The following is a 57671-nucleotide window of genomic DNA, read 5'->3' as shown; positions in this document are numbered from 1 at the left end:
CCGATCGTATCCCTCAGTTTGAAAGCCACATCGCCGCTCCCCGTGGCCAGATCGACTATCTCGCCGGGAGCGAATTCGCGGACCTTCCGGGCCAGAATACGTCGCCAATAGAAGTCGATGCCTCCGCTGAGCAAGTGGTTGGCGATATCGTAGCGGCCGGCGATGCCGGCAAACATTTGGCTGACTGCTTGTCCTTCTGGCACAGTGGGAAAATTTGAAAGATGAAAGGTGTCGGGTGAAACGCGGGGGACTATTTGCCCTTGATGCTTTCAATACTGCGAACTACCCATTGGGAAAGCTCTTTATCAGGATTTTCCACTGCAAGTTTGCCGATTTTGAACACGGTCTGGCCGGTATTGCGGTTGATGATGCTCAGTCCGTGCTCGAAATCCTTGAACTTTTCCTCGCACAGAGACTGGATCGTGCGGTCCTTGTCGACGCTCTCCTGGATCAGTGACTCGATCGCCAGGGGTTTGAATTCGAGGGTGTAGCCGTGTTGCTTCTCGAATTTGGCGACATAGCGTTTAATGTCTTCCAACCAGACGTCATGCTGCAAATGGGCGTTCTTTTCCTTCAAGGACTGCAGGCAAGTTTCAGGTTGATCGATGGTGTCCGTCGTGACTTCGAACTGTTTGATCGCAGTGGAAGGCAGTTCGAATTTATAGTCACGGAAAATGCCTTCCAGCACCGTCATCAGGCCGCGTGCTCCGGTGCCTTCTTCGCCGGCTTTGCGGGCGATTGACTGGATGGCTTCGGGAGTGATTTCGAAATCGATGCCGTAGCCGCGGAAATCTTCCCGGTATTGGTGCAGGATGCTGCCTTCGGAACTGGTCAGAATGCGGGCGAGATCTTCGGGGGAGAGCGCCTCGCAGGCGACACGGACCGGGACCCGGCCGATAAATTCGGGTTCGAAGCCGTATTTCATGAAATCGCGCGTCTCTGCATATTTCAGATAGCGGGAGGCATCCTCATCCTTGTCCTGAACGCTGGCCCCGAAGCCCATTTCATTTTGGCTCATACGTTTGCGGATCGATTCGGCCAGTTTGTCGAAGGCTCCACTCACGATGAAAAGGATATTACGGGTGCTGATCGACTTGGGGCGAGGCTTGCCACCGCGCTGCATTTCCATCACCGCCTGCATCTGGGACATCATGTCCGTGGGGCTGAACAGGTTGACCTCGGTTTCCTCCATCAACTTAAGCAGATTGATCTGTACGCCCCGTCCGGAGACATCGCGACCGGCCATGCCGGCTTCATTCGCGATCTTGTCGATCTCGTCCACGAATATAATGCCATATTCGGCCAGTTCGACCTCCCCGTCGGCGGCTTTCACCAAGTCCCGGACCAAATCGTCGACATCCGCGCCCACATAGCCGGTTTCCGAAAACTTGGTGGCATCGGCCTTGACGAAGGGAACGCCGATAAGCTTCGCGATGTTCTTCATCAAGTAGGTTTTCCCCACGCCGGTAGGGCCGAGCAAGAGGATGTTCTGCTTGCTGTATTCGCCCTGCAGGCTGGATTTTCCGCTCAGGGATTGCCGCACATGGTTGTAGTGATCGCAGATGGCGACGGAGAGTACTTTCTTCGCTTCATTCTGCCGGATGACGAAGCGATCGAGGTAATCCCGTATCTCTTTGGGCTTCAAATGGAAGTCCCTGACGCGTGCCAGAGGATCGGATTTTTCGTCCATCTTTTTGTTTGAGGATGCAGATATGCCGCTATCAGCTTGATTGTTAAATGTTTCTGAATCGTCGAAGGTCTGCGCCGACACCTTGACATTTGAATCCTTAAATAATTCTTTAAGCTGACGTTGAATTTCCTCGAAGGGATTGGGTGGTTCTTTATCACTCATCGTTTCTAGTTTGACAGTATATCCGTTATCCGAAGTATCGCACAAACAATAACTTTCGATTTTTAATTGCAAGCAGCTGGAGCAATCTACCATGTCCAATAACTTGACGAAACGCGACATCGTTCTCGATATCTATGAGAAAACCGACTTTCCCCAAAAGGAAGTTCGTGAGACAGTCCAACTGACGCTTGACGCTATCGCCAAGGCTCTCAGTGAGGGCCGGAATGTGGAATTGCGTAATTTCGGTGTGTTTGAGGTGCAGATTCGCAAGTCGCGTATCGGCCGCAATCCGAACAAGCCGGAAACGGATGTGGTCATTCCCAAGCGTGCTGTCATCAAGTTTAAAGCAGGCAAGGAACTGAAGGCTGAACTCAAGAAGCTGGACGTGGATACGGCTGAATAGGCTGCCTTGCCCCTGATTCGGATCATACCATATGGAGTTTGAGACCCTTCCCGGTTTCCGGGAGTTTTATCCTGAAGCCTGTTCGCGCCGGAATCACATATTCAATCTTTGGCGCAAAACGGCCCGCGCGTTCAATTTCCTCGAGTACGATGCACCGGTGCTCGAACCACTGGAGCTCTATATCGAGAAGTCCGGGGAGGAAATTGTCGGGCAGCTATTCAATTTTGAAGACCGCGGTGGTCGGGCCGTTGCCCTGCGACCGGAGATGACGCCCTCGCTGGCCCGTTTAATCGGGGCCAAGGCCAACAGCTTGAAGCGACCGGTCAAATGGTTCAATATCGGGGAGCATTATCGCTACGAGCGTCCCCAGAAGGGGCGCTTGCGCGCGTTCTACCAGTTCAACGTCGATATCTTCGGCGAGTCCGGAGTCGGTGCGGATGCGGAGCTCGTGGCCTTGCTGGTGCAGGCTTTGCAGTCCTTCGGGTTGAATGAGGCGGATTTCAAGGTACGTCTGAGCGATCGCGACCTCTGGTGGCTGATGTTGGCGGCCGAAGGGCTGGACGAAGCAGGCAGCGCTGCGGTACTTGCCGTGATCGACAAGCTGGAACGCATGGAGCGTGAGAAGGCGGTCGAGAAACTGGCGGAGAATCTGGGCGACGATGCGGAGGCATTCCTTCAGCGAATTGAAACGGTGACCCAGATCCGGGATTTCGAAGGTTTGAAGCAGTTCATTCTCGATCTGCCCCTGGAGGGAGACCTTCTGGACCGTGCGCAGGCACGCTTGTCCGACTGGAGCGAGCTGCTCGCGCTGCTCGAGTCGGCCGGGGCGGGGGCCTACGTCCAGATCGACCTCGGGATTGTTCGGGGCTTGGCATACTACACCGGTTTTGTCTTCGAGGCCTTTGAGGCGACCGGAGAAGGGCGTGCGCTGGCCGGCGGAGGACGCTATGACGCGTTGGTCAAGAAACTGGGCGGTCCGGAGATGCCTGCTGTGGGCTTCGCCATGGGGGATGTTACCCTGGCAGACCTGCTCGATAGCAAGGGCTTGACCGCAGGTTATGCCCAGCGCCCGGATTTCATTGCGATCATTGGTGGCCCGGAAGAGCGCCGTGCTGCCATGGCGGATGCTTCTGTCCTCCGGTCGATGGGGTATCAAGTGGAGTATCCGCTGAAGAACCAGGGGTTCGGCAAACAGTTCAAAGAGGCGAACCAGAAAGGTGCGCGCTTTGCCCTCGTGTACGGCGAGGCGGAACTCGCTTCCGGCCAGGTGAAGGTTCGCGACATGGCGAGCGGTGAAGAACGGGATCTCCCTCGAGAACATATTGCGTCGATGGCTGCGGATATTTTAGCATCAGGGCTTTCCTGACTCTTGGGCGAGGAATAGACCTTAGATTGCAGCTGCGCGCAGAACGTAGCATCGGGAGGATTTGAAAATTACTCGTTAAGGCTATGTTAATGAGTGATTTGTGACCTTGCCAGATGGGCATGTTCCCGTTTTGCTTGGAGCACTTTCTTTCGTTGGCCCAAGCACCCTCATGAAGCCGAAAAAAGTCTTATTCTGGATCATATTTCTGGTTATTGCCTACAATCTCTTCAACTATGCGAAAATGCATACCCGGGGGGAGGTGGTCGCCTATAAGCGTTTTGCCAAGGCGGTCATGAAGGGAGACGACTACACCGCGAGGCAGCTCACGGTGGACCACAAATTGGCCCTGGAAGTTTTTAGTCGAAATAAGCAGCGCGCGGAACTCTTTGGAAACGCGAGCATCGTCTTTACCTATTACCGGATCAAGGAATGGCGCCCGGGTGAGGACGGAAAAAGCGTGTATCTGGTGGCGGATCAAATTTCCCGCGTTAATCCGGAAGGTTTCGACACCATCTGGGGGGAACAAAAAGTGGTCATCCGACAGACCGTCCAAATGACGCTGGTCAAAGACGCTTGGTTGGTTGCGGTGTTCAATGACCCCGCCATGGGCCCCTGAGTGTACAGGGGCCCAGAGGGGCTTATTCGTTATCCAGTCCCAGCGCGGAGAGGACTTCCTTCATATCGAAGGCTGAAATTGCCCGGTCATTGTCGCAGGCGTAGAAAGTGCCTCGGGGGAAACGAGGCATTGCCTCGGTCGTGACCCAGATCCCGTCGGTATTCAAGGTGCGCTCACCTTTCACCGTACCGAGATGCTGCAGGCTTTGGCGGTCAAAGCAGTGAAAGAGATTTGTATCCCTGCTTTGGTCGGTCACGATCCAGAATCCACTGTCGACACCGGTGGGGTAGAGCGCGATGCCTTCCACCTGTGCTTGAAAGATACCGGCCCCCATGGTTTGTCCGCTGTACTGGCCTGCCATGTTGTAAATCTTTACGCGACGTCCCTTTGCATCATCTTCCAGTTCTTCGGCGATCAGGAGACGGTCTTGCCCGGGATCGCCATAGATGGATTCCACCACGAACAGTCGGCCTTCGCCCTTGGTCTCGCCGAAGGAGCGGATCCATTCGGCTTCAGCGGTACGTCCTTCGCGCTGCAAATGATAGACCTGTACCCTGTGACCGAGCTCGCTATCGGGAGGGGTGTCCCCCGTGACTGTTTCGTAGTTGTCGGTCACGTAGACCTCGTATTCGCCTTCGCTATGTGGCTGTACATAAAGACCGTAAGGCTTGATCAACTCCTCTTCGCCGAAGCTGATGAGAGGCTGCATCTCGGGGATGCGCAGGACCTGAACGCGGTGGTTATCCCGCTCCACAACAAGCATCAGGTCTTCAATGATCCAAATTCCGTTTGGGCGGTTGAACTGGCCGAGTTCAATCCCCAAGCCGCCGACCCGTTGGATCATGGCTCCGTTGACGGCATCAAAGACATTGACCGAGTGGCCTGCCTTGCTCGTGGCGAAGAGCAGGTGTTCGCCGTTTGGGCCATGCCAGACCGCGGGTGAGTCGATGTTCTCGCGGCTTTGATCGGTCGTGAAGAAGACTTCTTTGATTTCGACCGGTTCTGCTGAAAACAAACTCTGGCAGGCAAGCATGCCTGCCAGAGTGAGTGAGCGTAGTGTAGGGTTCTTGTAAATCTGCATTTTAGCTTTTGAGTATTTTCAATCGTTCGTACGCCTTCGCGGCTTAGAACTTCCACTTTGCGCCAATGGAACCGGAGACGCCGTACGCTTCGTATTGGGAGAGGCGGCCGGATTGACCCCAGTAGGCGCGGAAGGGTTCGTCAAAGATGTTGTTCACCTCGGCGAAGATACTCAGGCCTTTGTAGATTCGTACGCTGGCATAGGCATCGACTTGGAAGAAGTCGTCCACATAGCGGTCCTGAAAGGATTCCTCTCCCAGTTCATCCAGATAGCTGTCCCGGTAGGTGCCGCTCAGGCGGAAAAAGAAGCGTTCGTATTCCCAAGCCAATGAGATATTGCCGATGACGTCGCTTTGTTTGATGAATTCCACATTTGCTTTCTCCCCGCCCCCCGGACGCTGGGCATCGGCATCACTGTCGGACAGTGTCAGGTTGCCGCTTAAGCTCAGGCCGGAGAGGGGGCCCGGCAGAAAGTCGAGCTGTCTGGAGTAGCTGAGTTCCAAACCGAGGATATTACCGGAATCACCGTTCTCGTAAGTGGTGACTTCGTCGTTTCCATCGTCGAAGGTCTGTTCGTAGATGAAGTTTTCGATGTCCTTGTAGAATACCGCGACACCGAATATCCCGTAGGTTTCGTTGTAGTACTGGAGCGAAGCGTCGAAATTCATTGCCTCGTAGGGTTCCAGGTCCGGATTCCCCCTTTCGATATCATAGCCACCGTTACTATTGCTTTCACGCACGAGCCCGGCCCGGCTTTGTTCGAAAGTCGGCCGTGCGATGGTGTTGGTCCAGGAGGCGCGGAAGATCAGATCGTCGTTGAATTGGCGGCGTACATGCACCCCGGGGAGGAAGTTCGTGTAGTCCTTATCGGAGTCCACCGGGCTCACTGCGTCCGTGTCTTCATCATGCGAGTAGCCCTCGGTTTCGAAGTCGGTATACTCGACCCGGGCACCGGCGATGATTTCCCATTCGTTGAGTGCGAATGACCCCATCAAATAGGCCGCCATGACGGTTTCATCGCTTTCGTAGTCCTCTATGATCGAATCGATCTCGTCGTTTACGAAGGGCAGATTGTTTTCGGCGTAGTTAAAGATGCTGGTATCCAAACTCGGTATCGGGCGGTGCAGGAAGTTGCGCTGACCGCTTTCAATGAAGCTGGCTGCGGTTTCAATGCCGGCGTCGTCGTCGGCCGAAACCTGATCGAAGTCACTTTCCTTGTGCTTCCCGCGGACCAATCCACCAAACTTGATATAATTGAGAAGGTCCCGGTTGAATTCACGCTTGAAGTTGGCTTGCGCGCTCAAGTCGGTTTCCTCGACCATTTGCTCGCCGATGGTGAGCTCGTCCAACTCAAACTGGCTGGCATCGCTGTAGTCCATCCCTCCGAGGGAGGCGCCCAGTTTCGGATTGTAGCCCTGGGCGCTGGTGACTGTGCCGGTTGACGAGTCCACCCCTTCATACACCGCTTCGCGGTCATAAGGTGTGTCTTCCTCCGCACGGGAGAAGGAGAGGGCATAGTCGATGGTCCAGTCGGCGAAGCTTTGCTCGCCGCCGATGGATCCCACAAAGATACGCATGTTTTCCTCGCGTTCCTTTAGCTCGATTCCGGTTTCGACCTCGTCGTTGGTGAAGCTCGAGTCCGTGACGGAAGTGTAATTGCCGCCGAACGAGGCAAAGGCCAAGTCGCGGATTTCCGTGTCGGTGTACTCGTTCCAACTGGTGCGTATGAAGAAGAGATTGTCATCGTTCGGCTTGAACTCGAAGTTGGCGGAGACGCCGGTACGCTCGCGTACCAGATCATACTCGCGGTATTCAATCGTGTCGTCCGGGACCCATGTGCCGCCTTCCTGTACCCATTCGTCGGACTCCACATTGTTGGAACCGAAGGTACGCTCGGAATTCATTGCCGTGAGGTGCAGGCCGAACTGGTCCTCGCTGCCGAAGGTGAAACCATACGCAGCCGTGATGCGGTGGCCTAATTCGTCAACGAGGTCCGAGTAGAGTGCGGCCGCGCTCAAACTGCCACTCGGGCTGGCCGAATCGAAGGCGCTCGGTGTCCGCAGGTTGATGTGCCCGCCGATGGAATCGCCCGGTTGGTCCGGAAGTACGGCCTTCGTCACTTCGAGCGTATCCAGCACCTCGATCGGAATCGTGTCCAGCAGTGTACTTCGATCTCCGCTTGAAGGTGCGGCGAGCGCGACGCCGTCGATCGCGACACTGTTTAAATTCGGGTCGATGCCACGGATCACCACAAAACGTCCTTCGCCCTGGTCACGTTCCACCGAGACACCGGGCAGACGGTTCAATGCTTCCGCAGCATTGGTATCGGCAAACTGGCCGAAATGGTCGGATGCGACGATGTCGCGCAGGTTTTCGGAAGAACGCTGCATATTGACGGCACGCGCCGTGGCGGAGTCATAGGCGCTCACTTCGAAGTCGTTTAGTTCATAGACACTGAGCGCCATCTGCATATTGACGGGATTGCCGTCGCCTTCCTTGATCGTCGCATTCGTGGCAACGTTTTCGGCACCGACATAGCGAAAGCGGATGGCGTAGTCACCGGCTTCGATATCGCGGAAGGAATAATAGCCATGCCGGTTGGTCGAGGTTTTCAGACCCAACTCAGGCAGAGAGACTTCCGCGCCTTCCAGGGCGGCTCCAGTCGATTTTTCGGTGACATATCCATCCAATTCGCCAGCATGCAGCTGGGGCATCGTGATGCTGGCCAGGAGACAAGTCGATCCGAGTTTAAGAATTCGCGAACTCAGCAGGTTTGTTGTTTGCATAAGGCCTGCCTGTAGACGCAATATTAATTCGTCAGACAAGCAGTAAGCTGCGCATTGGAACTAATATAACATTGATGCAATACTTGTTTCGCCCCTGGCACATCGGCACCTTTCCGTAATATTAGTAACGCTTTAAGAATTGTAGAGATGCTTCGGGTTTACACCTATCAAAAATGCGGCACTTGCCGGAAGGCCACGCGTTGGCTGGATGAACACGGACTCCAGTACGAGGAGTTTCCAATCCGTGAGACGCCGCCTTCGGTGGACGAACTCAAGACGATGTTGGAATACCAGGGTGGCGAACTGCGCAAGTTGTTCAACACCGCCGGAGGTGACTACCGTGAGCTGAACATGAAGGAGGTACTGCCCGGGATGTCGGACACGGAGGCCTTCGACTTGCTCAGTCAGCGGGGCAACTTGGTAAAGCGCCCCTTCCTGCTAGGTGCCGGCACCGGCCTGGTCGGATTCAAGGAGAGCGAATGGGAGACCCTGCTCTAACGTGAGGGGTAGCTTTCCTCGCTGATCCGGCTTTTCCCGTCTTCAGGACCATGGCCGTCCTTTTGAAAGAAGCTCAGGATGACGTAGGTGAAGACACCGATAACGATCCCGCAGTCGGCTATATTAAACGCGGGCCAACGTCCGTTTTCCAATATTCGGGGGATGCTGAAGGGGAGGTGAAAGTCGAGGAAATCGATGACATGTCCATGGATCAGGCGGTCCACGAGGTTGCCCAGCACACCTCCAATCAGTAGTCCGAAGGCGATCTGCATGACCGGGCGTTTTAGCTCCAGACTGTGGCGGAGTTTGTAAATGGCAAAGATTGCAACGACCGCAAATGCGGCCAGCAAGCCACCGTAGCCGGATAACATGCCCCAAGCGGCACCTTCGTTACCGATGTGCACAATGTAGAAAAAACCGTCGATTACCTGAATCGAGTCCGGGTAAAAGTAGCTGTCCAAGGGGAGATTCTTGAAGATCCAAGCCTTGGTTCCCTGATCCAGTATGAAGACCAGAAAGGCGACGATGTAGAGGCGGGAATAAGCAAGGAGCTTGTTCGCGAGTTGGCTTTGATTCGGCATCGGTGGGGCAGCGGAAAAGCGTGAGGGGCCTGGCTTGAGAGCGCAGGCCGCAGTCACTGGCTTTGCCAACTGGGCTTATTCGTCGTCGTCATCCGATGCGATTTTCGGAGAATCAGTGCCGTCACCGAAGAGTCCCGCAGAGGAGCGCTCCGTCTTGCGACGCTTGTTCTTCTCGTACTCGGCCTGGCCTTCAACGGAGAATCGTGCGAAGGGAACGGCTGCAAGGCGTTCCTTCCCGATCGGTTCACCGGTCACTTCGCAAATACCATAGCTGCCGTTCTTGATCCGAAGAATCGCTTCTTCGATCTCGTTCAGGGCATCCTGTTCGGAAGAGACGAGGCTCAGTGCGAAATCACGGTCAAAGGTGTCGGTCCCGGCATCAGCCTGATGGTTGCTATAGCCGGACAGATCGCCGGAATCATCACGGGAGGAATGCTTCAGGGTGTCGGCTGTGTGCAGGTCGAGCTCATCGCTCACATGCTGGCGCAGTTCGATCAGCAGGTTGTAGAACTTTTTCCACTTCTTCGGAATGTCTTCTTCGTCCAGCTTGGTTTCTTCCTTCTTGGCTGCAGGATTGAAGCCGAGGATGTCCGCGAGGGACGCGGCACCCAACACACGTTTTTCGGTCGGTGCGTCCTCAACTTCGACGGTTTTCTTGCGGGCGACCGGTGTGCTGCCGGCGGCAGGGGCCTTTTCCTCGGTCTTGTCTTCCGGGCGGCTCCGCGAGGCAACCAGTGCCTCTACGTCATCGAGAGAGAAAACGATGGGGGTGGCCTTTTTGTCGCCGATGCCATTGCTGCGAGCCACGGAAGATTTCTTGACCGTTGATCTGGCCTTCTTGGCCGGAGCCTCTTCCGTCACCGATTTCTTGGTTTCGGTGTTCTTGGCGGCAGTCTTCTTTTTGATAGTCTCCTTGGCAGCAGTGTTCTGGGTGGTCTTCTTGGGCATGGTATGGACGTAAATCAGGTTTAGTTTGTAGAATTCGCGAGTTGTTCGAGTGCTTCTTTGCAGCGGGGCGAAACGGGGCCCCATTCACTGGTTTCCACCAGTTCGGGGACCCAGCGCCAACTGCGGGGGCAGCGCACTCCATCAGCATGAGCAACTTCGATCGACAGTTCGGTTGCCGAGTCGTCGATGCGTACGCTGACTTCAGATAGGATAAAGAGTTCCGGAAGATCTTCGGCGTACTGCAGTAAACGGGCCAGTTCGGGGTCTGAAGCGGGGCCGCTGATGACTGCTTTCGCGTCCAGGCTCTGGCCGATGACTTTTTCCTGGCGCAGGGCTTCCAATTCGTCATTGAGCGACTCGGAGAGGAAGCGGCGCAGGGCCTTGATGTCGGCGGCCACCTCGGGCTGGTCCCATGCCGCATCCACGGTGGGCCATTCTTCCAGGGAGATCGGCTGGTCGCAGAAGTCACTGTCGTTACAGGCGTAGCTCCATGCCTCGTCTGCCGTGTAGGGCAGCAGCGGCGCGATGAGGCGCACGAAGGTGTTGAAAATGATGTGAATCGCGGTCTGGGAGGAACGGCGAAGCGGATCGTTCGGTGCCCGGGTGTAGAGGCGGTCCTTCAGGATGTCGTGATAGGTCGCCGACAGGGTGTTGGCGCAGAACGGGTCAATGAAGTCCTTGAAAGCACGATGGAACTCGTAGGCGTCGAAGGCCGAGGTGACATTGCGGACGAGCTGGGCCAGCTCATTGAGGGCCCACTTGTCGAGCGCATTCAGGTCGGCGAGGGCGACTGCGTCGGTTGACGGGTTGAAGTCGTGGAGGTTGCCGATCTGGAAGCGCAGGGTGTTGCGGATGCTGCGGTAGCTGTTGGCCACATTCTTCACGATTTTGTCGGAGACGGGAACGTCGCCGCGATAGTCCTGCGAGCAGATCCAGAGGCGGATGATGTCCGCACCGTAGCCCTTGATCCAATCGGTCAAGGGGCGGGCCGCGCCGTCGCTCTTGGAGAGCTTGGTGCCGTCTTCCTTGACGATGAAGCCATGGGTCAGGAGGTTGCGGAAGGGGGCCGCCTTGTCCGCGATCACGGAGGTCCAGAGCGAGCTTTGGAACCAGCCGCGATGCTGGTCGGAGCCTTCGAGATAGAGGTCGGCGGGCCAGCTCAGGTTCGCACGCTTTTGCAGGACTGCGCGGTGGGAACTGCCGGAGTCGATCCAGACGTCGAGGGTGTCGGTGCCGCACTTCAGCTTGCCGGCCTCGGGCCAGCCCGCAGGCAGGACGATGCCGTCCAGCAAGTCTGCGGCCGAGCGTTCAAACCAGATGTTGGTGCCGTTCTCGGCCACCTTGTCCGCGATGCCGCGGATGACATCCGCGTCGATGTAGGCATTGCCGTCTTCGTCGTAGAATGCGGGGATGGGGACGCCCCAGGTACGCTGGCGGCTGATGCACCAGTCCGGGCGGTTCTCCACCGCGGCACGGATACGGTTCTCGCCCCAGGAGGGGATGAAATTGACGTCATTCAAGCAATCGAGTGCACGCTGGCGGTCGCCGCCTTTGTCCAGGGCGATGAACCACTGGTCCATCGCGCGGAAGACCACGGGGGTCTTGGAGCGCCAGCAGTGCGGGTAGCTGTGCTGAATGGTTTTCTTGGCGATCAGGGAGCCGTTGCCGGCGATGATCTTGAGGACCGCAAGATTGGCTTCCGAAGGCTTCCCGTGCTCGCTTTCGAGGACGGAAAGGCCGACCAGTTCGGCCGGAACCTGGCCATCGTCCACATACTTGCCCGAGTCGTCGAGCGGGCAGTAGACTTCCAGTCCGTTGTTGATCCCGGTGATGTAGTCTTCCAGACCGTGTCCCGGAGCCGTATGCACACAGCCGGTGCCGCTCTCGGTGGTGACATAATCAGCCATGAGGATGGGCGAGGCGCGGTCGATAAAGGGGTGGCGTGCTTCCATCCCTTCGAGCTTGGAGCCGAGGAAGGTCACGATGGTCTCGACGCCTTCGAGCTCACACTCCTTGACCACGGATTCCAGTAGCGGGGTGGCCACGACCAGTGTGCCCTTGTTGCTCTGGATCGCGCTGTACTCAATGTTCGGGTGCACCGCGACCGCCAGATTGGCCGGTAGGGTCCAGGGCGTGGTGGTCCAGATCAGGATCGAGCTGTTTTCGTCTTCCAGGCAAAGTTTGGCACGTGTTTCCGCGCTGAGCTTTAGCTTGACGAAGATTGAGATGCTCTTGTGGTCGCGGTATTCGATCTCCGCTTCGGCCAGCGCGGTGGCGCAGGGGATGGACCAGTAAACCGGCTTTTTCGAGCGGTAGACCAGGCCTTGCTCGACGAAACGGGCAAAAGTTTCCAGTTCGGCGGCCTCATATTCCGGATGGATGGTCCAGTATTCATGGTCCCAGTCGCCCAGCACGCCGAGGCGCTGAAATTGCTCGGTTTGCAGGCGGCGGTACTTGTCGGCAAACTTGGCACAGGCTTCGCGCACTTCCAGCGCGGTGTAGTCGGTCCGTCCGGCATCCTGCAGTTCGCGTGAAACCTTGTGTTCGATGGGCAGACCGTGGCTGTCCCATCCGGGGATGTAGGGCGCCTTGTACCCCTGCATCCACTTGTAACGTAAGATCGTGTCCTTCAGGGTCTTATTGAGCGCGTGCCCCAAGTGCAAGTCCCCGTTGGTGAAGGGGGGGCCATCGTGTAAAATGAAGCTCGGGCCCTCGCTGTTTTTCGCCTGGATCTTCTCGTAAAGGCCGAGCCGGTTCCAATGCTCCATCCGTTGTGGCTCCCGCTCGACCAGATTCCCACGCATTGGGAAGTTTGTCTGCGGAAGATTGAGCGTGTTTTTGAGGTCTTGCGCCATTGCCTGTGGGCCTGAATCGAATGAAAAGCGCGCGAGTGTGGTTTTTTGGTTTACCAAGTCAAGCTCTCAGCGTTATCTGCGGGTTTTCGTTCCAAAGTCCGGCTCCACTGTTCACTTTGCAGCTGGGCAATGAACAAGGTATGACGCTTGGTATTTTTATTCTCGATTTCAGTAGCTTTCCCATTTGGGCACTCGTGTTTGCTCTGCTTTTGGGCCTTGCCGGCCTGACTTTCGGGGGGGACTGGTTGACCAAAGGCGCTGCTGCGATCTCGGTCAATCTCAAGATCAACCCCGTGGTGGTCGGATTGACGGTGGTGTCGATCGCGACCTCGATGCCGGAAATGTTTACCTCGCTACTGGCGGCGCGGGGAAGTCCCGGTCTGGCCTTGGGGAATATCATGGGCAGCAATATTGCCAATATCGGGCTGATCCTTGGCCTGACGGCCCTGATTCTGCCGTTGCGGGTGCAATTGCGCCTGATTCACCGGGAAATGCCGATTTTGTTGCTGGTGAGCGCCTTATTCACCGTTTTTGCGACCGGCGGCTACGCGCGCTGGGAGGGGCTCGTTCTTCTCGGAATCGCCGCTGCCTACCTGTTTTTTGTCGTGCGCTGGGCCCGGCAGGAGTCGGCCGATATTCAGGAGGAATTTTTCGAGGCGGAGGATGAGATTCAGCGGCTCTCGGTGCCGGTTGCCGTCGTTCTCGTCCTCTTGGGGGCCTTGTTGCTTGCGCTCGGGGCCAAACTCTTGGTCGGCAGCAGCGTGGAGATTGCCTCGCGTCTGGGGGCGAGCGAGACCCTGGTTGGTTTGACGATTGTGGCGATCGGGACCAGCCTGCCTGAGCTGGCTGCCTCGATTGCCGCGGTGCGGGCCGGACATACCGATATCTGTGCCGGTAACATTGTGGGCTCGAATCTCTTCAACATCTTACTCATCGGTGGGGCGACGGCGACTTTTTTCCCGTTTCCAGTGAATCCGGCCATGCTTCTGGTCGAGTTCCCTTCCATGCTCTTGCTGACAGTTCTCCTACTACTCGTCTTTAAAACCGGACATATTGTGACGCGTCGGGAGGGAGCTTTCTTGCTTTTCCTCTATCTCATGGTTCTTTCGCTTTCCGCGCTCTCACAGGAGGGCCTGCTCTTTTAGTTTCAACCGTTCGCAAACCGATTCATCTCCAGATCCAAGATTAATTATGACAGATTCGATCAAACCAGTGGTCCTTATCATCCGTGATGGTTGGGGCGAAAATCACAATTCGAAGGAAGATGCCTTCAATGCCGTGAAATTGGCGAATACGCCCTGTGCGGACAAGCTGACTGCGGAATGGCCGCGCACGGAAATCATGGCCTGTGGCCTGGCAGTCGGTCTGCCGGAAGGTATCATGGGCAACAGTGAAGTGGGGCACCAGAACATCGGCGCCGGCCGTGTGGTGGACCAGGAGATCGTCCGCATCAACAAGGGCATCGAGACCGGTTCGGTCAAGGACAGCCCGGCGCTGCAGGAAGCACTGGCAAATGTGAAGTCCAAAGGCTCCGCTCTACACTTCATGGGTCTGGTTTCCGATGCCGGGGTCCACTCGATGTTGGACCACCTCTACGGCTTGCTCCGCATCGCCAAGGAAGAGGGGATTGAAAAGGTTTACCTGCATGCCTTTACCGATGGCCGCGATACGGGGCCGTTTTCCGGCAAGGGCTTTCTCGAGCAGGCGGAGGCCCAGATGGCCGAGATCGGGGTGGGGCAGGTCGCCTCGCTTTCCGGTCGCTACTGGGCGATGGACCGCGATAACCGCTGGGATCGCGTCCAGCGCGCCTACGACTGTCTGACGGGCCGCAAGGTGGAGCGGACGGCTGTTTCGGCTGCAGAGGGCATACAGGCCCAATATGACGCCCCGGAGACCGAAGGAACCAAGGGCGATGAATTCTGCCCTCCGACCGCGATTGCCGGTGCGGACGGTTCGCCGGTGGCCACCGTGCAAAGTGGCGATTCCGTCATTTTCTTCAATTTCCGTGGCGACCGCCCGCGCGAGCTGACTCGTGCCTTTATCCAGGACGAGTTCGACGGCTTCGACCGTGGCGAGAAACTGGACATCTACTTCGCCACCATGACGGAGTACCAAAAGGGGCTGTGCCCGAATATCATCTTCCGCAAGCCGCCGAAGATGGATGATATTTTGGGAGGCTATGTCGCCGACAAGGGGATCGCTCAGTTCCGCTGCGCGGAGACCGAAAAGTTCCCGCACGTGACTTTCTTCTTCAACGACTATCGTGAAGAACCCTTCCCGGGTGAAGACCGCGAACTGATTCCCAGCCGCAAGGATTGTGCGACCTACGACGAAAAGCCTGAGATGTCGGCCTACGGCATTCGTGACGCGTCGGTCAAGGCGATCGAATCGGGCAAATATGGCCTGGTGGTCATTAACTTCGCGAACCCCGACATGGTGGGACACACCGGTGTGGTGGAGGCCTGTGTCAAGGCCTGCGAGATTGTCGACGGTTGTGTGGCCGATCTGCTGTCGGCAATCGATAAGATGGGCGGCAAGGCACTGATTACCGCGGACCACGGCAACTCCGACCAGCTCTGGAACTTCGAGTCGAACGGGCCGCACACGGCTCACACGCTCAATCCGGTCGAGGTTGTGGTCTACGGCGAAGGGTGCCAGGACTTCAAGCTGGCTGAGTCCGGCTGCCTCGGCGATGTCGCTCCCACGCTCCTTCAGCTTATGGGCATGGAGCAACCGGCTGCGATGACTGGCAAGAGCCTGATTGTCTAAGGCGTTTCGCCCCGATTTGATTTCAAAGCCCTGCAGCCTTCGGACTGCGGGGCTTTTTCATCTGCAGCTGGAAGCCCGCTTGATCGGACCGGTATGCAAGAGCTTGAACTTGCCCGCGTGAGACGTTTGACTCTGCGTAATGTTTCCCGGTTGGCCACATAGGTCGATTTATTGCCTCTTATTCGTCTTTTCTGGTCTCATCCTCATCGGCCCGGTATCGCTTCAGGCGGCGGATGGATGGGTGCTGGGGCAGTTGCTGGATGCTCCGCTGCATGTCTGGCCACATATTCTGGCGGACCTTGTGACATGGTTGGCCTATACCTCGATCCCGGTCATGATCCTGATCGCCTTGAGGCGTCAGCGCAGTCAGATCCCGCATCCCTTCCTTTGGGTCATGTTCAGCCTCTTTATCCTGACCTGCGGGATCACGCACCTGCTGGACGTGATCGTATACTGGTGGCCGGCCTATCGCTTGCTCGGGCTGTTCAAGGTTCTCACGGCCCTGATTTCGGCGGCGACGGCCATCGCCTTGCTGCCCATGCTTCCGCGCCTGTTTCACCTCAAGACGCCGAAGGAAGTCGATGAGGCGATACAAGGCACCGCCAATCGTCTCGAAGAGGCACGGCAGAAGGAACTGAGTGAGCGTGAATTTATCACCCAGACCGTGGTGGAGGCTTCGGGGGTTGGCTACTGGGACTGGAGGCCCATGGCCGAGGCCTGTTTCTACAGCGCTTCGTTCAAGGCCATGTTTGGCTACTCGGATGATGAGTGGCCCAATGATACGAAATTCTGGGAACGCGTCATCGTTGCGGAAGACGTTCCCGTGATTGAACAAGCCTTGGCCGCTCATTTCGGGAGTCATGGAGAACGGCCCTTCGACGTGCGAGTGCGTTACCGGCACAAGGCCGGGCATGTCGTGCATGTCATTTCGCGAGGAAAGGTCATTCAGTGGGGAGAGGGCGACGAAGCGGTCCGGATGGTCGGCTGTCATATCAATGTGACGCCTCTGGTGGAAGTGGAGCAGCAGTTGCGCAACCGGAATGAGCAATTGGAGCTGGTGGCCCAAGGGATCAGTCCCGGGATTTGGGATTGGAACCGGGAGGAGGGGAAGGATTGGTGGTCGCCTCGCTTTTACGAGCTTCTGGGCTATGCCGACAGGGAGTGCGGCTGCGGTTCGGAGGTCTTTCTTCATCAGCTGCTGCACCCCGACGATCTGGAGCGGACGAAGGCCGCCCTGCAGGCGCACTTCTACGAACAGGCGCCCTACAAGCTCGATATCCGGATGCGTTGCAAGGATGGGAAGTACCGCTGGTTTGAAACCTCCGGACAGGCGAAATGCGACGAATCGGGCGAACCGGTTCGGATGGTCGGCTCATTGATCGATATCAATGCACGCAAGCAACTGGAGCGACGCAATGAAGAGTCAATCGCCATCCTGTCCGGGCAGAACGACCGCTTGCTCAATTTTGCCCACATTGTGTCCCATAACCTGCGTTCCAATACCGGCAATATGATGGCCTTGCTCGAAATGTATGCGATTGAGGACGAGGACACGCGCCAGCAAATCATGGAGCACTTCTCGAAGAGCGCCAAGCAGCTCTTTGAGACCGTCGACCACTTGAGCGAGGTGGTGAAGATCCAGACGGATATCAACCGGAAGCGGGTCCTGCTGCAGTTCGACGAGATCATGGACAAGGTCCTGTCATCCCTGCGTGGAGAACTGGAGGCCGCCCAAGCCCATGTGGAGATGGATTTCAGTGCCGCGCCGCAGATCAATTACGTGCCGTCCTATCTGGAGAGTATCTGCCTGAATCTAACCAGCAACGCACTGAAATACCGGGACCCGGGACGGATTTTGCATCTGGTCATTCGCACACGCATGGAGGAGGGGTGTACCGTGCTCGAGTTCGAGGACAATGGCAGGGGCCTCGACTTGGCGCGCTATGGCAAAAAGCTCTTTGGCCTCTACAAGACCTTTCACAATAACGCGGATGCCCGCGGCGTCGGCCTTTTCCTCGTGAAAAACCAGGTGCAGGCCTTGGGAGGCTCGATTTCGGTTGCGAGCACGCCGGGCAAGGGATCAAAATTTACCATTACCTTCTAATCTGCCATGTCGAAACCCATCCATACCGCCTGTATCATCGACGACGACGATACCTTTGTTTTCCTGACGAAGCGCATGATCCTGATCAAGAAGCTTTGCGAACGTGTCTTGATCTACGCCAATGGACGTGTCGCCCTCGATGAACTCACACATAATCTCTATGACCGGGATGAGCTGCCCGACCTGATCCTTCTGGACATTAACATGCCCGAGATGGATGGCTGGGAGTTCCTCGACGCCTTTTCCAAGATCAAGCACGACCTCGCCAAGCCGATCACGATCTACCTGATCACCTCCTCGGTCGACGAAGCCGATCTCAAGCGTGCCCGGCAATACGGCGATGTCAGTCAGTATATCGTTAAGCCTGTGGACTTGAAGTCATTAGCGGAACTCTTCCATGTCAATCTCGAGGAACCCGCCCCGCGCGGGGATTGAGGCTTTTTCTGATTTTCTTCACAGCCGGCTATTGACAAATCCCCCCGGCACGGTAGCACTTTCCAGCTTTTCGGGGTGTAGCGCAGCTTGGTAGCGCGCTTCGTTCGGGACGAAGAGGTCGCAAGTTCAAATCTTGTCACCCCGACCATTTTGATTAGCGGCGAACTTTTCCGAGGTTCGCCGCTTTTTTGTGCCCGGATGGCGGGTGCTTCTAAAGTTCTTATGGTCAAGGAGTTTGCGAATGTCTTTGCTCTGGAAATGAGGCCCTATTCGGGACGAACTTATCTGCATACTCAGGGCTATGACTTAATTTCCCCGAAAATTCTCCGATTCTCTCCGTTAAGAGCACATGTTGCCTGTCTTTCACAATCGATGAACAGATTCTGATTAGCTCATAAAATATTCATAATAGGCCTATTGCGTTTTATGACTGGCCTATAGACCCTTTCTTTGCTGGTGATGGGTTAGAGATTTCTTTAATTATATTCAAAAAAACAATAGCTCATGACAGGGGCAGGTAGTGATTCGCTGTTACTGTTAGATGGGAAATGCCCTCGAATATGAATGACCAGATTGCATGTGATTTTAGTAAAACGGGCCGCGTCGCCACTTTGCCGAACCTTGGTTCGGGGTTGGTGGTTTTTCGGACGCAAACAAACTTCGCGTCTTCGATGTCGCGATCAATGGTGAAGTTGTTGACCCGGCATTGGATATTCATGCCCGTGCGCAAGGGCAACACCGAGCCTTGATTCGCGAATACACCTTCGAGAGCACTTCGGATGTTTTAACTATCTATTTTCCTACGATCCAAGTGAATCAAGCGATCATTTTTGGTATCGAGTGATTTGAGCTATAGAATCGACTGCTTGAGTCTAATTGAACCCCCTCATTCCAATGAATTTATCTAGTGCAACTCCGGATGGGAGAACGCAGCCGCCTGTCGTGTGGGGCTTTGCCCGATTTACGATCATTACTGAACAATGTATACGGATGGAGTATGCTCCCAATTATGGATTCGTCGATGAGTCTACTTTGTTCGCTACCAATCGGGAGTCTTCACTCCTGGATATTTCCATACGTCGACGTGGGAAGACATTAACGATCAAAACCAAGCATTTGGTCTTGAAGTTCCGTGATGATGGAAAGCCCTTTCATCAGGGGAATTTGAGCGTCACCTATTGCGATGAAATAGCACGTGTCGAATGGAATCCGGGTTTGAAAGATACGAAAAACCTGGGAGGCCCTGCGGCGACATTGGATAATGTTTCCGAGGCCTTTGATTTGCCTGACGGGATTCTGTCACGTGCCGGTTGGCATTTGGTCGATGATTCGGGCAAAGCGATCCTTAAAGATGGGTGGATCCGTCAGCGACCGGGCGGGATTTCCATTTCAGAATTCGATTCGCCCGGCGAGTCGTTACCACATCCGGATTTAGATTGGTGCCTATTCATTTATGGTAGCGATTACAAGGGGGCACTTGCTGGTTTGGGGCTGGTGTCCGGACGTGCCCCGTTACCACGTAGGCACGCCATGGGTTCCTGGTATTGTCGTTGGCATCCTTATACCGATGAGGATTTTCGCGGTATTATACGTGAGTATGATGCGCATGAGTTCCCGATCGATGTTCTGGTTATGGACATGGATTGGCATACGCAGGATGCGAAAACAGGCTACGGTCATGCGAAGAACTTAGGCTGGACCGGCTACACCTGGAACCGGAAATTGATACCGGAACCTCGTAAGCTGTTGAGCGACCTGAAGAAAGATAGTATTTATGTGGCGTTGAACGACCATCCGGCGGACGGGATACGTGAGCATGAGGACTGTTATCCTGAATTTCAGAAATTGCTTGGTCAGAATGCCTCGACGAACCCTCCTTTTATCGCTGGCGATCAAAGCTATATGGAGGCGTTTTTCGCTGCGGCTCACAGTCGCCTGGAGAACGATGGAGTGGATTTTTGGTGGTTGGATTGGCAGCAAAATTATATCTATCCCACAGTCATTGGCGTCCCGGGCTTGCGCCATTTGCCATGGTTGAATGCCCTGTATTATCAGCATACCCGTAAAAATGGACGCCGTGGTCTGGGGCTGAGCCGTTGGGGTGGTTTGGGCGATCATCGGCATCCCATACATTTCTCTGGAGATGCGAAGGCGTGTTGGGCCATGCTCAAATTTGAGGTTTCATTTACGATCGCATCCGGGAATGCCGGTTGCTTCTATTGGGCGCACGATATCGGTGGTTTTTATGGTGAGCGTAATGCTGAAATGTATACACGGTGGGTCCAGTTCGGGGCGCTTTCTGCAGCCTTACGTCTGCATTCCTGTGGAGAAGACTTGGATCGGCGACCCTGGTTGTGGGGGCAACGATTTGAATCGGCCATGCGCCGTGCCTTTGTCCTTCGGTCGGAGCTCTTTCCCTACCTCTATTCTGCTTCCCGGCAATGCTATGACCACATGTTACCCCTCCTGCGGGGCATGTATTTCGAGTATCCCGATCAAGAAGAAGCGTATCAATTTTCCGGTCAATATATGCTTGGTGATCACATTTTGGTGGCGCCGATCTCGCGCGCCGGGAAAGGAGAGGATCTCGCTGTCCGTCAAAAGATCTGGTTCCCGGAGGGAGAGTGGTTTCACTTCTTCACTGGCGAGAGGATTACGGGCAATCGTATACGACAACTGTCGTTCGGGATTGATGAAATCCCGATTTATGTGAAAGGCGGGTCGCCGGTTCCGCTTCAACCCTATGCGAAGCGAATGGCAAGTGTGTCTCTCGATACGCTGCGTATTCGTTGCTATCCGGGTTCCAGTGGCGTATCGATTTTATATGAGGATGACGGCCAGACGGAGGGCTATGTACGCAATGAATGTGCCTTTACGCGGGTTGATTATCGCGAGGAAGGAATCACGGCATCGATCAAAATCAATCAGTGCGAGGGACGTTTTAAAGGGCAAAAACGCCGCCGTGCCTATCAGATTGAACTTGTCGGCTTTAAGGTCGCGACGAATGCGACTGTAAATGGTAAAGCGTTTTCTCTCGTATATGATGCCAGTCTACACGCGCACATCGTATCCATTCCCTCTTCGCCCATTGATCGAGCGCTTGAGTGTATTGTTCAAATACGGTAGGCCGCCGGTTCTTGAAACTGCATTTCAGGAGGAGAGCCGGACGGGGCGCTTTCGGGTGCGATGCCACTTTGCCGAACCATGGTTTGGCAAAGTGGCTTTGCGGATGGAAGTTCGCTACGCGTCTTCGATGTCGCGATCAATGGCGTAGTTGTTGACCCGGCATTGGATATGCATGCACGCGCGCAAGGGCCGCACCGTGCCTTGATTCACGAATACACCTTCGAGTCCACCTCGGATATTTTAACTGTCCATTTCCCCTCGATCCAGGTGAATCAAGCGATCATTTTTGGTATCGAGTGTTTTGAGCTATGCAACCGGCTCTGCACCTGTTTCTCCGTAAATACAAGGACACGAAACGATAGTTATTTATCGTGATAAATCGAAGTTCTCTTGGATTTTTACAGTATGGGTAGAAGGTCATTTCGTAGGATATCCTAAGCCTCATATCACACTGATAGTCTATGAATACTTCCAAAATTATGAAACCCACGATTACGACTTTAACTACCATCGCAGCTGCCAGCCTGCTGCTTTGTTCACATGCCTCTGCTTTCTTCGACGATTTCAATAGCTACAATGTTGATGAGAAGGTTTCTATTCAGACTGGGACTAGTTGGGAGGATAATGTGACGAGTGGCGGAGTGCAAATGCTGGTCGACGACGTGGAATCTCCGTTTTCTGCTGTTGCAGATGGATATAGCGCGACGCTCAACGACCAATCTACGACCGCAGGTGCATCGGTAGGCCTTTCGTATACCAACGGCGGGTCTGATGAAGCGACGATTGAATTCGACTACATGTTTTCAGGAATAAGCGATAACTTCGGTCCTTACTTTATCGCCAATGATGGATCTGCGCTGGGGGTTTTTCTCCGTCTTGCGATGTCAGATGGTGAAGCGACTCCCACGTATACAATCGCAACGGTCAATCCAAATAACACTTTAACTGACATTGCAGAAGTCGCTGTGGACACCTGGTATCATGTGACGGTTACTGTATCTGCCGTGACTGATACATACGATGTGACGATACAAGCCTATGGTGGATCAAGCACTACGAGCACGGGTCTGAGTTATAGAGCGGGCACGACTACGATGAGTAATTACATGTTTATTGCTAACAATGGTCCATCGGCAACTGGCGTTTTTTCGATCCATCGAATTTACGGGCAATCAGTCTGCGGTGCCACCTGTAGAGCGTGTCGGCTGTGACAATCGTGGCATACAGCTCAATCGCTTTGCCTAGTTTCTTCGCTTTTTCGGCCAGGTTTATGCGCTGGGTGTCTGTGAATCGGATGTGCTTGCTGATTTGGGATTTTAGAACCCTGATTTCTTCCTGTTGATAGTCGAGCGAGTCTAAGAGCTCCTGATTCACCTGATCAGTGATTAGAGTCAGAAGTTTTCCGAGTAGTATTTTTCCTTTCACTTCAGGAAATTGTTCCTGACACAGATGTGTCGCAATCTCAGTCTGGAGGCCTTCGGATTAATTTCTAGCCAGTACGGGGACGAACTTCTAATTCTGTCAGACTGTTCAGGAGATCGATCGGGTTACCTCCACTCGCCCAAGGTAGATGTTTTTACATTTCCGCGACGATTTCGTTTTCGGCTGCGAGTCGTTGCCACGGGATTGATTGGCTTGGATCCATGATATGTCCGTTCAGCTGAAGTCTTTGATGGCCACTTCGTTTGGCTTTTAAGTGAATCCAGTGGCCTCTTACTTGGCGTCGGACGGTGAAGCCTGTCCAGTGGGTTGGGATTTGGGGATCAATACGCAGTCCGGTGAGTTCCGACCGGATGCCGAGGAGGTATTGTGTGGCAACAATATCCATCCATGCGGCGGTCCCTGTGATGTGAACAACATTGCCCCAGCCAAAGCGTGTGTTTTCGGGGCCAACGATATTGCTTAGCCACGCGTGTGGGTCTGCTCCGTAGGTATTCACGCCGAATCGATGTATGACGTTTTCCGGGACGAGACGGCGGAAATATTCCCATGCGGTGTCGGCGTGACCCAGTAGGGCTTCTGCCATGATCGTCCAGGTGTTGGCATGGCAGAAAATCGCACCATTTTCCCCGGTTCCGGGCCCGTAGCCACTAAAGGGATTGGACTCTTCGGGCCAGGTTTTAAAGCCCGGCGAGAGAATCTTCAGCCCTGCATCGGTCAGCAGATGCTCTGCTGCCGCAGCCATACCGGCTTCCTGTTGTTCGCGGGAGCCGACTCGAGCGAGCACTGCCCAAGATTGAGGATTGAGGAAGATTTTTCCGAAAGGGGAAGATCGGGAACCAACGGGTGCGCCGTTGTCATCAAAGCCACGACGCCACCATCCGCCATCCCATGCGCAGGCGTCTAACGCTGTTGTTTGTTTGTGCAGCCATTCACGAATTGTATCGGCATCATCGTTGCGTCCCGACCACTGGGCCAGTGCCAGCATTTGTCGCAGGACATAGACATACTGGAAGGAGGCAAAGAGAGATTCTCCGCGTCCTGCTTTTGAGAATTTTCCGATAATGTCATTCCAATCGCTGCGTAAGGTTAGCGGGATGTTATGACTGCCCAGATGGCTTTCGGTGAAGCGAAGGGCTCGCATCAAATGCTCCCAGATCGTTGCGCTCTCTTTGTTTGTATAAAAGCTCGCTGTTTCTTCGAGGAATCCGGGATCGCCGGTTTCGACGGCGATGGCATGTGCAAGCATAGGGAGCCAAAGATGATTGTCACTATGCAGGCTTTCGTTGGAGGGTGATTTTTCAATCGGGTATGATGTATGATTGGCTCTTCCGTCTGCGTGTTGTTCGGTCAGAAGGGAGCGCAACTTGTCGAGTGCCCAGTCCGGTCGACGATAAGCGATTGCGATCATGTCCTGACAGGTGTCGCGGAAACCAATACCACGAATGCCTGGAGCGGTTGCGTTGACCGAGCGGGAGAAACGGGCTGTGGTGACTGTGTTCACCGGTGACCACGTTTCAATCATTCGCTGGAGCTCTGGCTCGGGTAGTGAGCAGCTCAATTTCTCAAGATGGGTAGTCCACCATTTCTCACATCGTTCACGCTGCTCATCGAAGCCTTCCTTACTCAGCAGGGTCGGCAGCAGGCCGTCAATGGCTTGTTTGCAACGTTCCGGTTCAAGCAGCGCACCGGGTTCCACGCCGAGGGCAAAGCGTAGGCTGTGTGATTGACCTGTTTCCAGGCAGAGTTGGCGGTGAAGTGCTGCGGCAGGTTCGCCGCAACTGATGCCGCGATTATTCAGATTCCCTTTGGAAATCGCTTTGGGACATGATTCTGAGCCGTAGGAGCCTAAGAAATCTTCGCGTGAACCGCACCAAGTATCGACCTCGCTGCCTGCAAAGTATACGAGGGGCACTTCGCTGATGTTGGGATGGCTTTGATGATGGAAAAGGTAGCGCACAGAGCGGGTCGCTTCGTCGTAATCCGTGCGGAGCATATATTTGATGTAATATCCCCAGTTGAACTCATCGGTCCATTGCATTTGCGAAAGCTCGACATAGGCGAAGGCGTCCAGTTTACGTGAGCGGTTGGAGGGGTTGCTGAGTTTTAGCTCCCAGAGGAGGGCATCGTGATCAGGTGCAACCCAAAGATCGAGTTGTGCGTGCAGTCCGTTGTAAGTTGCTTCGAAGCTGGAGATGCCGGGACGGTGAATCGCCTTCCACTTATCGAGCTCAGTCTCCGCCGGACGCCAGGATGGCGACCAGACTGTGCCGTCTTCTTCACGCAAGTAAATGTAGAACCCGGGGCCATCCATTGGTGCTAGATGCTGACGGTAACGGGTCAGTCGGTATACTGTTGCGCTTTTCCACCATGCGAAGCCTCCTCCGGCTTGTGAGACGAAGGCGTGCATGCGTCCGTTGCTCAAGTAGTTGATCCATGGCTGTGGGCAGCGTGGCTCTTTGATAATGAGTGCACGTTCCTGATCCAGAAACTCGAAGTAGTCCATAGTCTGCATCTGGTTGTTTTGCTGGAAAAATTTCCCGTGTAGTTACATCGCGTCGATAGTAGCGACTTTGATGTAATCTCCGTTATCGACGACGTGCCGGACGGCAAACTTAAGGAAGCGTCCCTTTGCAGGTTGCTTTAGTGGGATTATTTGCTGGCAGGGGTTGGCTTTGACGTTCGAGAATTCTCCTTCGGCGATTGCTTGCCAATGCTCGGCATCGGAGCTGATGGCGAAGGAGTAACGATCAGGAATGCCGTTGGTGTCTTCCGTGGTCGGCGTCATCGTGACGACGGAGATTTCGCGTTCTTCGGCCATATCGATCACTACCTCGTGAGGAGGTGCGCTCAACTGCTTGTTCTTGTGATAAGTGTGCCAGTAGGTGTCGGGACTGTCGTCGAGTAATTTTTCCACGCCGGCGAGGCCGTGGTTGTCAAATGGACTGTCAAGGCTGACCGAGAGAATGCGCCAATTTGTGCGTGCAGGTCCGTAGGCCGCGGTTACTACGCCCGTTTGTTCTTCTTCGACGAAGCCAGATACTTTTACAGTCCCTCCCTCAGTCAATGAGAATGGTTTTCGATAGGGGGTAGAATCGCGTGTTGGCTGGCTGCCGTCGGTGGTGTACCGTAAGTCCAAGCCATCCCCTCCGCCGCGAATGCTGACCTCTCCCTGTTGGTTCCGCACGATGGTAATTTTCGCTCCCAAGGCCAAAGAAGCAGGGGCGCGATACAGTCCGAAGTGGGAAATCGCCGGAGCAGCGGCAGTTTGTGTAAATCGAACGCGAACTTTGTCGCTGGTCGTCGTGCGCGTGAGCAGTAAGCGCCGGTAACCGATGCTGGTTGAGGTCGCAAGTTCCTGCCATCTGCCATCCTGCCAGATGTCCACCGCGAATTCTTCAACGCGTTGGCCAAGCTCGACGAACTCTGAGAGGTCGATTGTGTTGAACTTAATTGCCTGCTTAAAATCGATTGTAAACGCAGGTGCTGCGTTGTCGGTTGGCATCCAAAACGTATCAGGCTTGCCGTCGATCAATGCGGAGGCGGAGCATTTTTCATCCGACGAATTGGCAAAGATTGACGAAGATTCGCAGGCAAGGTTGTGGGAGAATAATTTTTTAATGTCCTCGTTCCATGCGGTAAGGACTTTGATGTCTTCATCGCAAATTCGTCCGCGTCTGTCCGGTGCAAGGCCGAGGTTGATCGAGCAACCTCGGCCAATGGATTTGAAATACAAATCGAGCAGCGTGTCGGCTGACTTCGGCGCTTCGTGCTCGTGGAAAAACCATCCAGGACGTAAGGGAAAATCGCATTCAGCTGGACGCCAAGCTTCGGCGTGAAGGATGCCCATATTTAAATCGATTGGTCTTTCACTCACCGGATTGTTCGGTGCTGAAAAGGTCGCCCAACAGGTTTCTCCGGCGATACCGTATTCGTTCCCAATCCAGCGCCCATCAAATGGAAACATGATTGCTTCTGGTTGGAGTTCTCGGATCATCTCGGTTATCTGCTCCCAGCGATAATAATGCGCTGGGTCTATCGCGCGTGCTTCACGGGTACCACCGTAGTAACCATTGCCTCCATTCGCACCGTCGAACCAGACTTCGAACAGCTCGCCGTATTGGTTGAGCAACTCGCGCACCTGTTCGTGAAAAATATCGACGTAAGCCTCGCGTCCGTATTCCGGGTGATTGCGATCCCAAGGCGAACAGTAGACGCCAAATTTCAATCCATGTTTTCGACAGGCAGCGGAAACTTCCGCGACCATGTCGCCTTTGCCGTCACGCCACGGAGAGTTCCGAACTGAATGCTCCGTGGTTTTCGTGGGCCACAGGCAAAACCCGTCATGGTGTTTGCATACGAGGATTATCCCTTTTAGGCCACCTGCCAGGCACGCTTCAGCCCATTGATTGGCGTCGAAATCTGTCGGATTGAACGAACGCGGATCTTCGTCGCCGAATCCCCATTCTTTATCGGCAAAAGTGCCAACGCTGAAATGCACAATCGCGTAGCGCTCAATGTCGTACCATAGTGAATGGCGAATGGACGGAACAGCTCCGTAAGGCTTGGGTAAGCTTGAAATTAACTGAGCCATAGAGAGATTTACGTGGTTATTGAGTGCGCTGCGCCCAAGAAACCAGCGTGTATTGGCTGGAGTTGCTGAAGGCGTTGAAGTTGCCGCTGAGGACGGTGCGGCCGCCGGAGTGGGCGTCGCCGAGGGCACCAAGATTTGCTATACAGTCGAAGAGGACCTCGTTGGTAGGCTCCAAGCCGAGTTCTTCGAAGGAGACGGTGAATTCGAGTTCGTAGTAAATGTCGGTGCGGCGGAATGTGATTTTGGCATTATCTAGCGGATTCTTGAACAGACGCACTTCTGCTTTGCCTGCTGGATCTGCAATGATGTTCACTTCGCGAATATTGCCGGTGTTGTCGAGAGGAGCAAAGAACAACTGAAGCCCGGATCCCGCGAAGGGAGAATCGTAGTTCGGCTTGAGGTCGGAATCGAGCACCTTGGCGCGGAGGCGAATTAGGTCGCCGTCGCGGGCGAGTGTGCCTTCGGCCGCATCGAAGCCCGCGAGTTTGAGTCCGAAGGTAGCTTCACCTGAGTCGTTGAGGCCTAGCTTTGGGCGGGGACGTAATACGGCGCTGACCGCGAGTACATTCGCACATTCAGTTTCGAGTGTGACACTAAGATTATCATCGATTGCAGATTGGTTGATCGTGACTGCCTCAGCGGTAGCGCTGCCTTTGGCGGGAGCTTTCACGGTAAGGATACCATCGCCCTCAAGGGTAAGCGCGTCGCTTTCGGGGCGTAGTTGGAATTGGAGGGTGACGGCTTGACCGGTCGGATTTTCCACGGTTAGGCGGAGCCTGTTCTGCGCTCCGGCGTCGGTGGCGAAGACTCCTTGACCTTCGAGCCGCGCAATGATGCGGTCACCGACACCTGCGTAGCCGCGTCCAGTATTTTTGAGCGTTGGGGTAAACTCGCCGAGGAAGCCATCCTTCTGGTGCGCCTCGATGAGTTCGTCACACATCGCCCATATTTTGTCGAGCGGCAGCGTTGCGCTGGCATGCGGGTCCAGCATGACTGCGTGGTAGATGTGCTCCCGTTTGCCGGTCAAGGCAGCTTTCACGGCCAGTTCCTGCACGTTGATGTTTGTCATGCAGAGGGCGGCAAGTTGCGGTGGGAGCTCGCCAACGGTGACTGGTTGCAGGCCATTGCGGTCTACGAGGCAAGGCACCTCGACGTTACAACGGTTGGGTAGGTTGGTGATGATGTCGCGGTTCGGCACATTGCCGTAAACTGTGCGCGGTTGTCCGCTTTCGATCGAGTGGATGATGTAAGAGCCGTATTCGTGAGACTGTGGCTTGATTTCGATTTCGCCGTCCTTGCCGAGGAGTTCGGCTTCGGTCTCCTCCCAGCTGCCAATGATCGCTTCGCAACGCCGAATGTATTCGTCAATGGGGATGTTGAACTGGTCGATGACCTTCTGACCGTGATGAATAAAATACGGAACGTATTCGCTTTGGTGTTCGCTGGACTCGGTCACAAAGTAGCCGGTACGGCGCATCATCTCGAAGCGGACGAGTTCCTGCCGTCTCTCGGAGTTTTCGAGGGCCTTGAAGAGCAGCGGATAGGCGTCCTGACCGCGATACTGGAACTTCAGGAAGAACGCCATGTGATTGATCCCGGCTACGAGGTAATCCACGTCTTCGGGCGGCAACTTCGCAAAGTTGCAGAGCTGGTTAGCCGTACCAAAGACCGAGTGACAAAGACCGACGTGGGGAATGCCAACAGCTTCTTCAACGGCCCAACAGTTCATGGCCATCGGGTTTGTGTAGTTAAGAAACAGGCAGTTCGGGTGAGCGTAGTCCGCGATGTCACGGGCGATGCTGTTGATGACCGGAATCGTTCGCAGTGCACGGAAAACGCCGCCGACTCCGAGCGTATCGGCAATGGTCTGCTGGAGACCATACTTGGCCGGGATTTTGAAGTCGCGCACTGTGGACGGCTTGTAGCCGCCGACCTGCACCGTGCAGATGACGTATTTTGCCCCGGTGATTGCCTCGCGTTGGTCGAGTGTGGACTCGATCTTCGCGCCGACGTCGAGTTTTTTCGCGATGCGGCGCATCATGATGTCGGCGACCTTGAGGCGCGCCGGGTCAATGTCCATCAGGCAGATGGTGGCGTTGGCCAATTCCGGGAAGCGCCAAATATCGCTGATGAGAGTTTTGGCGAAGACCACGGAGCCTGCGCCAATCAAGGAAATTTTTGGTGTCATGATGAAGAAGATGTTTAATATTAAGATTAGCCTTGGTGGGCTACATTACGGCCTTCTTGAAGAACCAGTATCTCAGTGAACTTAAGTCAGTTTTCGCTGCGTTTGCATGGCATCCGACAGGCGATGTAAACGCATCTCAAAGCTTGGCTTTGTAAGGCTTATGGATCGTCGATGCTGCTGATTGTAAAGTGAATGGATCCCAATTCAAAATCACATATCAATTGAAACGACATCGGTGAGATTTGTCCGCCATTTTTGCGGGATTCGGAAGAGCAAAACTCCGTCGGCATACTCGTAATCAATGGACGATCCTGTCCGAAGCAAAGTGAGCGCCGCCGGTTCTTTGTGTAAATTTTTGATTTCTACGGTGCCATCGAAAATCCAATCGATGTGGGCGTAGAGTTTGCCTGGCTTTTGGGTCAATGGAACATTGGACTCTTCTGGCCAGGCACCTCCAGTGGTTCCTTTGACCGACTCGCCACTGTGCGCCATCCAAGCCTTGAGTTGCTTCATGCGCAGGTAGAAGCTGTGCGGCATTTGCCCGTGTGAATCGGGAGCCACATTTGGCAGAAATTTTCCGTCCCAACTGCGGGTCTTGGACCATTCTGCCAGTAGCCAACCTAGCGGTTTGTAAACTTCGTGGTCGAGGTAGCCCCAAGCTCCGTCTGCAAACACATGGCAGTACTCCCACCAGCCCGGTTCAAGGCGCTTTTCGGGAAACTTGCATTCCGGTGTGTCGAAATCGCCGTATCCATGGCCTCGGGGATTGACAAGAATGCCGGGCTGGAGTTCGCGAATTTCTGCCATGGAAATACTTTCTTCAGGCAAGCGCCCATCAAACCATAAAATGTCGATTTTCCCATAGCGGGTCAGTAGCTCGCGCACATGCCCGTTGCAAAGATCGTGGTATGCCTCCAGCAACTCTGCACTTCTTTCGGGGACTTCGTAAGGTTCGTAATTGACGTCGAGTGCCGGCTTCTGATTGCCGTAGCCATAGGACATATGATGCCGGAAGAAATACCAGTCGGGCGGTGAATAATAAAAGCCAATGCGCATATCATGACGACGACAAGCCTCAACGAACTCACCCACTAGGTCGCGTCCGTTGAGATAGTTTCTCGTAGACAATTCTCCGTATTCACTCGGCCATAGGCAAAATCCGTCGTGATGCTTTGTCGTCAAAACGACGTAATCCACTCCGGCGTCTTTTGCTGCCAAAATCCACTCGTTCGGGTCATAGTTTTCACACAAAAAATTCTTGGCCTGTGCCCAATACTCCGTTGGCGGCACCAGTGTTTGCACTGCATACATACCATAACGTTTCATTGCTTTTTCCATATATCCGGGAGTGCGGTTCATCATCCCCCAGGAAAGATCTCCTTGTCCGCTTACGCTGGAAATCCCCCAATGGAAAAACATTCCCAGTGAAGCATTTGCATACCACTGGGCATCTGGGTGCTGTGTTCGCTGATATTTCGATGTCTCATCGGAAAGCGCAGTAATATTGGCAATCGTGTGCTGTTCCTGAACGATGGTTTTGCTGGATTCGTTTTTATTCATGACACTTGCATTAACACAATTTACGTCTGAGTTTTTGATTTTCTCATACGCAAATGCAGAAGCAAGTGCGACATGGAGTTACGGTAACTTGGCCTCTCGTTTTTATCAGGAGCTTAATGCTTCCATCTATTGGTTTCAGTTTGCTTTTGCATCCCGCCAGAATCCTTGGCTAAGCACCTTTTTGGGGAATTCGGGGATGCCGCGTTCGCCTCGTTGGAATTGCGAGCTGATCATGTCGATCGCGTAGGCGCCCTGAAGGAGTTCATTTTGATCGATGCCGGCGATATGGGGATATTGATCGGAATGCCACAAGGTGACGTAGAGCATGTTGCGGGGAGATCGAGGGTCTTTCAATAAGTTATCTGCTTCCTTTGGTTGAAGGATGAGCGTGTCTAATTGGAGTTCTTTAATCTTTTTTAAGAGTCTTTCTCGTGTGCGTTCATTCTCTTCGATGAGCATCGAAGTGGCTTCTTTTAGTTCGAGAGGGTGGTGAGTGAGGAACGCTGCAGACCAAGCATGATACATCCGTTCGTCCAGTACTGGAGCCATGATGTGGGCAATTCTTCTGCGTTTCATTTGCTTGAGCTTGTTCATCATAAGCACCATCGAAGAGTAGTGATCGAAATGGACGCGATGCAGGTTGGGTTTCCAGAGTCCGAGTCCGATAATCGTGGTGGCATAATTATCCCATGGAAAATCGAATTGTCCGTGGGCGAAGCTGTAAACGGGGGCGATAATGAGACAGTGGATTCCCCGGTTTTTGAGTATGGAAACCAGACGCTTCACTGTCATGTCGGGTTCTTTAAGGGAAAACTGGTCCAGTTTGAAGCCAAGCTCTTCAGCTCTGTTTTCGGCTCCCTTGATCATCTGCCGAAGTGTGACATTCGTCGTGGCGTCCTTAAGCCTGCTGTCCGGCCAGATCCAGGCGATGGTTTCCGTTCGCGAATGAATGCGCACTTTGCGCATGTAGCCCATCATCTTCTGAAGATTGGGATCGGTTTGGTAGCCATACTCGTGAGCGATTTGCAGAATGCGTTCCCGGGTCTCGGGTAAGATGCCGGGTGCATTTCGCAGTGCTCGGGAGACTGTCATGGTGGAGACTCCTGCCTTCTCGGCTAAGTCTTTTAGGGAAATCCGCCTCATGGAGTTACCGTAACATATCAAAAGGCTTGTGAACAGGCTGAAATTATAGAAATTACAAAAACTGTTAGCTTTAACCATCTAATACACCTCACATTATGAAAAAACACCCCAAGGTAACTCGTTCGCTTCTGGCGACTTCTGCGATTGTGATCGCATTCTCCTCCACGGCTCAGGCCGCTGACTATGTTTTGCGGGCCTCTGATGGCAGTAACGCTTCCAGTTTTACGACCCCCTATACCGGCACACCCGGCGGTTGGGCAACAATAGTCGGCGGCACCGATGTCGGCGCGCCTTCGGTTGGTAATAACTATACGGTTACGACAGGTGTCTTACGCACGCCTGATGGTGATTCCACAGACTACACTTTTGCGGGGGATTCGCTGACCTTGAATGGGGCAGGTGCCAATCTCTATCTCTTGGGAGTGAGTGGTGCCACTTACACCATTAATGATTTTATACTGAAAGAAGGGCACATCCTGAATGCCCGTGGTGTGACCACATTGGCCGGAAGTATCACTCTGGATGGCACGGTTGATATTGAGAACGGATCGGCTGGTGATTTGACGATTGATTCCTCGATCAGCGGTAGCGGCACGATCAATTTCGTTGCGTCTACTAAGAAGATTATCGTTTCCAATTTAAATAACTCGTCGATTAATGTCGATTACAGCAGCACCGGTGGGTATCTAAGTTTTACGAATGACACGACGATCGGCTCTCTGAGCAGCAGTACCAGTTCAGGTCGTATTTCGTTCGACGGTTCCGATTTGCAGAGGACCCTCACCGTCAATCAGACGACTGATGTCACAGTTGCCACCCAAATGGTCGGTGGTTATCTGGTGCTGGGAAGTGGATCGACCGCCGCGCTGACCCTGACCGGGAGTAATAACGTTGTTCGCCAAGCGACGACGATTGAAGGCGGCACGCTCGTCGTCGGGGACGGCTCCACGGGTGTCATCAGTGGTGCAGTGGCGGTTAACACCGGTACGCTGAGCGGTTCGCTCGCCTCGGGCAACAACTTCTCCGGCAGTGTCGTTATCGGTGACGGTTCCGGCACTGCAGATGCCATTCTGACGGCAGGAACTACGGACGATCTGACTGGGCGTTTGGCCATCGCGGGTAACTTGAATCTCGGTTCCGACTCAGAGCTGGTCTTCGACCTTTTGACCTCAGCCGGTGTGCTTGATTCCGACTTGGTTGTTGTGGGTAGCGGTTCGGGCACGACTACGATTACGGGCAGCGCTAGTCTGCTCTTTGTTGCCAGTGGTGATAATTCGGGTCTGACCGTCGGGCAAATCTTCACGGTAATCGACGGTGGCACGATCAACGGCTACTTCTCGAATCTTGCCGATGGCGGGACCATTTCCAGCAATGGCGTCACCATGCTTGCGGCTTACTCCGGTGGGGACCTGACCCTTGAAGTCACGGCCATTCCGGAGCCTTCCGCCTATGCGATGGCACTGGCTTTGGCTGTGTGCGGGTTGGTCATTGTGCGTCGTCGAAAGGCCTCCTGAGCCCGGCTTCGGCCAAGCTTGTTGTTTCCCCTTCTTCTTGAAGCAAGCAACGCTCTCTTGTAGCGTTGCGTAAGGTGACCTGTCCCCATGTTTAAGCCCATCCAGTTCGTTCAAGCCGTTCAAACGCTGTTTTCTATAACGCTGCTCACTGTGGCCACTGCGTCCTGCGGCTACAGTGAGCCGTTTCAAGTGACTTTCGACGACGTCAGTTCACTTGGTTCGCTGTCGAAGGCGGAAAACGTTTCGATCGTTTCTGATACAGTCGTATCCGGTAATGGTGCGTCCAAATTGCATTGCGATCTGAACCAAAATGTGGCCAAGCTCGAACTTCCAGAAGAAAGCACGCAGGGGGTGGTGAGTTTCTGGTTGTATGATCCACTCTTCGACGTGAGTACGACGATGGACCGTGGATTTGAGTTATATTGCGGTGATGGGCAGAAGACCGAGCGCTTCTGGTTGCATAGTGGGAAGGGCACGGACAATTGGTATTATCGTGATAGCAAGGGGGTGCGCGATCACGATTTCTACGTCCCACGCCATCTAGGCTGGACACGTTTTGATATCGTCAATCCCGCAGGAGTTGGGCCGCAGCAATTCCTCATTTACATCGATGGCAATCTCGCGGGTAAGACGCCTTCCACTTACGAAACGATGACCGCTCTGCTTATTAAGTCATACTGGGGTACGGGGGATATTCTCTTTGACGAGATTTCCTACAGCGGCAATCCGGACGATTTTCGCCCGAATGTGGTCCGTATGGCGACACTTCCGTGTGATGAAGCCAACACGGTTCCGATGCTGACTGGGCAGTCTCCCAAGTTGGCCCTAAGTCTCAATCCTGCAGGTGCTCGTGCTTCGGAAGGGGAGCTTTCTGTGGAGGTCTTTGATGGTGCTGAAACGCTGTTACAAGACCACAAGACTACGATTCGATGGGATTCGGGGAAGACCGAGCCCCTTGAGTGTATCGTGAAACTTGGCCCATTGCCTCATTCTGGCACTTACTGGGTCGTTGTCAGATATAACGACATCGGTTTGCCCGGGCAAGGTGATCGGTTTTATAAACGTTATGAAGTTCAGTATTACGAGAAGGGCTTTGATAGCCGGGGTGATTCCATAGTTTTAGCCGATGCATGGGATTGGTTACCGGTGGGCGAAAAAGCGCCTTACCGCCAGAACATTCCGGTACCGGAAACCGCTCCCGATCATCCGCCTGCTGACTGGGGTGACGCGATGAAAATTAAAGGTCTCTGGAACCGCTCTTTCAATCTGACCTATCAGGCCGGCTGGTATCAGCGAACGATTGAAGTTCCAGTCGGTTGGAAAAGAAGTGATATCTATCTTGATATTGATGAGCCACAAACCATAGCTACGGCCTACGTCGATGGGGAGGTGTGCGGTGAAGTTGAATGGCCCGGAGGCAGTCTTGATCTGTCGTCTCGACTGAAGGCCGGTAAAACTGCCACGCTTTCTATTTTTGTTCGTGCGGATATAAATGCAGGCTACAACCGCGTGCTGAAAGAGATACTTGGCGATTCATTCAAGCCGACTGAGTGCGTTTATAACCGCGGACTGCGTGGTGAGGTGAAGCTTCGTGCGGTGCCAACAGGCGCGTCCATTCAGCATTCGTCGATCACGACTTCCGTCACGGATGCAATGCTAAGTGCACGCGTTCGCTTGAACAATCTCCAGCCCGGTGCGTCCTATGTGTTTCAAGCCAGCGTTGGCAATGGTGCGGGTGAGGCGCTTGCATTGCCGGATGTCTCTTTCACCGCCAGTGCAGAAGACGCGGAGATTAGCCTTGACGCTCCCTGGGCCAACCCCGTCTTTTGGGATATTTATCAGCCCTACCTCTACGATTTCAATGCTCGTTTGATCGAAAACGGCAATCTTGTGGATATCGCGGAACCGGAAACATTCGGCTTCCGGGAAATCCGTTTTGATGGTCGTCTGGTTAAAATGAACGGTCGCACGCTCAACCTTTTTGGTGGCTATACCAGCCAGTTCAATGCGTTTGGTACCAGTCAGGGCTTTCGGGACGTCAACATCAACTACAACTTTGGTGTCGGTTTCCGGCATTCGGTCATCTTGGGCGCGGGAGATTCGTCGTTGGGTGACTACGTGCGTTATTGCAGTGACAGTGGCACGGGGGGGAGTATCCGACTCGGCTGGTTCTATACGAAGCAACTCGTGCAGCAGGGTAAAGAAAACGATCCGCGTTACTGGGAGTTCTTCCAGAAAGTAGTGAATTACCAGATTGAGCGCTATGGCAACAGCCCGGGGATTTTCTTCTGGCAGGATCTGGGTTCACTGCTGGACATGGGTTCCATGTACAACCCGCTGCTTCAGGATGGTCGCTGGCTGCGCGACTTCGATGACAACCCGGTTCTTGCTCGTTTGGCTCGTACCCAGCAACATGTGATCGGTATTCTGCGGGAGGCGGATCCCAGTCGTCAAATCACCGGGCAAAACACCGGAAGCTTTTTGGACGCTGCTCACATTACGCATTATCCCGGCTTCATGCCGATTCAGGAGTTGATCGAGATGAACGACTATTGGGTGAAAAATGGTGTCAAGCCTCTGTTTTACAGTGAGCAGGCTGGTCCATTTATTCACAACTGGTCAAATCGCCCCCGCGCGGGCGGGCACACGGCACAGCGTATCATCCCTTATGATGCGGAGTGGATAGCCGTCACCAAGGGAGATCAGGCTTTTGAGCGCGATGCCGTGGACGAAGAAGTTCTCCATGCCTACGAACGGACTTCCAAGAGGAAGTTCGATTCGATCGCAAAGATTAAAGATCCGGTTGAGCGTGAGAAAGCCTTAGAGGGTTATAGTAATAGCAACACAACAGAGCTTTACAATATCTCCGATGAGATGAACAAGCGCGACCAGGTCTGGTTTGATCGGCAATTGGCTCAGTGGCTGAACTGGCGTGCGGATGGCATCGGATTGGTGACTTCACATTACTTCAGTTTCGGCAATCGTATGGATGAACTGTTGCATCGCGCTCAACAGCAGGTGACCGCTTTCATTGCGGGTTCGCCTGACGACATGCGCGACAAGACCCATATCTATGCCCCCGGTGAGACGCTTAAGCGCGGGCTCGTGCTGCTGAACAATTCTGCAAATGACGAGAAGGTGACTTATCAATGGAAACTCATCTTTGGTGGAAAAACGGTGGCCGAGAAAAAAGATACATTGGTGCTACCAGCTGGGGAAACGGTCAAGGTTCCGGTCGAGTGCGAAATCCCCGCGCTGAAAGATGGCGAAGGCACGCTTGAAATGACCTTGTCCGAAGCCGGAAAGAAGGGGCGTGAGTTAATCTCGGAAAGCACACCGATTTCAATCCTGTCTCCGCGTCCATTCAACAGCAGCGCGCGCATTGCCTTGATCGATCCCGAAGGCGATACGGCCAAGATACTTGAAGAGAGCGGCATCGTTTTTGATCAGGTGCCTTTTAATTATGACCTGAAAGACTACTCGATGGTTATCTTTGGTCGGCGTGCTTTCGACTACGAACTGAAGGCGACTCCTGAAGGCATTGATTTGGGCAAGCTCATGGCCTTGGGCAAGCGTGTCATTGTGATGGAGCAGTCTGAGGAAACCCTTCGGCAGCGCTTCCACTACCGCACGAATTACATTTCACCGCGCGATGTCTATGCCCGGGACTTTGCCCGGGGGCTCTTCGATGGGATGTCAAATAGCACGCTCAACTACTGGCGGGGCGAGTCGACACTCACCGACGGCTATGCGGTCGCACGTGAAAACCTTTCACCTGAACGAGGCGAGGGCAACGGTGGCCGTTGGTTCTACATTTGGAATGATGGCGAGAAGCACGCACATCCGATGAAGTGGGGCAACCATCACAACGTTGCCACGGTCGTTATCGTCAAGCCGGACACGGCTGATTTTACGACCTTGGCCGATTGCGAATTTGCACTCAACTACGCCGCCGTCTGGCAGCTCCAGCAAGACAACGGTTACCTCGTCTTCAGTCAATTGGATGTCAGCGGACGAAAGAATCCCGGTCCCGAAGTTGAGCGTTACACGCAAAACCTGGTGCGCTATGCTGAGTCCCTGCCTGCGCCCGATCACCGTCAGGTTGTCTACCTCGGCAATGATGCGGGAGCGCAACTGTTGACTCGTTTGAGCGTGCCCTTTACCCGCGACCCCAAAGGCGTCAACCCGGCGCACACTGTTTTCGTTCTGGGTGATGCCCCGGTTGAGCAACTCATGAAGTGGAAGCCCGGGCTGGATCCCTTTGTGCAGGCGGGCGGCATTGTTTTCTCTCTGCCCAAGAGTCTTGAATCACTCCAGTCAGCTTGGACGCCGACCAAGCTTTCCGCCTCGGAACGGGAGGTGGACCATTCTGTGGTCGGTCACAATGCGGACCCGCTACTGGCCGGGCTTGGCAATAGCGACTTTTACTGGAAAGGTAGCATCCCCGTGGTGGCGATCACCGGCGGTGACGGTGTTGACCTTGTTCTGGACACTGGTTTGCTGGCTCGTGTTGCCGAAGGAAAAGGCGAGTGGATATTCTGCCAGTTTGAGCCTGCCATTCTGGACTACGATGAGAATTATTTCTGGCTGGCGGATTCGGTCTGGTATGCCGAGCGTGCCTTGCGGACGCTGCTGTCCAATTTGGGGGTTGCCATGAATCCGCCGGCATTCCTGCAATCTCCGCGTTCGCCGATGAGTCCCGCCGCGTCGATCAATCTCACGGGCCAATGGCAGATCGGAGAAGCCTATTCGGATCTGCCGGATCTTAGCCCGATCAATGAAGTCGATTCCTGGAACCAGCTTTCCCTCCCAGGAAATTATCGGGATCTCGGAATACAGTGGCAAGGTGTTAGGGAAGGGCTGTGGTATCGTCGCTCTTTCAATTTGAATCAACAGCCAGCCGATGCAGCGAAGATCCTTATCGGTTCGATTGAAGGTATCGACACGGTTTTCATCAATGGCCAGATGGTCGGTCATACCAGTCGGGAAACGCATCCGGACGATCTCTCCACCTTCAATCGTGACTATCCGGTGCCTTTGAATTTGCTGAAGGTGGGGAGCAACGAAATCGCTATTTTTGTCAGCTACGACACACAGGCACTGCTAAGCCCCGGCGATGGGAATGTGCATCCCCCTATCGTATTTTCCCTGCTATCAAACGCCTCAGCGTCGAAAAAAGGCAAAGCCGAATTTTATCTTAACGAGCTCAAACGCTCTGATGATCCCTACCTATTTAATGGATGGTAAGTTAAATTTATAAACTAGGAAAAATAATATGTACGATATATTCAGTCTCCCCGATTTTAAATTTCCCTCAGACTTCGTATGGGGGAGTGCTACGGCCGGTCACCAAATTGAGGGTGATAATACCAATGCCCAGAAATACCATCAAGAGGTCAAACGGGACATTAAGGAAAAATCGGGCAAAGCATGTAACCATTACGAGTTGTTCCGTGAGGATGTGGACATGATTTCCGATCTGGGCCACCAGGCTTATCGTTGTTCCTTGGAATGGTCGCGCATTGAGCCGACCCAAGGCGAGTTCAGCCAGGCGGCGCTTGAACATTATAAAGAGCTTCTTGTTCGAGTGAAAGAGCGCGGAATGAAGACTTTCGTTACTCTTATCCACTTTACCCGGCCTCAATGGCATGAAGAACTGGGCGGGTTCAACAAAGTCGAGAATATTGCGCCTTTCCTCCGCTATGTCGAAAAGGCGGTCCGCTATCTTGATGAGTTTGTCGATTATTGGCTCGTTCTGAATGAAGAAACGCATCTGTTGCACGGAGTCGAGATTGGCTTTAACCGCATTCGTGCGCATGCCCAAGCCTATCATGTGATTAAAGGGATTACCGACACTCCTGTCAGTTCCGCTCACTTGGGAATGCATAGCTATCCCTGTCGCTATTATGATGAACTTGATCGCACGATGACCTTGTATGAGGATTTTCGTATTAACGGATGTGTGCTGCATGCGATCCAGCATGGAGAGCTTATCGCCCCCTTGGCGGATGCGCAGGATTGTCCCGAGGCGAAGGGAGCGATGGACTTCTGGGCCATCAATCACTACACTCGACATCTGGTCAACTCGCGATCCAAGTCCTTGTATTCTCCACGTTTTCCCCACAAGAAGCTCCGCATGATTGACATGGATTTCTCGCTGGAGGAAATGTTTCCAGAGGGTCTTACCTCTATCTTGGAACGCTTCAACGACGGACGCGATGTCTGGGTAACGGAGAACGGTTGTTCCTGTGCGGATGATCGTTTCCGTATCGTGTTTCTTGCGCTGTATCTTTCTGCAGTCAACGACGCCATTCAGCGTGGGGTTAATCTGAAGGGCTACCTCTATTGGTCCACCATGGATAACTATGAGTGGGGCAGCTTTATTCCACGATTCGGCATGGTTCATGTCGATTTTGAGACTTTCCTGCGAACCCCCAAGCCCAGCGCTTATTTCTTCAAGGAAATGATTGAACAAAACGGCTTCTCGCAGGAGATCCTCCGGCGTTATCTCCATGAAATGCCCAGCCTGGTGCAGAGGTCATCAGGCGCGCCTTCCGTTTCTCCTGCGACTATTTCTTGAGTTTCCGAGAAACGCCATCAGACCAGAGTCATGAATGCCAACGGCCAAATTCGAAAGACTCGTGATGTTTACCGTCAACAGTCAGCGTCTGGTTTTGCCTTGGTTGTGGCCTTGTCGCTGATGGCGTTTATCATCCTGCTGATTCTCAGCCTTACATCACTCGTCTCAGTTGAAACCGCTAATGGGCAGCATCAGATGCTGATGCTGCAGGCTCGTCAAAATGCGCTGCTGGGGCTCAATGTTGCTATTGGCGAGGTTCAGGAATCGATGGGGCCGGACAAGCGGGTGAGTGGTACGGCGGCTTTGCTGGATACAGATCCTTATGACGAGGATCTGCGGGATGCGACTTCCGGCTTAATGTCTATCGATGGTTTGAGAGATGCTTGTGTTCATTGGACTGGAGTCTGGGAGACGAGCAGGGACAACGACGATTATGTCCAGGTGGTTTTTCGGAAGTGGTTGGTCTCCGGGACTATTGGCAATTCGGATCCAAATCGGGATTCAGTCCTCAGTGATGCCTCGTCAATGGATAATGCCATTACATTTGTCAGTGGGAGTGACGAGATGGAGGCTGGCAAAGTGGACATCGCGGCGAGTTCCGGTCCATCGGATGGAGCTTATGCCTGGTGGGTGGGCGATGAAGGTGTTAAGGCTAAAGCGAATCTTACGAATCCGACTGCGGACGATGACGGTCTTTCCCCGCTGCGATATGGCATTGAACAGGTAAATAATCTCGAATGGTATGCTGGCAGCCTTCCTCTCGCCTCCAATATGGTGGATTTTCCATCGCTTGAGATTGTCGCCAAGGAGCAGGGCGGCACCGAGGATGCCATCAGTGAGGTTCATGACGCCCTGACGTTTTCCAGTTATGGCGTGCTGAGCAATACCATCGCGGATTCTGATGAATCTGCCTTACGCAAGGATTTGACCCTGGGGCTCTACGACGCTACGATGAACCCTAATGGCCAGATGTTTGGAGCCGCTTCGAGCACGGGTCCATCTGTCTTGGATCCCGGTGGCCCTTATTGGGATCAACTGCGCTCCTGGGTGAATTTGCAACCGAATGGCGATGGCGAGTTGCCGGTTCAGGAAGCTACTGCCACAAAGGCGGGGGCCTACCCGATCCTGGCTGGGTGCGAACTCTATGTGGTGCCGACTTACCAGCGCGATGGCTCTTTTTACAGCATTTACTATAACTTTTTCCCTGCGGTTATTCTCTGGAATCCCTACAACGTTCCTTTGAAAAGTCAGGACTACGTTGTTAGCCTGGGGCACGTTCGACTCAACAAGGGAGCTGTCGATCAGGATTTTGTAAACATTTGGAATTATGATTGGGTGTATTTTGCCTATGCCGATAGGACAGCCCCGAATACCCGAATTATTTATTCATTGCCGGGTTCGACGTTCAACCATGCGATTCAGTTTGTTTTGAATAGCGGTGTGATAAATCCGGGAGAAGCGATTGTATACAGTCCGGTGTCGGGGGGCGGAATCGTCAATTATGATGTTTCAGACCCACTGAATGGCACAAACTCCCCCGTCTTGGAAAGGGGCTTCCGGATAGGCGCCGATGGGTTCCGCTTTAATACTGGTCTGAGTCTGGATGCGACTTCGACTCAGTTTACCTCAGATGACGGGGTAGTAGAGATAAAGGGGTCGGTCAGTGGGCATGCTACGCGTGTGCTGGCGACTCGACTTGCTTTGGCAGATGGCTCTGTTCTTCAGAGCAGTGTATATCAAGATACTAATAATCCCAATGGAATCATTAGTATTAACAATGCAAATTACATTGAGGAGTCTCCGAGCAATGGAAGCGCTCTTGATTTAAGTCAAGCGCTTGGAATTCAGCTTATCATGAATTATACGGATAATGATCGGTTTTGGAATGCTTATTCTAATGTTGTGTTTCCTGAATCGAAGAAATGGCTGAGCCTGTATAACCCGCGGGCGCGATTACATGGCCCGACTCCCTTGGTGTTTGACGATCAGCAGCAAGGCATGGTCTCATGTGTCCCGACTTATAGTTGCAGTCGCTTAATTGATGGCGAAACCAATGCTTCTACGGGCTTTGCAGATATTTCCGGGGGGAACGTGGATGTTGGTGCGGTAGGAAATAGCCGATGTATTTTGTTCCAAGTCGCGCCTGATCGTGACGATTTACGTTCCATCGGTCAGCTCAGTCAGGCTCCGCTTTACAATGATTCCGGTGATTTTGAGGAGCGTGTAGTGAATTCACGTTTCGGGAATCTGATTCCTGCCTATGCGGTTGGTAATGGCAGGGCGGATCCTCTGATCGATCTGGAAGAGCTTTCGCGCAATTGGGGCGAGGTTTGTAATCCGCTTGATGCAACATTTGATCTATTCGTTGGAGTGCATCATGATTACGCCTACAAATTAAACGAAGCCTTGTGGGACCAATGGTTTTTCTCAACCTTGCCGGATAGCACGTCTTGGACCGCTCCTGAGAATCTGCGTCTGGCTGTGCTGGATTCTGACTCTGCGGATGCGCCTAGTGTGGATGCCGCGTCGGCAAATCTCATGCTTGATGGCGCGTTTAACATCAACAGCACCTCTGTTGAGGCTTGGAAAGCCCTGCTTGCCTCCTTTTATGGAACGGATGTGACCCGTGAGGACGGAACGGTGGATTCGTCGAGTGCCGCCACGCCCCGGTCTCCTCTGTTGAGGCTGGATGAGCCCTATGGCGGTCCGGTCGAGGACGGCGCGAGTGAAATTGACGAGGAAAATTATACGGGCTACCGTCGTCTTGATCGTGATCAAATTGCTGAGCTTGCCCGTTATATTGTTGAAGAGGTCAAACTGAGGGGGCCGTTTGGCAGTCTTGCTCAGTTTGTTAATCGTATGCCGAACCGGGATGGTCGACTGAACGAAGATCCGGATGCCTTCCGCTTAAAGGGAGCACTCGCCGCAGCGATTAACAAAACCGATATTAACGAGGTTCTGAAGACGACGGACTTCGAAGTCGATCCCAGCGGCACAAGCCAGTTGGAAGTCGATGCCGAAGCAGGGTGGCGTTCCGAAGATTTACCTGGTTGGCTCAGTCAAGTCGATATTCTGTCGCGTCTGGGGAGCGTGCTGAGTGCCCGATCGGATACGTTTCGCATTCAAGCTTATGGTGAGGCGACGAACCCTTTGACGGGGCAAAAAGCCATTGCGCGTGGTGAAGCCATTGTCCAGCGCCTCCCGGAATTTGTTGAAAGCATGGATGCGCCTGAATTGAGTTTTGACGAACTCGGTGCGGTGAATCAACAAATGGGCCGCCGTTTTGTTGTTGTTGGTTTTCGTTGGTTGGAGGGGGATAACTGATGCTGTCTATGTTTGCCCGATTGCTCATACTCACCGTGGTGTCTGTTCTGCCCTGCGTTGTGTTTGCTCAAGGCCCTGAGGAGAATATATCTGCGGATTTTCGCATTTATTTGTGGCCGGAATCATCTTCACCTTACCAAAAAGACGCGCTGCGTCGTAAGCTAATTAAGCATATTGATGCAGAGACGGGAGAGACATGGTTGGAGGACTCTTTCGTTCCACCAGTCCTGAATTACAACAGCACTGCCGAAACGGAGGCGGCGGGTGCGGTTTCTCAATCGGTTACCCTTTACGAAAACAAACTTTCATCGTGGTGTCGCTATCTCGGCCCGCCCAAAATTACCTTTACATCCGCCGTTGACGCGACTGGCCAAACTCCTTTGTCCAGTCCGAAATCGAGTGCTGCGGTTACGCTTCCCCTTAACGGGAAGCAATGGTTGCTTCTGTTTTTCCCAGTGGGTGGTGATATTTATCGAGCTTATCCCCTGCCCTATGCATATGACGAGGGCAAGCAATCCAAGGACATGATTTTTAATGCCTCTTCGACCGACATCATGTTTACGATGGGCAAGGGGAGTTACGAGTTAAAGCCAGGGGAATCTATCAGTCTTTCTCCAAATGTTATCGATGAACATTATCAGGTGATGGCCATCGCGGTTAAAACCAAAGCTGACGACGGACGATGGAAGCGCGTCATCCTTAGGAAATATCCCATCTATTCGGGGAAATGCCGTTTGTTTGTAATTCACAACCGGGCGCACAGCACTCAGCTGGATTTAAAGCCTATTAGTATCGATCCCGCTGTCGTTAATGCTGGGGAACTCCCATGATATTGTGTCGGGATTCTTATAAATAATCCGAATGGGCGGATGTGATACGCTGAGATTATCGCAGTTAATTTAACAGGTCAAAAAAGACCTAATTGCTAAACTAACCCCAAACTCAAGATTGTTATGCCCCAAAACATACTCCTATGTATGTGGCTTACCCTGTGCAGCGCCACATTAATTGTTAAAACATCAGTAGCAGACACGCTTCTTGTCTACGATGATTTTAGTCGAACCGGAACCTTGGATGATGCGTCTCCAAGCTATACATCCGATCCTTCGCGAAATATATGGGGTGTGAACCGGGCTGATTACGCGACCACTGACGGAGCCTGTCTAACCTTGGACACCGACAATGCTTCTGGTGCTATTTCCGCTACCATGCCTATGTATTTATCGAGTGACTATTTCTCAATTTTTCCTGCCGTTTATGAAATCTCGCTTGATGTTAAAATGACTTCGGGATCATCCACGGGGTGGTTCGGGTTCGGTTATTCAACGAACTCACAGTCAAGTGGTCAGTCACTCTCTCAATTTTCCCCTTGGGTTTTGATACGTCAAAACGGCGCTCTTAATCTTGGGATGTTAGCCACTGATTATGCCTATACGTCATCATCAGGATCTTATCCGGGAGATAATACATATAGTATCAAGATTATACTGGACACGACGCAAAGTGACTGGACCGTCTGTGCGTATGTTAATGGGAGTCAACTTGATTTGAATGAAGAGGATGTTAGTAGTTTTGTTGCCAGCTATAGTAGCACTCCTCTCGGTGAAAATCCTACAAGTGACCGATCAGTTTTTATTTATGCAAATGCTGGTATTGGAGATATTGAGATTGATAATTTTTGCATTAAGCAAGTTGAATCCCCTGGAAGTCCTTTGTTGGTAGCTGATGGTTTTGATCAAATAGGTAGTCTCGATGGGGAAAGTCCAACCTACGCAACTGATACGTCTCGTAATGTCTGGAATTGTAGCGACACAGTAAATGCGACAACAGACGGTTCGTCCTTGTTGCTTGATACTGATAGTGCCAGTGGCTCTATCACGGCTGTTATGCCGATGTATCTTTCATCTGCTTACTTCGGTTGTTTTCCTGCACGCTACGAGATCACGCTTGATGTCACTGTTCCCCAGGGATCGTCCAGTTCGTGGTTAGGGTTTGGCTTTTCGTCTAGCGCCTTCACCACCAGTAGTTTGGATGACTATGCTCCATGGGTTTTTTTGCGTCAAAACGGTGCGCTTAATGTTGCCATGGCGGGCACTGATTATGTTTACACTGCCGCATCTGGCTCTTATGCTGGAGGTAGTATGCACTCCTTGAAGCTTGTTTTGGATACGACGACAGAATATTGGACTGTCGAGGCCTATGTTGATGGGATCCAGCTCGACTTGAATAGTGCTGATAGTAATAGCATGGTTGCTTCCTACGAGAACTCTGCATTGGGTGTGAATCCCTCTGACAGCCGTGCTGTGTTTATTCGGGCATCTCAAGGCATTGGGACTGTTGTCGTCGATAATCTAACCATTGCTTGCTATCAGTTGGAGTCTAACGAGGGTGCCGTGCGGATGGAAGTGGGGGATGACTTTCAGAAAATCGTAAATACATATCCGGCTGGAACGACATATCTAATTGCCGCTGGCACGCATCGTTTGCAGTCTGTTACTCCTAAAGATGGGGATACTTTTATTGGCGAAAATGGTGCCATCATGAAAGGGTCCCGGGTAATCGATTCAAGCAGCGCAATCGCGAATGGTGATCTCTATTACTGGACTGGGCAAAACGACTTGTCACATGAATCGGCATATGGTGGATATGTCGAAGGATCAGCTGATGCCGTTTATTATAATTCAGAACTGTTTGTCGATGATGTTCGGTATACGCATGTGGATGATATTGATGAATTAGACGAATCTGGCGAATGGTATTATGATGAGGATAATGGATATATTTATATCTATGGAGACCCAAGCGGACACCTTGTTGAAGTATCTGTAGAAAATCCAGCTTTTGAACCGGGTTATGCCAGGAATGTGACCATTGAAAACTTAATAATTACTCAGTATGCTAGTTGTATGCGTCTTTCTGGTTCTATTCGTGGAACGTATAGCACAAGGCTGACTTTGAGGAATTGTACTGTATATAATAATCATTCGGGTGGCGCAACTCTTGGGGGGTATGGGTTCGCTGTTAATTGTCTGTTCTCGTCAAACGGCCTTTCAGGGCTTTTGGGTTCGGATCAAGATGAGGGGCCAATATTTGTCTCCCACAATAAAATTGCATCAAATAATTGCATCGGATACTCCATCGGAGAAGAAGGTGGTCAGAAAATATGTGCGACCAACGGAAGCTTGATAGAGCAAAATTATTATTATAACAATGGGATATGGAACGATGAGGGGACTGTTGCTGATGTCATAAGATCTAATCTTGTTGAGGTTAGCCAAGATTCCGAACTGGGTGTTACGCGCGCAATTTACTACGAAGTATGTGGTAGTGACGATGAGGTGCCGGGCTTGATCGCATGGAATACAATATATAATGCGCAAGAGACGGCTGTATTCATTAATAGCTCTGAAAATGTAATGGTTGTAGAAAATATATCGTTTGGAGGAAAGGCTGTTTTTCGTGTCTCTGACCATGATCGCGAGCCCGGACTGTCGAACCTTGTCGTCTTTGGGAACTACTGCCAAGCCTCTGGTAGTGCCCCTTTGCAAGCTTCGATTTCCTCCGATTTTGGGGCTGCAGTTTGGGATAAAATAAAATATATCGATTATAATAGCTACTATGGCGATAATGCCTTCCGTGTTCTAGGAAACGATGGAACGTTTACTTTGTGGCAAAGCTACGGGATGGACGCAAATGGCAGTTGGAGTTCTTCGGAAACTCCAGAGCTGCCAGACTGGGCGATTCCATTCGAGGAATCTTACTACGGCGTTCTTCCTGGCACTCGAACTGCACATTTTCGTATGGATGAATCGTCTAGCAGCGTCATTGACAATAGTGCTGTGGATGGTGCTGATGGTGCACTTTACGGTTGGCCTATTTTCAAATCCGATAGTGGAATGAAAGCGGGTGCCCTTTCGTTTGATCAAACTGATGGTAGCTCTGATTATGCGGATTTGGGAACTTCTCTCGGCAATACCAGCGAGATGACCGTGTCATTTTGGATGAAGCCAGACGGAACAATATCTGACATGATTCCTGTAAGCAAATCTCCTGATGATACATCAGGAGCCGGTTGGGCGTTCCAGTTACTTGATGATGGTGACGTTGTTTTCCGGGTGGGGAGTGCGAGTAACTGCACCAATGTTTCCGCGTCAGCCGGTATGTATGGAACAAACTGGATGCATGTCGCAGGAACTTTCAGTGATGGAACTGCGCGGCTTTACATTAACGGTGAATTGATAGCTGAAACCAGTGGTATCACGCAAGCGATCCAGAACTCAAGCACTTCACTGAGGTTGGGAGTTCCTGAAGATGAAACGGATCAATCTTACAATGGTATGCTGGATGATCTTCAGATATACTCTGAAGCGCTAAGCGCAGTTGAAGTCAAGAGCCTGATGAATTGCCTTGGATTGAAGGACACATTAATGTGTGGTTATTGGCCGTTTGATGATGTCGGCGGGGAATCGGTTCGTGATTACGATTACAGTTTTAATGAAAACAACGGAACGATTCAAAATGATCCGAGCTGGGTTTCAGGGACGAGAGGTTATGCTTTAGACTTCGACGGTTCCAGCAGTTATGTGAATATACCGGATGATGAAGCATTGTTACTCTCGGATGACGTAACTTTATCTGCATGGATATATGCCGATGACGTTACCGGTCACCACACCATTATTTCCAAAGGCGAAAATTGCGCCCTTGAAATATATGATGGAAAGGTGCGTATGGTTCTGACCTTGAGTGATGGCAGTTATTTCCGTGCACAAACAGTAGGCATCGAGGTAACGACGGGGCAGCTTTATCACCTTGGCGCGGTTCGCGAAGGTGATTCGATTCGCATTTACGTTAATGGTGCAGAGAAATCGGTTACCTATATCGACACGCGTTCCTCGCTATCAATCCAAAGTAACACCAGTGACATTGAGATTGGACGGTATGCTGATGGATCTCAGTATTTCGATGGTGTCATCGACGAGGTTCGTATCTATCCGATGGCTCTCTCATCCGGTGAGGTTGAGTCATTGTGGGGAATGATTGATATATAAATTCCTTTGGTGTGACCTCTGGGGATAGTCCTCCCCGAGGTCGCCTTGCCTCGCTCGCGTATGCATGAGCGGGACTGTCTTTGTCGATCAAAGGTATCCCGTTCTCCATGTTACTCCTTCTTGGGTAATGGTTGAGTTACCGTAACGCGGAGTCGAGCTTGTTTCAAAGCCTGAGTTTGAGAAGATGCATCACACAAGGCTTACATCCGAAATGAATTCTCAGCTCAAACGCATTAACCACCATGTAGACGTCTGCGTCGTTGGTGGCGGCATGACAGGACTTATTGCTGCCGTAGCCGCTGCCCGACGCGGTAGTTCCGTGCTTCTCGTCCATGATCGTCCTGTTCTCGGCGGTAACGCTTCCTCTGAAATCCGCATGTGGATATGCGGTGCTTTCGGTGCCAACAAAAAGGAAACGGGTATTTTGGAGGAAATTCAACTGGTCAATGCCCAACGCAATCCGGACGGACTCTATTCGGTTTGGGATTCGGTGCTGTTTGAATTCGCGTATTTTACCCCCGGCCTGACTACCTTGCTGAACTGCTCCTGCAACGACGGACGGGTTGAAAAAGGTCGCTTGGCATCAATCGACGCATGGCAGCTTAGTACGCAAAGCTGGCATCGTATTGAGGCACGGTTCTTTATCGATTGCTCGGGTGACTCGATCCTGGCTCCGCTTAGTGGAGCGGAAACTCGTTGTGGACGCGAAAGCCGAGAAGAATTCGGCGAAGAAATCGCTCCAATAGCAGCTGACCTTAAGACCATGGGCAATACTGTATTGCTTCAGCTTGAGGAGACGCCTAGTCCGAAACCGTTTTCTCCTCCATCCTGGGCATACCGCTTCGACGATGACTCCAACCTTCCCAGTCGTATTGGAAATACTTTCGGACATAATTTTTGGTGGCTCGAACTCGGTGGGTTGAAAAACACCATCGCTGATGCGGAGTTCATTCACGATGAACTCATAAAAACAGCATGGGGCACTTGGGACTACATGAAGAATCGGGGTCCTCAGGCAGAAAAACTCACCAATTGGCGTCTGCGCTGGATGGGGGCACTTCCGGGGAAGCGAGAAAGTCGTCGCTACATCGGACAGCATACCCTGACGCAGCATGATATCGAAGCGGGCGGTAATTTCGACGATATCGTTGCTTACGGCGGCTGGAGTATGGACGATCACCATCCGGCAGGCCTCTACTATCCCGGAGCTGCCACCATTTTTCATCCCGCGCCGTCTCCGTATGGCATTCCGCTGCGCTGCCTCTATTCGCGCAATGTGCCGAATCTATTCTGTGCCGGGCGCAATATCTCGGCCACGCATTGTGCGCTTTCGTCAACTCGTGTGATGGCCACCTGTTCACTGCTCGGTCAGGCAGTTGGAACGGCTGCCGCCCTTTGTGTCGCGCATTCCATCGAACCGAACGAAATTGCAGGCCCATGCCTTGACCGGCTTCAGGAGCAGCTTATGGAGGATGATTGCTGGCTGCCGGGGCGAATCCGCCCTGTCGCGGCTCCGATGAATGAGGCAACGTTAAACACTGTGAATGCCGCATGTCTGACAGATGGCCATGAGCGCAACGCTGATGGTGCGGAGCACGCCTGGAGCGCTCCGCTGGGCAGCGACATTACCCTTGAGTGGAGCGCACCCCAATACCTCGATTGCTTACGCTTGGTTTTAGACAGCGATCTCAATGCCCCCAAGAGGATGCCCTGCACCTATTCGATTCAGTCCCAGTGCTTGGTGATGCCCAAGCAACTCATCCGCAACTTTAAGGTCGAAGCTCAATGCGCTGACGGTATATGGGAAGTCATTCACGAGGAAGTCGATAACCGCCGTCGTCTGGTCGTTCTCCCAATAAACCGGGAAGTCCGTGCCTTGCGTTGGACGGGGGAATCCACTTGGGGGGCCGCTGAGCTACGCGTCTTCAGTATAGAGGCTCGTGCACGGCCTATGCCGCTGAGCCAAACGCCACCTCCCGGCCAAAACTGGAACGAAGTCGTCGCTGGCATCCCCCCCGCTGACCTCGCCGAGCCGGATCATGGTCTTGAAGGCTCCGGACGTGGGACCTCCCGCTTCGGCGCTTAGGAAAATTTAGAGAAGCGTTTATCAATCATGCAATTTGAATACATACCCCATCCCTTTGTCTGGACGACTGCGTCAGATCGGAAGGATGTTCTGGCGAACGTGAACGAGCCGATTTGGCATCGCTTTCTGGAAGAAGCAGAAGCACACTTTGTCGCCCAGGGAGAGCTGTCCCAGGCACAGTTTCCAGTTTTTTGTCATGATGGTGATCTGGATGAAGTGATGGCCGTTTGCGTATTGGCGACGGTGCGTAATGATCCAAAGCTTTGGCACTGGATCGGTGACTGGTTGCGTGGTGCGCTGACTTATTATCGCAAGATGCTTCCGCAATGGCAGGAAAACCGCTATCGCATCATGAGGGGCGAACAGCCCGAGGGATACTCGGACAATCCACGCCAGTTCTTCGAGGGGTTCACCCGGGGCGTGGCTTACTGGGTTGAAGCGGGACTGTCCTCGGTGCTGATGCATCTGCTTGATCAGCTGGAGGCCTATGCCCCAGAGGAACTCCTGGTGGAGGAAAAGCGTGGTTTGCTCGAAGCGCTTGGTGACTACGCGAATCGTTATGCCTTCCACGAAGAGCGTCTCAAATACAACAATCGAGGCATGTGGGCGAATGCGGCGATCCTCCTTGCGTCGATTGCGCGCGAGGATGAGCGTTCTGGCCGCTTGTTGCGTTTTCAGGCGGAACGTCGTAATGCGGAATTCCGCTCGACCTTCCTCGATGATGGTTTTCATGTCGAGGGGGCGCCCGACTATCACCTGATGGCGGCAGACGGCTTGCTGGCATATTTGCTGACGGCTTCCCATTTAACTCCCAAGCAGGATCTGTTCGCCGGGCATAAAGGAGAGGGAGCTTTTGAAACCTATCCGTCTTATGTCGATATTATACGTGCTTACTTGCACACGGTGATACCGGGGCCGGTGCTGATGAACCACCCGCGCGGGTGTTCGATTTCTGCACCGGTCACCGTTCGTCCCGCATTGGTCCAGGCATGGCACCTGTCAGGTGATCCCGAATTGGGCTGGCTTTTGCGGACACGAATGGGCGAGGTGCTCAGCAACCCGGATGCCACGCCACTCAAGGTGACCAACGCTGCTTTGCTGGGGCTGGGGCATTACCAGCCCCTGCTCAACTTCTGGCTCTATCGACCCGTGGACAAGGTGCATGCGCCGCAGGCCACCTACCACAATATGTCGGGTTACGGCACGGTTTTCAGCCGCAGCAGCTGGGAATCAGACGCGAGTTGCATGACCGCGCGCTACGGCTATGAAGGCACGGGGAAGGGACATCGAGACCACGGCCATGTGACGGTGGATGTCGGAGGCGTCAGGCTGCTTAAGGATCCGTTCCCGCGCTATGGTCCCGAGGGGCTGGATACCGCAATGTTCCACAATACCGTGATGCTCGACGAAAAAGAGCCCATGCCAGTGGTAGGCGTGCTTCAAGACGAGTTTCACTCGGAAAACATTGATGCCTTCATGCTCGCCAATCAGGGCGGGCAGGAACCGGATCGACTATTTCTGGGTGACCCCGCCGAGGAAACTCATTACTGGTTCAATAACGAGCCAGTGGAGCCCGACTTTGCCTTTCAGCGGGCGGTGATTCATTGGCATGGTCATGGACTGGTTTTGGTGGACAAAGTGACAAGCGCGCACGCGCGTTGTATCGATTGGTTTTTTCATTCCGATGTGCCGTGGGCGGACTTTGACGCATCGGCGACAGGGCATCGCACTTCCTACCAGCCTTGGCGGCGTCTTCGGGTTTTACCGGCGAAACCCGTCGAGATGGCTTTTCGCGGAGAATCAATCGAACAGTCATCCAATCAATGGGCGACATTGCATTTTGCGGATGAGCAGGCAAAAGGTGCCCAGTTCCAAGGCCTGTCACTCAATGCGCCCATGCGCTTTGATTTTGGCCATTGCACTCATCCGAACGATACTACTGGCCAAAATGAAGAAGATTACTACCTGAGGGGGCGTTGTGAGAGTGCATCTGCACAGGCCCTCTGGGTTCTCTCGTGGGGATCTGCCCCCTTGGTCGTAGAGGCTAAACCCGAAGGTGAAGTGTTAAGTGTAAAGCTTTGCTCGGGTAACCTAAGTTCTGTTGTTAATATTGATTTTAAATCTGGTAAGGTCGGAAATTAAAGGCCGGAACCGAATCATTATAGAGGATCTGTTTCATGCATTGGATAGACTGGTTAATTGTTATAATACCAACGGTATTCATTTTATTGCTATCGCGACACTCACGTAAATACGTACATGGGGTCGTCGATTATCTGGCTGCGGGACGTGTCGCCGGACGTTACGTGATTTCAGTTGGCGATCTGACCTCTGCTCTAGGTGTTGTGACATTAGTTGCGACGGCGGAAATGCAGTATCAGACAGGGTATGGGGTTGGCTTCTGGAATATGTTGATGATGCCGCTTGGGATATTTATGGGGCTGACCGGTTATTGTACGTATCGTTATCGTGAAACCAAGGCACTTTCGCTTGGTCAGTTTCTGGAACTGCGCTACAGCCGGCGTTTCCGCGTGATCGCAGCGATAATTCGCACAACTGCAGAGATGCTTAGCAATGCGGTGGGGCCGGCGATTGCGGCGAATTTCTTCATCTATTACCTCGGGATCCCGCATGAGATAATGATTTTTGGAATACCGTTCCCTTGTTATGGATTGGTCGTTACTCTCGTATTGATGCTGGCCATAATCGTTATCTGGCCGGGAGGACGTGTCTCATTATTGCTAACTGATTGCTTCCAGGGGCTTATCTGTTATCCGGTTTTCGTCGTTATCGTCGGATACTTGATTATGAACTTGTCCTGGGGTGGGGAGGTTTCTCCCACGCTAATGGATCGCGTTGATGGGCAAAGCTTCATGAATCCTATGGATATATCTGGCTTACGCGACTTTAATCTTTTTGCCTTAGTAGTGCATCTTTGCAGTTCAATTTTGAACCGTGCCAGTTGGATCGGCAATGACACGTCGGGCTCGGGGCGCACACCTCACGAACAGAAGATGGCTGGACTTCTGGGAGCTTGGAGAGCGGGTTTGTCCAGTTTCATGATGTTGGCTATTGCAGTGTTAGTCATTACGGTCATGACCCACCGTAATTATGCGGAGCAGGCCCAAGACATCCGCACTCAACTTTCCGAGCAAGTTGCCGGGAAGGTTGTGGGTGACGAGGCAACGCGAGAAGAGTTTAATCGGCGTATCGCGGCAATTCCACCTCAGTATCATGAGATTGGTGTCGATGCGCCTCTTTCACAAAAGGAAAATCTCGACACGATTTATTTCGAGACTGCACATGAGGTTCTGGGCGATACTCCAGAAGGTAATCGAGAGCTTCAGGAATACCGAACGCTTTATTATCAAATGATGATGCCGGTAACCCTGCGAGAGGTGTTTCCGATTGGGCTGACGGGCGTGTTTTGCCTTCTGATGCTCATGCTGATGCTTTCGACAGACGATTCGCGTATTTTTAATTCCTCTGCGACTTTTGTGCAGGACATTGTTCTTCCCAATCTAAAGAATCCGTTGACTCCGAAAAAGCATTTGCTGCTGCTGCGAGTCTCTGCGGTTTGCGTAGCAATCATTTTCTGGGTGTTTTCAATGCTGTTTGTGAACCTGGATTTTCTGAGCATGTTTCTAACGATCGTTTCAGCCTTGTGGTTGGGGGGGGCTGGACCGATTATGGTCTTTGGTCTTTACAGCCGTTTTGGGACGACGGCGGGTGCTTACGCAGCCTTGGTCTTTGGCAGCGGGTTCTCGTTATTCGCGCTTTTGCTTCAACGAAATTGGGCTGCAGTGGTTTATCCTTTCTTAGAGCATCATGACTTGGTTACGCCTTTGGCGAATACTCTTACTTTTATTTCAAAACCCTTCAATCCCTACATTATTTGGGAGATGAATTCGGTGAAGTGCCCAATCAATTCCTATGAGTTCTCTTTCATTGCGATGCTGATGGGCGTGGGGGCTTACGTGATTGTTTCTCGATTGACCTGTCGCAAGCCCTACAATCTGGACCGTCTGCTGCACCGTGGCGAATACAGCATTGATGGTGAAAAACACATCCAGGTTTCTTGGGCTCCTAAAAATATCATCAAAAAGCTAGTCGGCATCACCCCCGACTACACGACCGGAGACAAGGTCATTGCCTGGTCGGTGTTCGGATACGGGATAGTCTTCAAGTTTTTCCTCTGTTTTGTCTGTGTCATTGTTTGGAACGCGATCAGCCCTTGGCCGGATAAGTGGTGGAGTATCTACTTCTTCGTTGTCTACATTTTCGTGGCCATGATCTATGGAATTGTTTCTACGGTTTGGTTTCTTATCGGGGGGATCATCGATACATTCCGCCTCTTCCGTGACCTTAAGGCCCGTATTGATAACCCATTGGACGATGGTCGCGTTGTAGGTCATGTCTCTCTTATGGATAGGCAGCAGTTCGAGGAAAAGACCCACAAGCCTCAGGACGATTAATGCCGCATAACATAACCAAACCTATTGAACCAACCTTTTAATCTAAACTCCATATTGTAATGAAATTCGATGAAAATTTAGCGCGTTTCCAGCACGATCGCTTTGGGATGTTTATCCACTGGGGCGTCTATGCGATGCATGGCACCAATGAATGGTGCCAGTACCGCTCAAAGATTTCCCAAGAGGATTATCAGTTTATGATCGATCATTTCGAGCCCGATATGTTCGACCCGAAGCATTGGGCTCAGACCGCCAAGCGCGTCGGTATGAAGTATGTGATCTTCACGACAAAGCATCACGACGGCTTCTGTATGTGGGACACTCAGTTTACCGATTACAAAATTACGAACTCGCCTGCAAAACGCGATGTCCTACGCGAAATCGTCGACGCCTTCCGTGAAGAAGGCATCGCGGTCGGGCTGTATTACTCAATCTCGGACTGGTATCATCCGGACTTCATTATCGATGGCTCGCACAGCCTGCATCATCTTCCTCAGGAAGAAATTGATCGCCTGAACGAGGGACGCGACATGAGCCGCTACGCTCAATACATGCGCGACCAAGTGCGTGAGCTGTTAACCGAGTTTGGTGAGATAGTTGAGTTCTGGTTTGATGTCAGTGGCAAGATCGATCCGGTCGCTTGCGAGTCACAGGCCATGTATGACATGATCCGCGAGTTGCAGCCGCACATTATTCTCAATAACCGCCTGGCGCTACCTGGCTGTGAAGATATTCTCACGCCCGAAAACTATTTGCGTGACGAGGACTGCGTCGATGCAGACGGCAATAGTGTGCCTTGGGAAGGCTGTCACACGTTGAGCGCCTCTTGGTGCTACAACCGCGACGAAAAATCTTATGCTAAAACGCCGTTGCGCATCCTCGAAACGATCATCACGCAGACCAGCCTCAATGGCAACAGCCTGATCAATATCGGGCCGACTGCTCGCGGCTACATTTCTCCACTAGAGATGAAGAGTCTGGACTTTGTCGCGCACTGGATGAAATACAACGCGCGCTCTATTTATGGTTGCGGTTCGGCACCAAAAGACTTTCCGCCACCACCGAAGGATTGTCGCTACACCTACAACAAGAAGCTGAATCGTCTCTACGTGCACATCTTGCATTGGCCGAGGGGAGCTTTATCTCTGCGCGGTCTGACTGGGCGCGTAAAATACGCGCAGTTACTCTCAGATGGCAGTGCTTTTCAGATCGAAAAAGTCGGTAATTTCACCAACGAAAATCTGAATCCGCGCTTTCACAAAGATGCCGCTGCTTTGCGTCTAATGAATCAACCAGAAGACACGCCCATCCCGGTGATAGAAGTCTTCTTAAAGGACTGATCTGTAGTAGGCCTTGGCTGTCTGCTGAATGATTGTTTTCAACCGGACCTTTAAATCTAAATTTTGTATTGCCATGAAATTCGATGAAAACTTAGCGCGTTTTCAGCGTGATCGCTTTGGGATGTTTATCCACTGGGGCGTCTATGCCATGCATGGCACCCATGAGTGGTGCCAGTATTACTCAAAGATTCCTCAAGAGGATTATCAGTTCATGGTCGATCACTTTGACCCGGACCTGTTCGAGCCGAAACACTGGGCTCAGACTGCCAAGCGCGTCGGTATGAAGTATGTGATCTTCACGACAAAGCATCACGACGGTTTCTGCATGTGGGACACGCAGTTTACCGATTACAAAATCACGAACACGCCTGCGAAACGCGATGTCCTACGCGAAATAGTGGACGCCTTCCGTGAAGAAGGAATCGCGGTTGGGCTGTATTACTCAATCTCGGACTGGTATCATCCGGACTTCATTATCGATGGCTCGCACAGCCTGCATCATCTGCCTCAGGAAGAAATTGATCGCCTGAACGAGGGACGCGACATGAGCCGCTACGCTCAATATATGCGCGATCAGGTGCGTGAGCTGTTAACCGAGTTTGGTGAGATAGTTGAGTTCTGGTTTGATGTCAGTGGCAAGATCGATCCGGTCGCCTGTGAGTCACAGGCCATGTATGACATGATCCGCGAGCTACAGCCGCATGTTATTCTCAACAACCGTCTGGCGCTACCCGGTTGCGAAAATATCCTCACCCCGGAAAGCTATTTGCGGGAGGAAGACTGTTTCGACGCAGAGGGTAACAGTGTGCCTTGGGAAGGCTGTCACACGTTGAGCGCCTCTTGGTGCTACAATCGCGACGAAAAATCTTATGCTAAAACGCCGTTGCGTATCCTCGAAACGATCATCACGCAGACCAGCCTCAATGGTAATAGCTTGATCAATATCGGACCGACTGC

33 protein-coding genes, 1 tRNA gene and 2 pseudogenes (2 of these 36 cut by a window edge) are annotated in these 57671 nt (G+C 52.9%); 24 read left to right on the top strand and 12 right to left on the bottom strand.

Annotation, left to right across the window (positions count from 1 at the left end; translation table 11 throughout):
• Together ubiE and O2597_RS07350 are read right to left on the bottom strand one after the other, a co-directional pair.
• On the bottom strand, window positions 1-203 hold the 5' portion of the coding sequence (ubiE, locus tag O2597_RS07355) for a bifunctional demethylmenaquinone methyltransferase/2-methoxy-6-polyprenyl-1,4-benzoquinol methylase UbiE (RefSeq protein WP_269523667.1). It extends 499 nt beyond the left edge of the window; the window shows 203 of its 702 coding nt (coding positions 1-203); the start codon lies at window positions 201-203; the stop codon falls past the left edge of the window.
• A 47-nt stretch (window positions 204-250) separates the two neighbouring features.
• Window positions 251-1852 (bottom strand): AAA family ATPase, encoded by a 1602-nt coding sequence (locus O2597_RS07350; RefSeq protein ID WP_269523666.1) that lies wholly within the window; start codon window positions 1850-1852, stop codon window positions 251-253.
• 91 nt (window positions 1853-1943) lie between these two features.
• Here O2597_RS07350 and O2597_RS07345 point away from each other — a divergent pair, with 91 nt between their 5' ends.
• The 3 genes from O2597_RS07345 (at window position 1944) to O2597_RS07335 (ending at window position 4237) form a co-directional block, all read left to right on the top strand.
• Window positions 1944-2255 carry an HU family DNA-binding protein gene (locus tag O2597_RS07345; RefSeq protein ID WP_269523665.1) on the top strand — a complete coding sequence of 104 codons (312 nt, stop codon included), beginning with the start codon at window positions 1944-1946 and terminating at the stop codon, window positions 2253-2255.
• A gap of 31 nt (window positions 2256-2286) precedes the next feature.
• Entirely contained in the window at window positions 2287-3621 is a 1335-nt protein-coding gene (gene hisS / locus O2597_RS07340; protein WP_269523664.1) for a histidine--tRNA ligase, read from the top strand.
• Between the two features lie 169 nt (window positions 3622-3790).
• On the top strand, window positions 3791-4237 hold the full coding sequence (locus O2597_RS07335) for a hypothetical protein (protein WP_269523663.1): 447 nt from the start codon (window positions 3791-3793) through the stop codon (window positions 4235-4237).
• 22 nt (window positions 4238-4259) lie between these two features.
• Here the strand turns inward: O2597_RS07335 and O2597_RS07330 are convergent, their stop codons facing one another.
• Together O2597_RS07330 and O2597_RS07325 are read right to left on the bottom strand one after the other, a co-directional pair.
• Window positions 4260-5318 carry an NHL repeat-containing protein gene (locus O2597_RS07330; protein WP_269523661.1) on the bottom strand — a complete coding sequence of 353 codons (1059 nt, stop codon included), beginning with the start codon at window positions 5316-5318 and terminating at the stop codon, window positions 4260-4262.
• 43 nt (window positions 5319-5361) lie between these two features.
• Complete coding sequence (locus O2597_RS07325; RefSeq protein WP_269523660.1) at window positions 5362-8103, bottom strand: TonB-dependent receptor; 2742 nt, start codon at window positions 8101-8103, stop codon at window positions 5362-5364.
• 147 nt (window positions 8104-8250) lie between these two features.
• On the opposite strand from O2597_RS07325, the gene O2597_RS07320 reads away from it, so the two are divergent.
• On the top strand, window positions 8251-8601 hold the full coding sequence (locus O2597_RS07320) for an arsenate reductase family protein (protein ID WP_269523659.1): 351 nt from the start codon (window positions 8251-8253) through the stop codon (window positions 8599-8601).
• On the opposite strand, the gene lspA is transcribed toward O2597_RS07320, so the two are convergent.
• The 3 genes from lspA to ileS all read right to left on the bottom strand — a co-directional run bounded on the left by lspA (window position 8598) and on the right by ileS (window position 12985).
• Window positions 8598-9182: a signal peptidase II gene (gene lspA / locus O2597_RS07315; protein WP_269523658.1), complete on the bottom strand. Its 585-nt coding sequence runs from the start codon at window positions 9180-9182 to the stop codon at window positions 8598-8600. The genes O2597_RS07320 and lspA overlap by 4 nt on opposite strands.
• 75 nt (window positions 9183-9257) lie before the next feature.
• The gene (locus O2597_RS07310) at window positions 9258-10130 is read right to left on the bottom strand and encodes a TraR/DksA C4-type zinc finger protein (RefSeq protein WP_269523657.1); all 873 of its coding nucleotides are present in this window, start codon (window positions 10128-10130) and stop codon (window positions 9258-9260) included.
• Between the two features lie 20 nt (window positions 10131-10150).
• Window positions 10151-12985 (bottom strand): isoleucine--tRNA ligase, encoded by a 2835-nt coding sequence (gene ileS, locus O2597_RS07305; RefSeq protein WP_269523656.1) that lies wholly within the window; start codon window positions 12983-12985, stop codon window positions 10151-10153.
• 140 nt (window positions 12986-13125) lie between these two features.
• Here ileS and O2597_RS07300 point away from each other — a divergent pair, with 140 nt between their 5' ends.
• The 9 genes and pseudogenes from O2597_RS07300 to O2597_RS07265 all read left to right on the top strand — a co-directional run bounded on the left by O2597_RS07300 (window position 13126) and on the right by O2597_RS07265 (window position 22630).
• A complete protein-coding gene (locus O2597_RS07300; protein ID WP_269523655.1) occupies window positions 13126-14130 on the top strand; it encodes a calcium/sodium antiporter in 1005 nt (334 codons plus the stop codon).
• A 46-nt stretch (window positions 14131-14176) separates the two neighbouring features.
• Entirely contained in the window at window positions 14177-15754 is a 1578-nt protein-coding gene (gene gpmI / locus O2597_RS07295) for a 2,3-bisphosphoglycerate-independent phosphoglycerate mutase (protein ID WP_269523653.1), read from the top strand.
• Between the two features lie 139 nt (window positions 15755-15893).
• A complete protein-coding gene (locus tag O2597_RS07290) occupies window positions 15894-17858 on the top strand; it encodes a sensor histidine kinase (protein ID WP_269523652.1) in 1965 nt (654 codons plus the stop codon).
• 6 nt (window positions 17859-17864) lie between these two features.
• Complete coding sequence (locus O2597_RS07285; RefSeq protein ID WP_269523651.1) at window positions 17865-18293, top strand: response regulator; 429 nt, start codon at window positions 17865-17867, stop codon at window positions 18291-18293.
• 71 nt (window positions 18294-18364) lie between these two features.
• Window positions 18365-18441 (top strand) — tRNA-Pro (locus tag O2597_RS07280).
• Between the two features lie 471 nt (window positions 18442-18912).
• Window positions 18913-19137 (top strand): annotated as a pseudogene (locus O2597_RS18605) (malectin domain-containing carbohydrate-binding protein); the annotation flags it as partial.
• A gap of 50 nt (window positions 19138-19187) precedes the next feature.
• Window positions 19188-21419, top strand: a complete 2232-nt coding sequence (locus tag O2597_RS07275) for a TIM-barrel domain-containing protein (RefSeq protein ID WP_269523650.1) — start codon at window positions 19188-19190, stop codon at window positions 21417-21419.
• A gap of 78 nt (window positions 21420-21497) precedes the next feature.
• Window positions 21498-21794, top strand: coding sequence for a malectin domain-containing carbohydrate-binding protein (locus tag O2597_RS07270; protein WP_269523649.1), 297 nt, complete (start codon window positions 21498-21500; stop codon window positions 21792-21794).
• Window positions 21795-21880: 86 nt separating this feature from the next.
• Window positions 21881-22630: a hypothetical protein gene (locus O2597_RS07265; RefSeq protein WP_269523648.1), complete on the top strand. Its 750-nt coding sequence runs from the start codon at window positions 21881-21883 to the stop codon at window positions 22628-22630.
• A gap of 365 nt (window positions 22631-22995) precedes the next feature.
• Here O2597_RS07265 and O2597_RS07260 read toward each other — a convergent pair whose 3' ends face one another.
• From O2597_RS07260 to O2597_RS07240, 5 genes and pseudogenes are all read right to left on the bottom strand, one after another.
• Window positions 22996-25374, bottom strand: a complete 2379-nt coding sequence (locus O2597_RS07260) for a GH36-type glycosyl hydrolase domain-containing protein (RefSeq protein ID WP_269523647.1) — start codon at window positions 25372-25374, stop codon at window positions 22996-22998.
• A gap of 33 nt (window positions 25375-25407) precedes the next feature.
• Window positions 25408-27453, bottom strand: coding sequence for an alpha-L-fucosidase (locus tag O2597_RS07255; RefSeq protein WP_269523646.1), 2046 nt, complete (start codon window positions 27451-27453; stop codon window positions 25408-25410).
• A gap of 913 nt (window positions 27454-28366) precedes the next feature.
• Window positions 28367-29641, bottom strand: a pseudogene (melA, locus tag O2597_RS18770) (alpha-galactosidase); the annotation flags it as partial.
• A 210-nt stretch (window positions 29642-29851) separates the two neighbouring features.
• Window positions 29852-31201 (bottom strand): alpha-L-fucosidase, encoded by a 1350-nt coding sequence (locus O2597_RS07245; protein ID WP_269523644.1) that lies wholly within the window; start codon window positions 31199-31201, stop codon window positions 29852-29854.
• Between the two features lie 135 nt (window positions 31202-31336).
• Window positions 31337-32422, bottom strand: a complete 1086-nt coding sequence (locus O2597_RS07240; protein WP_269523643.1) for a LacI family DNA-binding transcriptional regulator — start codon at window positions 32420-32422, stop codon at window positions 31337-31339.
• Window positions 32423-32439: 17 nt separating this feature from the next.
• Between O2597_RS07240 and O2597_RS07235 the strand changes: the two genes are divergently transcribed.
• The 11 genes from O2597_RS07235 to O2597_RS07185 all read left to right on the top strand — a co-directional run.
• Entirely contained in the window at window positions 32440-33858 is a 1419-nt protein-coding gene (locus O2597_RS07235) for a beta strand repeat-containing protein (protein ID WP_269523642.1), read from the top strand.
• Window positions 33859-33945: 87 nt separating this feature from the next.
• Complete coding sequence (locus O2597_RS07230; RefSeq protein ID WP_269523641.1) at window positions 33946-39105, top strand: glycoside hydrolase family 2 protein; 5160 nt, start codon at window positions 33946-33948, stop codon at window positions 39103-39105.
• Between the two features lie 28 nt (window positions 39106-39133).
• A complete protein-coding gene (locus tag O2597_RS07225) occupies window positions 39134-40438 on the top strand; it encodes a glycoside hydrolase family 1 protein (protein WP_269523640.1) in 1305 nt (434 codons plus the stop codon).
• 30 nt (window positions 40439-40468) lie between these two features.
• A complete protein-coding gene (locus O2597_RS07220; protein ID WP_269523638.1) occupies window positions 40469-43762 on the top strand; it encodes a hypothetical protein in 3294 nt (1097 codons plus the stop codon).
• An 8-nt stretch (window positions 43763-43770) separates the two neighbouring features.
• Window positions 43771-44592 carry a hypothetical protein gene (locus tag O2597_RS07215; RefSeq protein ID WP_269523636.1) on the top strand — a complete coding sequence of 274 codons (822 nt, stop codon included), beginning with the start codon at window positions 43771-43773 and terminating at the stop codon, window positions 44590-44592.
• Between the two features lie 147 nt (window positions 44593-44739).
• Window positions 44740-48813 (top strand): LamG-like jellyroll fold domain-containing protein, encoded by a 4074-nt coding sequence (locus tag O2597_RS07210; RefSeq protein WP_269523635.1) that lies wholly within the window; start codon window positions 44740-44742, stop codon window positions 48811-48813.
• Window positions 48814-49024: 211 nt separating this feature from the next.
• Window positions 49025-50899, top strand: coding sequence for an FAD-dependent oxidoreductase (locus O2597_RS07205; RefSeq protein ID WP_269523634.1), 1875 nt, complete (start codon window positions 49025-49027; stop codon window positions 50897-50899).
• Window positions 50900-50926: 27 nt separating this feature from the next.
• Window positions 50927-53041: a hypothetical protein gene (locus O2597_RS07200; RefSeq protein WP_269523633.1), complete on the top strand. Its 2115-nt coding sequence runs from the start codon at window positions 50927-50929 to the stop codon at window positions 53039-53041.
• 35 nt (window positions 53042-53076) lie between these two features.
• Entirely contained in the window at window positions 53077-55374 is a 2298-nt protein-coding gene (locus tag O2597_RS07195) for a sodium:solute symporter family protein (RefSeq protein WP_269523632.1), read from the top strand.
• A 59-nt stretch (window positions 55375-55433) separates the two neighbouring features.
• Entirely contained in the window at window positions 55434-56714 is a 1281-nt protein-coding gene (locus tag O2597_RS07190; RefSeq protein ID WP_269523631.1) for an alpha-L-fucosidase, read from the top strand.
• Between the two features lie 73 nt (window positions 56715-56787).
• Window positions 56788-57671, top strand: the 5' portion of a protein-coding gene (locus O2597_RS07185; protein WP_269523630.1) for an alpha-L-fucosidase. Its footprint extends 397 nt past the window's final position; only the first 884 of its 1281 coding nucleotides appear in the window; the start codon lies at window positions 56788-56790; the stop codon falls past the right edge of the window.

Source organism: Coraliomargarita parva (assembly GCF_027257905.1).
In the GTDB taxonomy this organism is placed as follows: Bacteria; Verrucomicrobiota; Verrucomicrobiia; order Opitutales; family Coraliomargaritaceae; genus Coraliomargarita_A; species Coraliomargarita_A parva.
Note: the sequence above shows the minus strand (reverse complement) of the source record. Positions and strands in the feature narration are given on the sequence as shown.

Bases quoted from the DNA above. Each gene is read 5' to 3' on its own strand.
- O2597_RS07235 (WP_269523642.1), top strand. From the start codon at position 32,440: ATGAAAAAACACCCCAAGGTAACTCGTTCGCTTCTGGCGACTTCTGCG.
- O2597_RS07345 (WP_269523665.1), top strand. From the start codon at position 1,944: ATGTCCAATAACTTGACGAAACGCGACATCGTTCTCGATATCTATGAG.
- O2597_RS07330 (WP_269523661.1), bottom strand. From the start codon at position 5,318: ATGCAGATTTACAAGAACCCTACACTACGCTCACTCACTCTGGCAGGC.
- ileS (WP_269523656.1), bottom strand. From the start codon at position 12,985: ATGGCGCAAGACCTCAAAAACACGCTCAATCTTCCGCAGACAAACTTC.
- O2597_RS07325 (WP_269523660.1), bottom strand. From the start codon at position 8,103: ATGCAAACAACAAACCTGCTGAGTTCGCGAATTCTTAAACTCGGATCG.
- O2597_RS07320 (WP_269523659.1), top strand. From the start codon at position 8,251: ATGCTTCGGGTTTACACCTATCAAAAATGCGGCACTTGCCGGAAGGCC.
- O2597_RS07290 (WP_269523652.1), top strand. From the start codon at position 15,894: ATGTTTCCCGGTTGGCCACATAGGTCGATTTATTGCCTCTTATTCGTC.
- lspA (WP_269523658.1), bottom strand. From the start codon at position 9,182: ATGCCGAATCAAAGCCAACTCGCGAACAAGCTCCTTGCTTATTCCCGC.
- O2597_RS07335 (WP_269523663.1), top strand. From the start codon at position 3,791: ATGAAGCCGAAAAAAGTCTTATTCTGGATCATATTTCTGGTTATTGCC.
- O2597_RS07200 (WP_269523633.1), top strand. From the start codon at position 50,927: ATGCAATTTGAATACATACCCCATCCCTTTGTCTGGACGACTGCGTCA.
- O2597_RS07285 (WP_269523651.1), top strand. From the start codon at position 17,865: ATGTCGAAACCCATCCATACCGCCTGTATCATCGACGACGACGATACC.
- O2597_RS07190 (WP_269523631.1), top strand. From the start codon at position 55,434: ATGAAATTCGATGAAAATTTAGCGCGTTTCCAGCACGATCGCTTTGGG.
- O2597_RS07240 (WP_269523643.1), bottom strand. From the start codon at position 32,422: ATGGTTAAAGCTAACAGTTTTTGTAATTTCTATAATTTCAGCCTGTTC.
- O2597_RS07205 (WP_269523634.1), top strand. From the start codon at position 49,025: ATGAATTCTCAGCTCAAACGCATTAACCACCATGTAGACGTCTGCGTC.
- O2597_RS07260 (WP_269523647.1), bottom strand. From the start codon at position 25,374: ATGCAGACTATGGACTACTTCGAGTTTCTGGATCAGGAACGTGCACTC.
- O2597_RS07270 (WP_269523649.1), top strand. From the start codon at position 21,498: ATGGTTTGGCAAAGTGGCTTTGCGGATGGAAGTTCGCTACGCGTCTTC.
- O2597_RS07225 (WP_269523640.1), top strand. From the start codon at position 39,134: ATGTACGATATATTCAGTCTCCCCGATTTTAAATTTCCCTCAGACTTC.
- O2597_RS07275 (WP_269523650.1), top strand. From the start codon at position 19,188: ATGAATTTATCTAGTGCAACTCCGGATGGGAGAACGCAGCCGCCTGTC.
- hisS (WP_269523664.1), top strand. From the start codon at position 2,287: ATGGAGTTTGAGACCCTTCCCGGTTTCCGGGAGTTTTATCCTGAAGCC.
- O2597_RS07230 (WP_269523641.1), top strand. From the start codon at position 33,946: ATGTTTAAGCCCATCCAGTTCGTTCAAGCCGTTCAAACGCTGTTTTCT.
- O2597_RS07245 (WP_269523644.1), bottom strand. From the start codon at position 31,201: ATGAATAAAAACGAATCCAGCAAAACCATCGTTCAGGAACAGCACACG.
- O2597_RS07210 (WP_269523635.1), top strand. From the start codon at position 44,740: ATGTGGCTTACCCTGTGCAGCGCCACATTAATTGTTAAAACATCAGTA.
- gpmI (WP_269523653.1), top strand. From the start codon at position 14,177: ATGACAGATTCGATCAAACCAGTGGTCCTTATCATCCGTGATGGTTGG.
- O2597_RS07300 (WP_269523655.1), top strand. From the start codon at position 13,126: ATGACGCTTGGTATTTTTATTCTCGATTTCAGTAGCTTTCCCATTTGG.
- O2597_RS07195 (WP_269523632.1), top strand. From the start codon at position 53,077: ATGCATTGGATAGACTGGTTAATTGTTATAATACCAACGGTATTCATT.
- O2597_RS07215 (WP_269523636.1), top strand. From the start codon at position 43,771: ATGTTTGCCCGATTGCTCATACTCACCGTGGTGTCTGTTCTGCCCTGC.
- O2597_RS07350 (WP_269523666.1), bottom strand. From the start codon at position 1,852: ATGAGTGATAAAGAACCACCCAATCCCTTCGAGGAAATTCAACGTCAG.
- O2597_RS07310 (WP_269523657.1), bottom strand. From the start codon at position 10,130: ATGCCCAAGAAGACCACCCAGAACACTGCTGCCAAGGAGACTATCAAA.
- O2597_RS07255 (WP_269523646.1), bottom strand. From the start codon at position 27,453: ATGGCTCAGTTAATTTCAAGCTTACCCAAGCCTTACGGAGCTGTTCCG.
- O2597_RS07265 (WP_269523648.1), top strand. From the start codon at position 21,881: ATGAATACTTCCAAAATTATGAAACCCACGATTACGACTTTAACTACC.
- O2597_RS07220 (WP_269523638.1), top strand. From the start codon at position 40,469: ATGAATGCCAACGGCCAAATTCGAAAGACTCGTGATGTTTACCGTCAA.